This window comes from Arthrobacter sp. PvP103 (assembly GCF_017833075.1).
Classification (GTDB): Bacteria; Actinomycetota; Actinomycetes; order Actinomycetales; family Micrococcaceae; genus Arthrobacter.
The window spans coordinates 2972218-3028811 of sequence record NZ_JAFIBQ010000001.1 but is presented as its reverse complement, the minus strand read 5'-3'; the positions used below and the strand labels follow the sequence as shown (position 1 = coordinate 3028811).

At 65.9% G+C, this 56594-nt stretch carries 52 protein-coding genes, 1 tRNA gene, 1 other RNA gene and 1 pseudogene (2 of these 55 only partly in view); 32 read left to right on the top strand and 23 right to left on the bottom strand.

The genetic code is table 11. The features are described 5' to 3' along the window. From JOE41_RS14010 to JOE41_RS13980, 7 genes are all read left to right on the top strand, one after another. Positions 1–999, top strand: partial view of a Gfo/Idh/MocA family protein gene (locus tag JOE41_RS14010; protein ID WP_209752695.1) — the 3' portion only. Its footprint begins 198 nt before the window's first position; 999 of the gene's 1197 nt are visible here — the last part of the coding sequence; its start codon lies beyond the left edge, outside the window; its stop codon occupies positions 997–999. A gap of 1 nt (position 1000) precedes the next feature. After that, positions 1001–2002, top strand: coding sequence for a sugar phosphate isomerase/epimerase (locus JOE41_RS14005; RefSeq protein ID WP_209752694.1), 1002 nt, complete (start codon positions 1001–1003; stop codon positions 2000–2002). Positions 2003–2096: 94 nt separating this feature from the next. Then, positions 2097–2999 carry a PD40 domain-containing protein gene (locus JOE41_RS14000; RefSeq protein ID WP_209753637.1) on the top strand — a complete coding sequence of 301 codons (903 nt, stop codon included), beginning with the start codon at positions 2097–2099 and terminating at the stop codon, positions 2997–2999. Next, positions 2992–4020: a Gfo/Idh/MocA family protein gene (locus JOE41_RS13995; protein WP_209752693.1), complete on the top strand. Its 1029-nt coding sequence runs from the start codon at positions 2992–2994 to the stop codon at positions 4018–4020. The genes JOE41_RS14000 and JOE41_RS13995 overlap by 8 nt, the downstream gene beginning before the upstream one ends. A 33-nt stretch (positions 4021–4053) precedes the next feature. Further along, positions 4054–4596, top strand: a complete 543-nt coding sequence (locus JOE41_RS13990) for a GNAT family N-acetyltransferase (RefSeq protein ID WP_209752692.1) — start codon at positions 4054–4056, stop codon at positions 4594–4596. A gap of 113 nt (positions 4597–4709) precedes the next feature. After that, on the top strand, positions 4710–5444 hold the full coding sequence (locus tag JOE41_RS13985) for a DsbA family oxidoreductase (RefSeq protein ID WP_209752691.1): 735 nt from the start codon (positions 4710–4712) through the stop codon (positions 5442–5444). Positions 5445–5495: 51 nt separating this feature from the next. Then, on the top strand, positions 5496–6119 hold the full coding sequence (locus JOE41_RS13980; RefSeq protein ID WP_011690434.1) for a TetR/AcrR family transcriptional regulator: 624 nt from the start codon (positions 5496–5498) through the stop codon (positions 6117–6119). Positions 6120–6158: 39 nt separating this feature from the next. Here JOE41_RS13980 and JOE41_RS13975 read toward each other — a convergent pair whose 3' ends face one another. Together JOE41_RS13975 and JOE41_RS13970 are read right to left on the bottom strand one after the other, a co-directional pair. Then, positions 6159–6824 (bottom strand): LytR C-terminal domain-containing protein, encoded by a 666-nt coding sequence (locus tag JOE41_RS13975; protein ID WP_209752690.1) that lies wholly within the window; start codon positions 6822–6824, stop codon positions 6159–6161. After that, on the bottom strand, positions 6817–7116 hold the full coding sequence (locus JOE41_RS13970; protein WP_043429330.1) for a type II toxin-antitoxin system VapB family antitoxin: 300 nt from the start codon (positions 7114–7116) through the stop codon (positions 6817–6819). The genes JOE41_RS13975 and JOE41_RS13970 overlap by 8 nt, the downstream gene beginning before the upstream one ends. 146 nt (positions 7117–7262) lie before the next feature. Between JOE41_RS13970 and JOE41_RS13965 the strand changes: the two genes are divergently transcribed. Further along, a complete protein-coding gene (locus JOE41_RS13965; protein ID WP_209752689.1) occupies positions 7263–8177 on the top strand; it encodes a hypothetical protein in 915 nt (304 codons plus the stop codon). A gap of 197 nt (positions 8178–8374) precedes the next feature. Then, positions 8375–9850, top strand: a complete 1476-nt coding sequence (locus JOE41_RS13960) for a stealth family protein (RefSeq protein WP_374068714.1) — start codon at positions 8375–8377, stop codon at positions 9848–9850. 62 nt (positions 9851–9912) lie between these two features. On the opposite strand, the gene JOE41_RS13955 is transcribed toward JOE41_RS13960, so the two are convergent. The 4 genes from JOE41_RS13955 to JOE41_RS13940 form a co-directional block, all read right to left on the bottom strand. Continuing rightward, a complete protein-coding gene (locus JOE41_RS13955; RefSeq protein ID WP_209752688.1) occupies positions 9913–10854 on the bottom strand; it encodes a phosphodiesterase in 942 nt (313 codons plus the stop codon). A 195-nt stretch (positions 10855–11049) separates the two neighbouring features. Further along, positions 11050–12261 (bottom strand): formaldehyde dehydrogenase, glutathione-independent, encoded by a 1212-nt coding sequence (fdhA, locus tag JOE41_RS13950; RefSeq protein ID WP_011690428.1) that lies wholly within the window; start codon positions 12259–12261, stop codon positions 11050–11052. Positions 12262–12506: 245 nt separating this feature from the next. Next, a complete protein-coding gene (locus JOE41_RS13945) occupies positions 12507–12992 on the bottom strand; it encodes a glutathione peroxidase (protein ID WP_011690427.1) in 486 nt (161 codons plus the stop codon). A 97-nt stretch (positions 12993–13089) separates the two neighbouring features. Then, positions 13090–14214 (bottom strand): M23 family metallopeptidase, encoded by a 1125-nt coding sequence (locus JOE41_RS13940; RefSeq protein WP_052309633.1) that lies wholly within the window; start codon positions 14212–14214, stop codon positions 13090–13092. A 397-nt stretch (positions 14215–14611) separates the two neighbouring features. Between JOE41_RS13940 and JOE41_RS13935 the strand changes: the two genes are divergently transcribed. After that, on the top strand, positions 14612–15541 hold the full coding sequence (locus JOE41_RS13935; RefSeq protein WP_209752687.1) for an oxygenase MpaB family protein: 930 nt from the start codon (positions 14612–14614) through the stop codon (positions 15539–15541). A 47-nt stretch (positions 15542–15588) separates the two neighbouring features. Here the strand turns inward: JOE41_RS13935 and JOE41_RS13930 are convergent. After that, positions 15589–15673 (bottom strand) — tRNA-Ser (locus tag JOE41_RS13930). 404 nt (positions 15674–16077) lie between these two features. Between JOE41_RS13930 and JOE41_RS13925 the strand changes: the two genes are divergently transcribed. The 6 genes from JOE41_RS13925 (at position 16078) to JOE41_RS13900 (ending at position 22707) form a co-directional block, all read left to right on the top strand. Further along, the gene (locus JOE41_RS13925; RefSeq protein WP_209752686.1) at positions 16078–16419 is read left to right on the top strand and encodes a hypothetical protein; all 342 of its coding nucleotides are present in this window, start codon (positions 16078–16080) and stop codon (positions 16417–16419) included. A 75-nt stretch (positions 16420–16494) separates the two neighbouring features. Next, an RNA gene (gene ffs, locus JOE41_RS13920) (signal recognition particle sRNA small type) lies at positions 16495–16591 on the top strand. 51 nt (positions 16592–16642) lie between these two features. Beyond that, entirely contained in the window at positions 16643–19834 is a 3192-nt protein-coding gene (locus JOE41_RS13915; RefSeq protein WP_209752685.1) for a DNA polymerase III subunit gamma and tau, read from the top strand. Positions 19835–19993: 159 nt separating this feature from the next. Then, positions 19994–20593: a recombination mediator RecR gene (recR, locus tag JOE41_RS13910; protein WP_011690422.1), complete on the top strand. Its 600-nt coding sequence runs from the start codon at positions 19994–19996 to the stop codon at positions 20591–20593. A 20-nt stretch (positions 20594–20613) separates the two neighbouring features. Continuing rightward, entirely contained in the window at positions 20614–21201 is a 588-nt protein-coding gene (locus JOE41_RS13905) for a GNAT family N-acetyltransferase (protein ID WP_011690421.1), read from the top strand. Between the two features lie 147 nt (positions 21202–21348). Then, positions 21349–22707: an aspartate kinase gene (locus JOE41_RS13900; RefSeq protein WP_011690420.1), complete on the top strand. Its 1359-nt coding sequence runs from the start codon at positions 21349–21351 to the stop codon at positions 22705–22707. A 133-nt stretch (positions 22708–22840) separates the two neighbouring features. Here the strand turns inward: JOE41_RS13900 and JOE41_RS13895 are convergent, their stop codons facing one another. After that, complete coding sequence (locus JOE41_RS13895) at positions 22841–23023, bottom strand: hypothetical protein (RefSeq protein ID WP_156810605.1); 183 nt, start codon at positions 23021–23023, stop codon at positions 22841–22843. A 144-nt stretch (positions 23024–23167) separates the two neighbouring features. Further along, entirely contained in the window at positions 23168–23395 is a 228-nt protein-coding gene (locus JOE41_RS13890) for a hypothetical protein (protein WP_011690418.1), read from the bottom strand. Between the two features lie 78 nt (positions 23396–23473). On the opposite strand from JOE41_RS13890, the gene JOE41_RS13885 reads away from it, so the two are divergent. After that, the gene (locus JOE41_RS13885; RefSeq protein WP_011690417.1) at positions 23474–23977 is read left to right on the top strand and encodes a MarR family winged helix-turn-helix transcriptional regulator; all 504 of its coding nucleotides are present in this window, start codon (positions 23474–23476) and stop codon (positions 23975–23977) included. 31 nt (positions 23978–24008) lie between these two features. On the opposite strand, the gene JOE41_RS13880 is transcribed toward JOE41_RS13885, so the two are convergent. Beyond that, positions 24009–27029 carry a S8 family peptidase gene (locus tag JOE41_RS13880; RefSeq protein WP_209752684.1) on the bottom strand — a complete coding sequence of 1007 codons (3021 nt, stop codon included), beginning with the start codon at positions 27027–27029 and terminating at the stop codon, positions 24009–24011. Between the two features lie 293 nt (positions 27030–27322). On the opposite strand from JOE41_RS13880, the gene JOE41_RS13875 reads away from it, so the two are divergent. From JOE41_RS13875 to JOE41_RS13865, 3 genes are read left to right on the top strand one after another with little or no spacing between them, the layout of a single operon-like run. Beyond that, on the top strand, positions 27323–27880 hold the full coding sequence (locus JOE41_RS13875) for an SSI family serine proteinase inhibitor (protein ID WP_209752683.1): 558 nt from the start codon (positions 27323–27325) through the stop codon (positions 27878–27880). A gap of 4 nt (positions 27881–27884) precedes the next feature. Beyond that, positions 27885–28826: a hypothetical protein gene (locus JOE41_RS13870; protein WP_043429322.1), complete on the top strand. Its 942-nt coding sequence runs from the start codon at positions 27885–27887 to the stop codon at positions 28824–28826. Then, entirely contained in the window at positions 28826–29197 is a 372-nt protein-coding gene (locus JOE41_RS13865; protein WP_011690413.1) for a hypothetical protein, read from the top strand. The genes JOE41_RS13870 and JOE41_RS13865 overlap by 1 nt, the downstream gene beginning before the upstream one ends. 134 nt (positions 29198–29331) lie before the next feature. Here the strand turns inward: JOE41_RS13865 and JOE41_RS13860 are convergent, their stop codons facing one another. From JOE41_RS13860 to JOE41_RS13850, 3 genes are all read right to left on the bottom strand, one after another. Next, complete coding sequence (locus tag JOE41_RS13860) at positions 29332–32469, bottom strand: S8 family serine peptidase (protein ID WP_209752682.1); 3138 nt, start codon at positions 32467–32469, stop codon at positions 29332–29334. Between the two features lie 293 nt (positions 32470–32762). Next, a complete protein-coding gene (locus tag JOE41_RS13855) occupies positions 32763–35660 on the bottom strand; it encodes an exo-alpha-sialidase (protein ID WP_245201121.1) in 2898 nt (965 codons plus the stop codon). Between the two features lie 248 nt (positions 35661–35908). After that, positions 35909–36094 carry a hypothetical protein gene (locus JOE41_RS13850; protein ID WP_011694004.1) on the bottom strand — a complete coding sequence of 62 codons (186 nt, stop codon included), beginning with the start codon at positions 36092–36094 and terminating at the stop codon, positions 35909–35911. A 264-nt stretch (positions 36095–36358) separates the two neighbouring features. On the opposite strand from JOE41_RS13850, the gene purS reads away from it, so the two are divergent. Genes purS through purL form a run of 3 tightly spaced genes read left to right on the top strand, consistent with a single transcriptional unit; the run spans position 36359 to position 39712 of the window. Then, positions 36359–36610, top strand: coding sequence for a phosphoribosylformylglycinamidine synthase subunit PurS (gene purS / locus JOE41_RS13845; RefSeq protein WP_011690410.1), 252 nt, complete (start codon positions 36359–36361; stop codon positions 36608–36610). Position 36611: 1 nt separating this feature from the next. Continuing rightward, complete coding sequence (purQ, locus tag JOE41_RS13840) at positions 36612–37397, top strand: phosphoribosylformylglycinamidine synthase subunit PurQ (protein WP_011690409.1); 786 nt, start codon at positions 36612–36614, stop codon at positions 37395–37397. Continuing rightward, entirely contained in the window at positions 37394–39712 is a 2319-nt protein-coding gene (gene purL / locus JOE41_RS13835) for a phosphoribosylformylglycinamidine synthase subunit PurL (RefSeq protein WP_209752680.1), read from the top strand. The genes purQ and purL overlap by 4 nt, the downstream gene beginning before the upstream one ends. Before the next feature lie 78 nt (positions 39713–39790). Here the strand turns inward: purL and JOE41_RS13830 are convergent, their stop codons facing one another. The 6 genes from JOE41_RS13830 to JOE41_RS13805 are packed head-to-tail and all read right to left on the bottom strand — an operon-like array spanning position 39791 to position 42509. After that, a complete protein-coding gene (locus JOE41_RS13830; RefSeq protein ID WP_011690407.1) occupies positions 39791–40084 on the bottom strand; it encodes a DUF503 domain-containing protein in 294 nt (97 codons plus the stop codon). Positions 40085–40102: 18 nt separating this feature from the next. Beyond that, positions 40103–40423: a putative quinol monooxygenase gene (locus tag JOE41_RS13825; RefSeq protein ID WP_209752679.1), complete on the bottom strand. Its 321-nt coding sequence runs from the start codon at positions 40421–40423 to the stop codon at positions 40103–40105. 4 nt (positions 40424–40427) lie between these two features. Next, positions 40428–41078, bottom strand: coding sequence for a hypothetical protein (locus tag JOE41_RS13820; protein WP_209752678.1), 651 nt, complete (start codon positions 41076–41078; stop codon positions 40428–40430). A 14-nt stretch (positions 41079–41092) separates the two neighbouring features. Further along, positions 41093–41638 carry a DUF1990 family protein gene (locus tag JOE41_RS13815; protein WP_209752677.1) on the bottom strand — a complete coding sequence of 182 codons (546 nt, stop codon included), beginning with the start codon at positions 41636–41638 and terminating at the stop codon, positions 41093–41095. Then, positions 41635–42045: an MmcQ/YjbR family DNA-binding protein gene (locus JOE41_RS13810; RefSeq protein WP_209752676.1), complete on the bottom strand. Its 411-nt coding sequence runs from the start codon at positions 42043–42045 to the stop codon at positions 41635–41637. The genes JOE41_RS13815 and JOE41_RS13810 overlap by 4 nt, the downstream gene beginning before the upstream one ends. Positions 42046–42083: 38 nt before the next feature. Further along, positions 42084–42509, bottom strand: a complete 426-nt coding sequence (locus JOE41_RS13805; RefSeq protein ID WP_011690402.1) for a CoA-binding protein — start codon at positions 42507–42509, stop codon at positions 42084–42086. A 293-nt stretch (positions 42510–42802) separates the two neighbouring features. Between JOE41_RS13805 and acs the strand changes: the two genes are divergently transcribed. From acs to JOE41_RS13785, 4 genes are read left to right on the top strand one after another with little or no spacing between them, the layout of a single operon-like run. Next, a complete protein-coding gene (gene acs / locus JOE41_RS13800; RefSeq protein ID WP_245200718.1) occupies positions 42803–44983 on the top strand; it encodes an acetate--CoA ligase in 2181 nt (726 codons plus the stop codon). Positions 44984–44993: 10 nt separating this feature from the next. Further along, a complete protein-coding gene (gene sfnG, locus JOE41_RS13795; protein ID WP_209752675.1) occupies positions 44994–46202 on the top strand; it encodes a dimethylsulfone monooxygenase SfnG in 1209 nt (402 codons plus the stop codon). Then, the gene (locus JOE41_RS13790) at positions 46202–47536 is read left to right on the top strand and encodes an O-acetylhomoserine aminocarboxypropyltransferase/cysteine synthase family protein (RefSeq protein ID WP_209752674.1); all 1335 of its coding nucleotides are present in this window, start codon (positions 46202–46204) and stop codon (positions 47534–47536) included. Before sfnG ends, JOE41_RS13790 begins: the two co-directional genes overlap by 1 nt. Beyond that, positions 47536–48030 (top strand): CoA-binding protein, encoded by a 495-nt coding sequence (locus JOE41_RS13785; protein ID WP_209752673.1) that lies wholly within the window; start codon positions 47536–47538, stop codon positions 48028–48030. The genes JOE41_RS13790 and JOE41_RS13785 overlap by 1 nt, the downstream gene beginning before the upstream one ends. A 41-nt stretch (positions 48031–48071) precedes the next feature. Here JOE41_RS13785 and JOE41_RS13780 read toward each other — a convergent pair whose 3' ends face one another. Then, the gene (locus tag JOE41_RS13780) at positions 48072–48914 is read right to left on the bottom strand and encodes a hypothetical protein (RefSeq protein ID WP_209752672.1); all 843 of its coding nucleotides are present in this window, start codon (positions 48912–48914) and stop codon (positions 48072–48074) included. After that, on the bottom strand, positions 48911–49465 hold the full coding sequence (locus tag JOE41_RS13775) for an RNA polymerase sigma factor (protein WP_011690396.1): 555 nt from the start codon (positions 49463–49465) through the stop codon (positions 48911–48913). Before JOE41_RS13775 ends, JOE41_RS13780 begins: the two co-directional genes overlap by 4 nt. A 463-nt stretch (positions 49466–49928) precedes the next feature. Here JOE41_RS13775 and JOE41_RS13770 point away from each other — a divergent pair, with 463 nt between their 5' ends. Genes JOE41_RS13770 through JOE41_RS13760 form a run of 3 tightly spaced genes read left to right on the top strand, consistent with a single transcriptional unit; the run spans position 49929 to position 53394 of the window. Continuing rightward, positions 49929–50456 (top strand): PadR family transcriptional regulator, encoded by a 528-nt coding sequence (locus tag JOE41_RS13770; protein WP_011690395.1) that lies wholly within the window; start codon positions 49929–49931, stop codon positions 50454–50456. Then, on the top strand, positions 50453–51166 hold the full coding sequence (locus JOE41_RS13765) for an ABC transporter ATP-binding protein (protein ID WP_011690394.1): 714 nt from the start codon (positions 50453–50455) through the stop codon (positions 51164–51166). Before JOE41_RS13770 ends, JOE41_RS13765 begins: the two co-directional genes overlap by 4 nt. Then, a complete protein-coding gene (locus JOE41_RS13760) occupies positions 51163–53394 on the top strand; it encodes an ABC transporter permease (RefSeq protein ID WP_209752671.1) in 2232 nt (743 codons plus the stop codon). The genes JOE41_RS13765 and JOE41_RS13760 overlap by 4 nt, the downstream gene beginning before the upstream one ends. Before the next feature lie 60 nt (positions 53395–53454). Here the strand turns inward: JOE41_RS13760 and JOE41_RS13755 are convergent, their stop codons facing one another. After that, positions 53455–53916: an Hpt domain-containing protein gene (locus tag JOE41_RS13755; protein ID WP_011690392.1), complete on the bottom strand. Its 462-nt coding sequence runs from the start codon at positions 53914–53916 to the stop codon at positions 53455–53457. A 253-nt stretch (positions 53917–54169) separates the two neighbouring features. Between JOE41_RS13755 and JOE41_RS13750 the strand changes: the two genes are divergently transcribed. After that, positions 54170–54382: a hypothetical protein gene (locus tag JOE41_RS13750; RefSeq protein WP_011690391.1), complete on the top strand. Its 213-nt coding sequence runs from the start codon at positions 54170–54172 to the stop codon at positions 54380–54382. A gap of 80 nt (positions 54383–54462) precedes the next feature. Here JOE41_RS13750 and JOE41_RS13745 read toward each other — a convergent pair whose 3' ends face one another. Continuing rightward, on the bottom strand, positions 54463–55752 hold the full coding sequence (locus JOE41_RS13745) for an adenylosuccinate synthase (RefSeq protein ID WP_011690390.1): 1290 nt from the start codon (positions 55750–55752) through the stop codon (positions 54463–54465). 326 nt (positions 55753–56078) lie between these two features. Here JOE41_RS13745 and JOE41_RS13740 point away from each other — a divergent pair. Then, positions 56079–56594: pseudogene (locus JOE41_RS13740) on the top strand (cobalamin-independent methionine synthase II family protein) (its annotated part continues 569 nt past the right edge of the window); the annotation flags it as partial.

Here is a 56594-nt window from a genome sequence, read left to right as displayed (position 1 = left end):
TACGGCTGGGCCGAGTCGGCGACGGACTGGCGCTCGGTCCTTGACCGGGACGACATCCACGTCGTGGATATCTGCGCGCCGGGCTGGATGCATGCCGAGATTGCCATCGCGGCGCTCGAGGCAGGCAAACATGTCCTGGTCGAGAAGCCCCTGGCCAACACCCTGGCCGAGGCCGAAGCCATGGCGGACGCTGCCCGAGCCGCCCGGGAACGCGGCGTGCAGTCCATGATCGGTTTCAACTACCGCCGTGTCCCGGCACTGGCCCTCGCGAAGGAACTCATCTCCGAAGGCCGGCTCGGGACGGTCCGGCATGTCCGCGCCGCGTACCTGCAGGACTGGCTCACGGACGCCGAATCACCGATGACCTGGCGTTTGCGTAAGGAAACCGCCGGGTCCGGGGCGCTGGGCGACATCGCCTCCCACGCGATCGACCAGGTCATGTTCCTGCTCGGCGGCACCGTCACCGAGGTCTCCGGCCGGCTGCACACCTTCGTGTCCAGCCGCCCCGGGGCGGACGGCCCCGAAGAGGTAACGGTCGACGACGCCGCCTGGGCCACGCTCACCCTGGACTCCGGGACCATCGCCTCGGTGGAGGTATCCCGCATGGCGACGGGCCAGAAGAACTCCCTGAAGCTGGAGATCTACGGGGACAAGGGCTCCCTGCTGTTCGACCTCGAAGCCATCAACGAACTCGGCTTCCTGGACGCCACCGTTCCGGTCCGCGAACAGGGGTTCCGCAGGATCCTGGTCAACGAACCCGAACACCCCTACATGGCTGCCTGGTGGCCGCAGGGGCATGTGATCGGCTGGGAACACACCTTCACGCACGAAATCCGCGACTTCCTGGCCGCAATCGACGGCGGCACCCCGCCCTCGCCGTCGTTCGAAGAGGGCCTGGCCGTGCAGCGGGTGCTGGCCGCCATCGAAGAATCCGCCAACGCCAAGTCCTCCATCATCCAGCTCGCCGCTTCCCCCGTCCCCGCCACTGAAGGAGCCTGACATGCCCCGCCCGTACACCCTGTTCACCGGCCAGTGGGCCGACCTCCCCTTCGAGGAAGTCGCCCGCCTGGCCTCCGGCTGGGGCTACGACGGCCTCGAAATCGCCGTGTCCGGAGACCACCTCGACGCCTGGCGCTGGGACGAACCCGGCTACGTCCAGTCCAAGCTCGCCGTCCTGGAAAAGTACAACCTGAAGGTCTGGGCCATCTCCAACCACCTCAAGGGCCAGGCCGTCTGCGATGACCCCATCGACTTCCGCCACGAAGCGATCGTCGGATCCAAGGTCTGGGGCGACGGCGACCCCGAAGGCGTACGCACCCGCGCCGCCGAAGAAATGAAACACACCGCCCGGCTCGCCAAAGCCCTCGGCGTGGACACCGTCGTCGGCTTCACCGGCTCCTCCATCTGGCAGTACGTGGCGATGTTCCCGCCGGTTCCGGAGAAGGTCATCCAGGCCGGGTACCAGGACTTCGCGGACCGCTGGAACCCCATCCTGGACGTCTTCGACGAATGCGGCGTCCGCTTCGCCCACGAAGTCCACCCCTCCGAGATCGCCTACGACTACTGGACCACCGTGCGCACCCTCGAAGCGATCGGCCACCGCGAAGCGTTCGGCCTGAACTGGGACCCGTCCCACTTCATGTGGCAGGGCATCGACCCCGTCTCCTTCATCTGGGACTTCAAGGACCGGATCTACCACGTGGACTGCAAGGACACCAAGCTCCGCCCCACCGGCCGGAACACCGTCATGGGCTCCCACCTGCCCTGGGGCGACCCCCGCCGCGGCTGGGACTTCGTCTCCGCAGGCCGCGGCGATGTGCCCTGGGAATCGTCCTTCCGCGCCCTCACCGCGATCGGCTATGACGGTCCCATCTCCATCGAATGGGAAGACGCCGGCATGGACCGCCTCCACGGCGCCCCCGAAGCCCTCGCCGCCCTGAAGAAGTTCGACTTCCCCGCCTCCCAGACCTCCTTCGACGCCGCCTTCAGCAGCAAGGACTAACCCGGGTGGGCGACGTCGGGGATTTCCTCAAGGTGTGGCGCAGGAACGACTGGTGCCCGGCGTGCGCGGGCACATCGCCCTCGAGGCTCTAGCCATGCTGCGAACCCTTGAGCCCGGTCAGCGCTGCGAGGTCTGGATTGCGTCCGTCACTGGCGAATCCGAAATGGTTTTCAGCACCGACGAAGTTCTCCTGGAAGCGCCCAACTGGACCCTCGACGGCCGTTCACTGGTCCTCAACGGGGACGGAAAACTATGGACGCTGGATGTTTCCGGGGGACGGCTCACGGAAGTCCCGCTGACGGGCGTCCCGGACCTCAACAACGACCACGTCCTGACACCTGGCGGCACCGGCATCTTCCTCTCGGCCAACGACGGGCACATCTACCGTGCCCCGCTTGACGGCGGCGAGGGGCAGCGGATCACCGACGACGACGGCTCCTTCCACTTCCTGCACGGCGTGAGTCCGGACGGCGGTGAGCTCGCCTACGTGGGGATCGCGGCCGGGGACTTCACCCGGCCCGGCAGGCTCATGACAATACCGTCCGACGGCGGCACAACCGCCGCGGTTGATGTCGGCCCCGGCCACTGCGACGGGCCGGAATATTCGCCGGACGGACAGTGGCTCTACTTCAACACGGAGTCCTTCAGCTCCCTCTCCGGCCATGCCCAGCTTGCCCGCGTGCAGGTTGACGGCAGCGGTTTCGAACGCCTCCTTGAAAGCGTCACCGTCGACTGGTTCCCGCATCTCTCCCCCGACGGAGAGCTGGCCTGTTACATCCGCTTCCCCACCGGCACGGAGGGCCACCCAGCGGATCTGCCGGTCGACGTCGTGCTTGTCTCCACCGGCGACTGGACCGCACCGCTGCACACGTGGCCGCTGTTCGGCGGGCAGGGAACCCTCAACGTCAACAGCTGGTCGCCCGATTCCGCACGCTTCGCGTACGTCGCCTATCCGCTCGGCAACACTGACACACCAAAGGACCAAGTACGTGACTAATCAACCCACCGGCACTTCCGACGGACACCTCCGCTGGGGAATCCTCGGCACCGGATTCATCGCTGGCCTGCAAACTCAGGACCTGCTGGACAACGGCTTCACCGTCCAGGCCGTCGGCTCCCGGGCCCTGGATTCGAGCAGGGCGTTTGCTGAGCAGTCCGGCGTGGCGGGCGCACACGGCAGCTATGAGGACTTGGTGGCAGACCCGCTGGTTGACGTGGTCTACATCGCCACGCCGCACCCTTTCCACCACGCGAACGCACTACTCGCGTTGAATGCCGGCAAGCACGTGCTGGTGGAGAAGCCGTTCACCATGAACGCCCGCGAAGCACAGGACATTGCTGAGCTCGCGGAATCCAAGGGGCTCGTGGCGCTGGAAGCCATGTGGACGCGGTTCCTGCCGCACATGATCCGCCTCCGCGCCATCATCCAGGAAGGCACCATCGGCGAGGTCCGGAAAGTGGTCGCCAGCCACAACCAGAGCCTGCCCCAGGACCCTGCCCACCGGCTGAACGATCCTGCACTGGGCGGCGGAGCGCTGCTGGACCTTGGCATCTACCCGGTCTCCTTTGCGTTCGACATCCTGGGCACGCCAGAGACTATTCGCGCCAGTGCCTCCATGACCGCGACGGGGGTGGACCGGCAGACGGCAGCCATCTTTGACTATGCCGGCGGCCAGCAGGCCATTGTGGACTGCGAACTGGACGCCGCCAGCGCCAACCGGGCCATGGTCATCGGGACCGAAGGATGGATCGACGTCGAATCGACCTGGTACAACCCCGTGCCGTTCACCGTGCATGCCGCGGATGGCAGCGTCATTGAACGCTTTGAGCAGCCCGTCAGCAGCCGCGGTATGCAGTACCAGGCTGCAGAACTGGAACGCCTCGTCCGCGCGGGCGATACCGCCGGCACCATCCTCCCTCCAAGCGAAACCGTTGCCGTCATGACAGCGATGGACGAGATACGCCGCCAGATCGGCCTCAGCTACGCGGCCGACGCCACACCAGACGCGCAGCGATGAATGTCAAGGAATTAGCGGCATAGGATTTTGGGCATGACGCACACCATCCGCCAAGCAACAGCGGACGACGCCGGCCGGCTGGCAGAGCTCGCCGCCGTCACCTTTCCGCTGGCCTGCCCGCCGGAATCCTCCGCGGACGATATCGCCGCGCACCTGGCCAACACCCTGAGCGTGACAAAGTTCCACGGCTACCTGGCGGACCCGGACATCACGGTCCTGGTGATCGATTCCGACGGCGACCTCCGCGGCTACAGCATGCTCGTGGACCGTCCGGCCGGCGACCGGGACGTTGCGGCCGCACTGACCATCCTGCCGTCGGCCGAGCTCAGCAAATGCTACGTCCACCCGGACCACCACGGGCTGGGTGCCGCGGCCGAGCTGATGCACGCCAGCCTGGACGCGGCTGCAGCTGCCGGTGCCCGCGGGATGTGGCTGGGCGTCAACAGCCAGAACGCCAAGGCCATCCGCTTCTACGAGAAGTCAGGGTTCCGGAAAGTCGGCACCAAGTCGTTCAACCTGGGAACCACGGTGGAACACGACTTCGTCATGGAGCGGGCAGTCCCTCGCCCCGGCTAAGCCCCTTAAATCCACGTTTTGAGGTCATTAGCCGGCAGTTCGCGCCCCCGCCAGTGATCAAAGCTACATGCCCGCCGGGGAATGGATGCCGCTGGTGCGGGGTTGTTGCCAGCATGAAGATTGAGATCTGGTCCGACGTCGCCTGCCCCTGGTGCTACATCGGCAAGCGCCGTTTCGAAGCGGCCCTGGCCGAATTCCCGCACCGCGATTCCGTGGAGGTGCAGTGGCGCAGCTACCAGCTCGATCCCGGCCTGCCCGAGCACTATGACGGCACCGAACTGGACTACCTGAGCACCCGCAAGGGCATGGCCCCGGCGCAGGTCTCACAAATGTTCGAACACGTGGCGGAGAAGGCCAGGGGCGAGGGCCTCAATTACCGGTTTGACACCGTGGTGGTCGCCAACAGCTTCACCGCACACCGGCTCATCCACCTGGCCGCCGCGCACGGCAAGCAGGACGCCGCCAAGGAGCGCCTGCTGAGCGACCACTTTGAACACGGGAAGGACATCGGCAGCCGCGAGTACCTCACCTCCCTGGGACGGGACCTGGGGATTGACGCCGGGGCGCTGGATGAGCTGTTCACCACGGACAAGTACGCCGAGGACGTCCGGTTCGACTTCGAGGAGGGACGTGCCCTGGGCATCAGCGGTGTGCCGTTCTTCGTGATCGACCGGAAGTTCGGGCTCTCCGGCGCCCAGCCGTCGGCGATGTTCAGCCAGGCACTCAACCAGGCGTGGCAGGAGAAACAGCCCCTCGTCATGGCCGGCACCGGCGCCCCGGGCAGCGAAGGAAGCAAACGGAACGACGGCGGTGCCGAAGTGTGCGGCCCGGACGGCTGCGCCGTCTGACGCGCCGCTGTCGCCAATAGGTTTGCTGACAGATCACTGTAAAGTGTCTGTATGCCTAGGATTTCGGCCGCCACGAATGCTGCCCAACGAGCCGAGACCCAACGCCGCATCCTGACCGGCTTCGGCGAACTACTCTTCACCCACGGCCTGCCCGGGCTGACCATGACGGATGTCGCCCGCCATGCCGGCATCGGACGCACCGCCGTGTACAACTACTACGCGGACATTGAAGAGCTGCTCATCGCCTACGCACTGGATGAAACCGAGCGCTTCCTCGATGGCCTCCGGGAGTCCCTGCAGTCATTGGAGAACCCGGTGGAACGCCTGGCGCTCTACATCCGCGCGCAGGTGGAGGACCTCAGCCGCCGCCACCTGCCGCCGGGCCCGGCCATGGCCGCAGTCCTTTCGCCGTCGTCCTTTTCCAAGCTCGCAGACCATGTGGGCGAACTGAGCCTCCTCCTGCAGGACATCCTGCGCGATGCGATGGGAGAGGGCTACCTTCCCCCGGCTGACATCGCACAATTGGCCCAGCTCATCCACGGAACACTGTCCTCCAGTGCCGCCCGCGGCGACGGCACGCCCGAAGCGGTACTCCGCACCGTCCGGTTCATCCAGCTGGGCGCGGGGGCCCGATTCGACGACGCCGGCCGACCCGTCAGGCTCAGCCAGCCGTAGGCGGACCCAGCCGCATCTGGCCGCCGGGAACCGCCAGGCTCAGCCTGCTTTGGGGATCACCGGCCACTTGGCGCCGTCCACTATCCGGCGGCTCTCGCGAGGGCAGCTGAGCTGACCCGGTGTCTGGTCCACGAGGCCCGGCGCGACTAATTCCTTGAATTCACTGGTCAGGATGACATCCACGCTGCCGTCGGAACGGCCGTCCTGGAAGTAGTCCGACTTGGGAAGGTTCCGCTGGACACTGAAAGCGGCCGACTGGCCGGCAGCCCCGGACACCACCGCGGCCACACCCCTGTAACCGGACTGGGTGTTGTCCACTGCGGCCACCGCGAATTTCCTGGCCAGGAACTCGTCGGCCACGGAACGCGCCAGGCCCGGCCGGTTGGTGGCGTTGTAGACGTTGAGGCTGACCTTCTCGTTCGGAGTGTAGTCAAATGTGGCTGTGGGACACGCTGAAGCGGCAGACCGGCTCCGCTCCGCCGTCGGGATCTGAATCTGTCCGTTCATGATGGCCAACGCAACGATGATCGCGGAGATGATCAGCCCCACCAGCAGAACCAGCACCACGCCGTGCAGGATTCGCCGGCGCAGCCGGACGGGGTCTTCGGCGGTGTCATCCGGCTCAACGAACGTGGCCCTGAGCTCCGATCCCGAGACGACGCGGTGCCCGTGCAGGACCGTGATGTCCTTGGGTTTCCTAGCCATCTATCACCAGCACACGGGCGTGGATGGCGGTGCGCTGGTGCAGTGCGGTCCGGACGGCGCGGTGCAGCCCGTCCTCGAGGTACAGGGTTCCGCGGTACTGCACCACGTGGGGAAAGAGGTCGCCGAAGAACGTGGAGTCCTCCGCCAGCAGGGCCTCGAGGTCGAGGGTGCGCTTGGTGGTCACAAGCTCGTCGAGCCGGACCGGCCGCGGAGGAAGGGCAGCCCATTCCTTCGGGGTGTTGAAACCATGGTCGGGGTAAGGGCGTCCCTCGCCCACAGCTTTGAATATCACCCTGCAAGCCTATGGATGTTGCCCGCCCAAGGGAACGAATGACCTCACACAGTTCCAAGGTTGTGGCCAAACAGTGACCATTGGCTGCCGGAAGGACGCAAGGCAACATTCTGCGCCGGGCCTGCCCGGACTGAGAGAATGGAGCCATGACTGCATCCGAGAACCAGGCCGCCGCGTCGCCGTCGGCTCCTCCCCTTGCCCTCCTGCTCGACGTTGACGGCCCGGTGGCGAGCCCCGTCACCCGGAACGTCAAGCCGGAGATCATCGCCGACATGGTGGCCCTCGCCACCGCGGGGATTCCCGTCATCTTCAACACGGGCCGCTCGGACGCGTTCATCCGGGAACAGGTGATGGAGCCAATGATCGCCGCCGGCATGCCCGCTGGGACCATCATCCACGCCATCTGCGAGAAGGGGGCCGTCTGGTTCAGCTACACGGCTGCCGGGCCCGGACCGGTGCACGTGGACCACGATCTCGCCGTCCCCAGCGCCTACGGCGACGACGTCCGCCGGCTGGTGTCCGAGGACTATGCCAAACACATGTTCTACGACGAAACCAAGCGTGCGATGGTGTCCGTGGAGCAGCACATCGACGTGCCCAGCGAGGACTACCTCGACGAACAAAGACTGTTCGACGCCGACGCCATGGTGCTCATGGCCCGTCACGGCCTGGGCGTGGTCCGGCTGGACCACCATGCTCCCGATTCGGACGACCAGATCGACTACCGGGTGGATCCCACCATCATTTCCACGGACATCGAGTCAGTGCGCCTCGGCAAGGACCTGGGTGCCAGCCGGGCCGTGGAGCTGCTCGCTGCGCAGGGTGTCCGGCCCCTGGCCTGGCGTACGGTGGGCGATTCACGCACCGACTACGCGATGGCCGATTGGCTGCACCACAACGACCACGAGGTGAAGCACGTGGACGTCCGCCCCGCGGACGGGGTTCCCGCCAAGCCGTACGCGGTCCTGACGGCCGCGGACCTGGGGCTCGCTGAAGACGTGATCCACGACGACGCCGGCGGCGCGTTCCTGCGCAGCTGGCGGGAGGCTCTGGCCGGCTAACTCCGGATTAGTCGAGTTTTTTTACGCGGGTTATCATGCAGGTAGGACCCCTATAGACAACAGCTCGGAGAAACACCATTACAGACGCACTCGTTCAGGATGAGATCTACTACGGCGGTCAGGCTTCCGACGACGGCAGGAGCCACGCCGAAGTAACGTCGCCGGCGGCTGTCGCACGGCTGAAAAACCGCCCCGATGTGGTCCGCCACCGAGGGCGCTATGCGCTGATCAATGACACCCGCACGCCCTACCAGGCCATGGTGGAGGACCTGCTGTTCATCCGCAATGTCCTCGCCAACGCGGGCCTGGACTACCTCCTGGTGCGCGGCAACAACCACCGGCCGGTCATTGCCCTGGACTGGGAGAACCGGAAGAAGCTCCGTGCCGCGCTGGTGGAAGCATGCCGTGACGAGCCCGTGTATTCCATGACCGTGGACGCCAAGAAGAAGTCCTCTGTCCTGGTGGCCGACGGCGAACTCTCGCCGAACCGCCAGGCCCGGATCTTCCGGCTCTACCGGCCGCGGGTTGAGCCCAACGGCGGTTTCGAATTCGGTTCCTCCGCCGGCGTGCAGATCGAGCTGTGGAGCTTCGAAGGCAACCAGCTGATCCTGCCGATTGAGAACTCCCTTACCCGCCGTACCATGCTCACCACCGACGCGGTGCGCGGCACCGTGGAGCGTTACGGCCACACCTGGCCCACCATCGAGAACATGTTCGCGGACCACGCCAGCGACATCAGCTTTGACATCGACATGGTGTTTTCCTGGGTGGACGGCAGTTCCCCGGAGTACATCGCCGCGCGGCGTGCCCGGATGACCGGCGTCGTCGTAGGCGAAGGCGATGACCACGAGGCCCGCTACCGCCAGATCGACGAACTGAAGTACGCCCTGCGCTCGGTGTACATGTTCGCTCCCTGGGTGCGGCGGATCTTCATTGCCACAGACTCGCCGGCGCCCGCCTGGCTGGCCGATCACCCCTCGGTGACCATCGTGCGCAGTGAGGAATTCTTCGCTGATCCCTCCGTGCTGCCCACGCACAACTCCCAGGCCGTCGAGTGCCAGTTGCACCACATCGAAGGGCTCTCTGAGCACTTCCTGTATTCCAACGACGACATGTTCTTCGGCCGTGCGGTGGGACCGGACATGTTCTTCACACCCGGCGGGGTCACCAAGTTCATTGAGGCGGAAACCCGCATCGGGCTGGGCGACAACGACGCGGAACGCAGCGGTTTCGAGAACGCTGCGAGGGTGAACCGGAAACTCCTGTGGGACCGTTTCGGCCGGATCACCACCCGACACCTGGAGCACACCGCCGCCCCGTTGCGGCGGAGCGTTGCAGCCACCATGGAGCAGGAATTCCCGCAGGAGTTTGCCAAGACCGCGGCCAGCCGTTTCCGGGCGGCGGACAACATCTCCGTGACAAATTCCTTTTACCACTACTACGCGCTGCTGACCGGGCGCGCGGTCACCCAGACGGCAGCAAAGGTAAGGTACATCGACACCACGATGCGGTCCGGCCTCAATTACCTGCCCAAGCTGCTGTCCAAGCGCAACATGGACTTCTTCTGCCTGAATGACGGCAGCTTCCCGGAAGTGGAAGCCGAGGAACGCGCCCAGCTGGTCACTGACTTCCTGGAGAAGTACTACCCGATCAAGGCACCCTGGGAAAAGTAGGGCTCCCCGGCCAAGGGCGGGGCTCCCCCGCCAGCGGTGTCAGTGTCCGGAGCCCGGGCTGATCATCGGGAGGCGCTTATCAGCGGAATGCTCTGGGTGGGCGGGTGTCCCTGCGTCTTTGCCTGCCGCGGAATACGGATGCCTGCGGCCGCCAATCGCCGCTGTGTTTCGGCCGCGCTCACGACCTCGCCCACCGCGGCTGCGCTGCCGATAGGCACCACGGAATGCACGATTGTGTGTTCATAAACGTGCACGAGGTTGAATGCCTGGCCGCCGTCGATGGGGCGGGTACCGCCGACCGGTACGTTCAGGTCCTGGGTGTAACAGGTGGCGGAGGCCACCGATACCGGGATGCCGGCGAAGCTGGCGGTGGTGGAGTAATGCAGGTGCCCGGCAAGGATGGTGCGGACGTCCGAGTTACGGAGCACCGCAGCCAGCGCCGGCTGGCCGCGCAACTCCACGAGGACCGCCAGGTCCAGGATGGAAGGTACCGGCGGATGGTGCAGCGCCAGGATGGTGCCGTCCGGTGCAGGTGTGGCGAGTTCGGCGGCGAGCCATTCAAGCTGTGACTCGCTCAGTTCACCATGATGGAAACCCGGCACCGAAGTATCCAGGGTGATCACCCTTAGGCCGTTGATGAAATAGCTGTGGTCCACCGGCGAGTCGTTTCCGGGCTGGTCGAGCAGGCCGGAACGGAAGTTGTGACGGTCGTCATGGTTTCCCATGGCCCAGATGACCTGCGCGTTCATCGATTTGCAGGCGGGTTCGACGATGGCCCGGAGCTTTGCGTAGGCCTCCGTTTCGCCGCGGTCGGCCAGGTCGCCGGTGAAAATCACGGCTTCCGGACGGGCCCCTGAGGCCTTGACTTCCTCAAACAATTGTTTCAGGCGGGCTTCGCTGTCCACCGCGCCATAGAGATGATCCGGACCTCCCAACAGGTGGGGGTCGCTCAGGTGGAGTAGAAAATGACGTGGCCGCGGATGTTCGGCCTCGATGAGCTCCATTACTGCCTTCCTGGTTGGGTGGAGACTGTAGCCCCCAACTTCCCTCTCAGTAATGTCTATCCAACCAGACATTCGGCAAATAGTGTGCAAACTCCAGTATTCATATTTGGAAAAACGGCAAGAACAAGTAATTCGGCGGCCACATACCCGACTGGGGATGTGACCGCCGAACCTGGCTACTCAAGTACTTTGCAGCTAACTCAAGTAGCCGTTGGGGTTGAGGACGTACTTCGTGGCGGCACCGGCGTCGAACTCGGCGTAACCCTTCGGTGCGTCCTCCAGGGAGATCGCCTTGGCGTTGACGTTCTTGGCGATGTGGACCTTGTCGTGAAGGATCGCCATCATCAGCTGGCGGTTGTACTTCATGACGGGACACTGGCCCGTGGTGAAGCTCAGCGATTTGGCCCAGCCCGTGCCAAGGCTGAGCGAGAGAGCGCCCTTCTTGGCAGCCTCGTCGATACCGCCCGGATCACCGGTGACGTAGAGCCCGGGAATGCCGAGCGCCCCGCCCGCCGCCGTGAGCTCCATCAGCGAATTCAGCACCGTCGCCGGAGCCTCCTTGGCGTCATGGCCGTGCCCCTTGGCCTCGAAGCCGACGGCGTCGACGCCGCAGTCGACCTCAGGGACGCCCAGGATCTGCTCGATCTGCTCCGCGGGCCCGCCTTCGGTCAGGTCAACGGTTTCGCAGCCGAAGCTGCGGGCCCTGGCCAGACGGTCGGCGTTCAGGTCCCCGACAATCACGACGGCGGCACCCAGCAGATGCGCGCTGGTGGCCGCGGCCAGTCCGACCGGACCGGCGCCCGCGATGTAGACCGTGGAGCCCACGCCCACGCCGGCGCTGACGGCGCCATGGAAGCCCGTCGGGAAGATGTCTGACAGCATCGCCAGGTCCATCATCTTCTCGAGGGCCTGGTCCCTGTCCGGGAACTTCAGCAGGTTCCAGTCCGCATACGGGACCAGGACGTAGTTCGCTTGGCCTCCCACCCAGCCGCCCATGTCCACGTATCCGTAAGCTGCGCCGGGGCGAGCGGGGTTGACGTTCAGGCAGATGCCCGTCTTGCGCTCCTTGCAGTTACGGCAGCGTCCACAGGCAATGTTGAAGGGAACGGAACAGATGTCCCCCACCTTAATGAATTCGACGTCGGGGCCGACTTCCACGACCTCGCCGGTGATCTCGTGGCCCAGTACCAGGTCGGTGGGCGCTGTGGTGCGGCCGCGAACCATGTGCTGGTCGGAACCGCAGATGTTGGTGGCGACGGTCTTGAGGATCACTCCATGGCGGACCGGGCGGCCCACGTTGGCGGGGTTGACGCCCGGTCCGTCCTTGAGTTCGAAGCTGGGATAGTCGATGTCTATCAGTTCGACTTTTCCCGGCCCCTTGTAGGCAACAGCTTTGTTCCCTGTCATCTCTTTCCTCCTGGCTTCACGGGCACCGGCACGGGCGCCCAGTGTGATTCACGAAGTTCTGATGCGCCCTCCGAGGCCGGTACGGACCAGCCGCGCCGTCCCGCAGTGCTACAGCCGGAAAGCCGCAGCTGTGCAGGACATATTTGGAGGGTTCGGCCAGTCTAGGCTGTAAGCATACTTACGGGTAGGGGCCGTTGGGCCCTAGCGACCGACGTCGAGGTTCCTTGCCGCGCCCCAGGCGGCCGTCAGGCGAGGGCTTCTTCAATGGCGGCGATGACCTCCGGCGAGTCCGGTTCCACAGTGGGGGCGAAGCGGGCCACCACAACGCCGTCGCGGTTTACCAGGAACTTTTCAAAGTTCCACTTCACCAGGCCCGGGAGGAGACCGTTCTTGAAGCGGGTGAGCTCCGCGTACAGCGGGTGCTGGTTCTTGCCGCGAACATCAGCCTTCGCTGTCAGCGGGAATGTCACGCCGAAATTGCGCTCGCAGAATTCGGCGATTTCGTCGTCGCTTCCCGGCTCCTGCCCGGCGAACTGGTTGCAGGGCACCCCCAGGATTTCGAATCCCTGGTCCTTGAACTTCCCGTAGAGCAACTCAAGGCCTGCGTACTGCGGGGTGAAGCCGCACTGGGAGGCCACGTTGACCACCAGCACCACGCGTCCCTTGAAGCGGCCAAAATCGGTTGTCGTGCCGTCGTTGAGGGTGAGCGGAATGGAGTGGAGCGAATTCACGGTGGGCTTCCTTAAGAAACTGGTCATGGCTGCTATTCGTTGACAACGGCCAAGTGTATGGGTTGGTGCCCGGGTGAATTGAGATGGCGGGATCCTGTCAGGGCGTGGGCGTGGGTGTGGCCGTTCCGGTCGGAGCCGGCTCCGTCGTCATTGTCGGCTCGGGATCGGCCGTCGGTTCCGCCGGGGCCGTAGGTTCCGTCGAAGGATCCCCGGTGGCCGTGAACGTGGGTTCCGGCGTCTCAGAGAACGTGGGCTCAGCCGCAGGCTCTGTCGTGGGCGTGGCGGTGACGGCTTCCGTCGGCGACACTGTCGCGGTGGACTGTTCAGTCAAGGTCGGCGTCGGCGTTGGCGTCTCAGTCTGCGATGGTGAGGGCGCCGGGGTGGCAGTTGACGTGCCGGCGGGCGGCGGTGCGGTCGCCGTCGAACTCGCCGATGCTGTGGCAGGAGCGGACGTACTCGCCGTCGAAGCCGCAGTGGCGGCCGTCGCAGGGGCCGACGGTGTGCCGGTCTCGGTGGCGGACGGCGCTCCCTGCACGGGCCCCTCCGTCTCCCCTCCCGCAACCATGTGCGAGTTGTCAGAGGAAACGGGGATTGCCCAGGTGGGATCGCCCTTGGGGGCGTCCACGCCGGGGACGTAGCTGACCATGTCTATGGTCCCGAGCTCGTCTACCTGCTTGGTGGGCAGGAGCTTCCATTGCAGCGGGTTGACATGGACCCCGTCGAGGATGGTTTCAAAATGCAGGTGGCATCCCGTGGACGAACCCGTGGTGCCAACTTTCGCGATGACCTCGCCCACCTGGACGGAGTCCCCCTTCTTGACGGCGATCCCTTCCAGGTGGTTGTACGTGGTGATCAGCCCGTTGCCGTGATCGATCTCCACCCGGTTGCCGCCGCCCCAGGGGTGCCAGCCGACGGCCCTGACCACCCCGGCGTCGGCTGCGTAGACCCGGGTACCGCACGCGGCTGCGAAGTCCTGGCCCCAGTGGAACTCTCCGGCAGTACCGGTCAAGGGGCTGACCCTGAGCCCGAAGCCGGATGTTTCGGTCAGCACTTCGAGGGGCGCCATGAGTGATCCGGCAGGCGGCCGCCGCAGTTCCTCCGAGGCAACGTTCAGTTCCCGCTTGCCGCTTTTGGAGATTGTGCGGATATCGCTGCGGCTGTAGGAAATGAGGGCATTGGCATTGGCGGCAATGGTCCCGGGTGCAGCGCCCAGCGGTTTCATGAAGGTATCCGGCCACGGCGCGATTCCCGGACCGCCTACCCCGGATTGTTGCGAGGTTGGCGTAACCACGGCCGCTGGCGGCGTGGCGGGTCCCTGGAGGCTAAGCGCCACCACCCCCAGCGTTGAAATGGCGCATACGCCAAGAATCCGCGCAGCGACTAGGCAAGGCCTGCCTGGATGATCGTCGTGTCCATATCCCCAGTGATTTCCCACGTGCTGACTCCTGCGATAGGCCCGCCAGACCCCAATCTCGACGGACTTACGATTCCTATGGGACCACAGCCCACCGCCCGTGTGAACCCCCAACATCGAGCTCTTTGAGGCGCTCCCGCGGAATTCCGCCCTTTCGCGCCGGAATTCCCAGCTGGCTCACAGCCAGGGTGCGCAACAATGGACCATGCGCAATGTCCTCAGGGAGTGGCGGGCCGAGCTCAGGCAAACATTCACCGGATCACGGGGGGCCGTGCCGGGCTGGGTTCCCCTGCTCGAGGAGGGTGACGACGCCGGTTATCACCTCCCGGGGTCCGCAGTCTGGGCGGTACACGGTTCAATGACCACCATTGTGGCGGGAATCCGGGCACTCCTGATGCAGGCCCTCCATCCCGGTGCACTAGCCGGCGTGCACGACCATTCACGGTTCCGGGATGATCCGCTGGGACGGCTTGCCGGAACCATCCGCTGGATCTTCACCGTGTCCTATGGCTCCACGTCCGCGGCGCGCGCAGCATCCGGCTGGGTCCTGCGGCTGCATGAATCCGTGCGGGGAGAGTACGTGGATGCCCACGGCGTCAAAAGAAGTTATGCGGCCAACGACCCCGAGCTGCTCCGGTGGGTCCATATCGCGTTTACGGACGCATTCCTGTCCGCCCACAAGATCTGGGGCCGCCCCATCCCGGGCGGGCCGGACGCCTATGTCCGGGAATGGGCGCAAGCAGGACTGCTGATGGGCGTGGACTCTCCGCCGCTGAGCGAGGCGGAAATGCGGCAACAGCTGGACAGGTGGTACGACGACGGCGACCTCCGCACCGACGAACGGGTGGCCGAAATTGTGGCCTTCATCCGCAACCCGCCGCTTCATCCTTCACTGCGCCCCGGCTACCGGATGCTGTTTGCCGCCGCCGTTTCCAGCCTCGAACCGAAATACCGGGACATGCTAGGGCTCCGGCCTCCGCGGCTGGGGCCCCTGCCGCTGCCGGTGCGGTTTGGCACCAAAGTGACTCTCGCCGTCGTCCAATTGGCGCTGGGCGGGGGCGGCCGCGGCCGCAGGGTTGGCCCGAGTGAGCAGGCCGCACGGCGACGCCTGCGCCGCCTGGGATTTGTGGCCTAGGTCCCAAAGACGCAAAAAGGCCCCGGTCCGAGGACCGGGGCCAAACGCGGAGAATGGGGGATTTGAACCCCCGAGGGCGTTAACCCAACACGCGTTCCAGGCGTGCGCCATAGGCCGCTAGGCGAATTCTCCAGTAGCTTCTGAATCAAAAGCAGATACTAGAATACCTGAACTTTTCGGCATCACCCAATTGGGCCAAACCGAGCGTTACGGCAGCACACCCGGGCGGCGTCCCCGGCCTGCGCATTTCCCTCCGATCCTGCCGGCCGAAAGTGCCCTTAACGTCAAAATGGACGCCCCCAATGCGCCCACTCTTCCGGCACACCGTTGAGCTGCCGGGTCCGGCCTTCGCGCCAGGCCCTGCAGCTCACAACCTTGAGTTCAACTTGAGATTGCCCCAATCGGTGTACATATCCATGGTCCGCTTTGTACCGGTGATAAGCAAGGGTTCTTCCCCGATATGGGCGGACCGTTACCGACTTGTGCCGCTAATCGCTTACCGGACCCGCTTGCTGAAGTGCTGCCAAAATGGGGCTATGACGCAACTTCACGCCCTGGTCACCTACGTTCCCGCGGACCATGCCGAGGCTGTACTGGCCGCCGCAGGCGACGCGGGCGCCGGACGGATCGGCAACTATTCCCACTGCGCCTTCACAGCCCCCGGCACCGGCCGGTTCACGCCCCTCGCCGGAGCGCGGCCGTTCATCGGCTCGGAAGGCCGCAGCGAACAGGTGGCGGAAGTGAGGATCGAGTGCGTCGTTGAGGAAGAGGTCCTCGAAGCCGTGGTGGCCGCACTTCGCGCAGCCCACCCTTACGAGGAGCCGGCGCTGATGAGCTGGGCGGTCAACGGACACCGCCCGGCCGCCGGACGGCGGTGAAGCGTAGTCGAGCGTGCCCGAAAGGGGCCGCCGGCAGCCGATTCGGGGCACACGAAATCATCGGGTAAACTCATTGACGGCCCCTCATGTGGCGTCATCCTGTTGAACTCCCCCAGGACCGGAAGGTAGCAAGGGTAAATGGGCTCTGGCGGGTGCATGGGGGGTCTTTACTATTCCCCCACAGGGCGGCAAACTGTCAGCCCGGATTGGTAGGGTTTTCTCTGTGAGTGTTACAACCGCCCTTTATCGCAGATACCGTCCAGATTCCTTTGCTGACGTTATCGGGCAGGAACACGTCACGGAGCCGCTGATGACGGCGCTGCGAAAAAACCGCGTCAACCACGCCTACCTGTTTTCCGGGCCGCGCGGTTGCGGAAAGACCACTTCGGCCCGCATCCTGGCCCGCTGCCTCAACTGTGCCGAGGGCCCCACTGACACCCCCTGCGGCAAGTGCCCCAGCTGCATAGAGCTTGCGCGCGGCGGCTCCGGCTCCCTCGACGTGATCGAGATCGACGCCGCGAGCCACGGAGGCGTGGATGACGCCCGGGACCTCCGCGAACGCGCCACCTACGCTCCTGTCCGCGACCGGTACAAGATCTTCATCATCGACGAAGCCCACATGGTCACCTCGGCAGGCTTCAACGCCCTGCTCAAGATCGTGGAAGAGCCGCCGGAACACATCAAGTTCATCTTCGCCACCACGGAGCCGGACAAGGTGATCGGCACCATCCGTTCCCGGACCCACCACTACCCGTTCCGGCTGGTTCCGCCCGAGCCCCTCATGGCCTACCTTGAGCTGCTCTGCAACCAGGAAGACGTTCCCGTGGCACCCGGAGTGCTGTCCCTGGTCATCCGGGCCGGCGGCGGCTCCGTCCGGGACTCACTCTCAGTCCTGGACCAGCTTATGGCGGGCGCCGGTCCCACCGGACTGGACTACGAGCTGGCCGTTGCACTGCTGGGCTACACCCACGCGTCCCTGCTGGACGACGTCGTTGAAGCCGTAGCGGCCTCGGATGCCGCCACCGTTTTCCGGGCGGTGGACCGGGTGATCCAGACCGGCCACGATCCGCGCCGCTTCGTGGAGGATCTCCTGGAGCGCTTCCGCGACCTCATCATCGTCCAGGCGATGCCGGAGAGCGCCCAGTCCATCCTGCGCGGGATGCCCGCCGACCAGATCGCCCGCCTGCAGAACCAGGCCCACAACCTTGGCGCAGCCGAGCTGAGCCGGGCGGCGGACGTTACCAACACTGCCCTCACCGAGATGACGGGTGCAACGTCGCCGCGGCTCCACCTCGAGCTGCTGTGCGCCCGCATCCTCCTCCCCACTTCCGAGCAGACCGAACGCGGCATCGCCGCCCGCATCGACCGCGTGGAGCGCCGGCTGAATTACGGCGGGAACGACGTCGGAACTCCCGCCGCTGCTGCAACGGCATCTTCCGCACCGGCACCTTCGGCACCTGTGCCGGCGGCGGTTCCGGCCCCCGCGGCGTCCCCAGTTCCGGCAGCGGCTCCGGCGGCGTCCCTGGCTCCCGCGGCGGTCCCGAGGGCAACATCCGAGACTCCGGCACCGGCTCCTGCAGCATCCGCGCCAGAGCAGCCTGCGGCTCCCGAAGCACCCGCCCGCGAATCCCTCACTCCGCCTCGTGTCTCCACCACCGATTGGCCGGTCGACGAGTCACAGGCGGCGAATCGGAGTGCGTCCGGTCCGGCACCGTCGCGTCCGGCCGGTCCGCAGCCTGCCGTCCCGGAGGCTGCCTTCCCGCAGGCTCCGGCGGCTCCTGCTGCCGCATCCGGACCTTCAGCGCCGGCTCCAGTCGAACCCGTCGCGGCAGCGGGGACACCCCTGCGGCCCGAAGCAGGCCAGCCAGTGGCGGAGCGCAACGTTCCGGCCCCGAATGCCAGCAGCGACGTGGAAGTGCTCCGCCGTGCCTGGCCTGAAGTCCTGCAAACGCTGAGCAAGATCAAGCGCAGCACGTGGGCGCTTGTGGAACCCAATGCCCAGGTGGGCCAGTTCGATGGCCAGGTGCTCACCCTGGCGTTCACCACCTCCGGGCTGGCGGGTGCTTTCGGCCGGGCCGACCACTCGGAAAATCTTCGCCAGGCCATCCACAAGACCGTGGGTATTGACTGCCAGATCAATGCAGTGTCCGGCGGCGCCAGCAGCTCAGCGAGCTCTGAGCCAAACCCAAAAGCACCGGCTAGCCCGGCGTCGCCGGAGACGCCCGCTGGCCCGAAAGCGCAATCGAAGGCCGCCAGCCCGGAAACGCCGGCGACGCCCGCTGACGTTGCCTGGGGTCTTGCCCCTGCGTCCGCTGCAGCCGTCTCAGATCCCGAGATGAGCCCTGCGCGCACCCACCCGGCCGCTTCCACTGCGGGCGCCGCGGGCGGGCATCCAAGTGCGGACGCCACGCCTGTCCACGCCGCCGGCTCTGCCAACGCGGCCACCGCTGCCGCCGAGCCCAGGCCCGCGCAGGCCGCCCCCGCGCAGGCCGCGCCCGCGCAAGCCGCGCCCGCGCAAGCACCGCCTGCACAGCGGCAGCAGGACGACGCGTCCGGTTCCTACAGCTACCCGGACGACGACTGGGGTCCGCCGCTGGACGAAGATGCTCCCCCGCTGGATGAAGAGCCTCCGATGGACTGGACCCCGTCCGTTCCTGAGCAGTCACGGCCAATCCAGCCGGCCGGAATCCCCGCTTCCGTCAGCTCTTCGCGCACCGCGGACGATACCCCCAACGACGATCCATGGTCCCGCGCCACGGAGGCTGCGCCCGGTGTCTGGACCGTGGGTGCAGAGTCGAACGTCGGCAAGTCCGTAGAAGATCCGGACCGGGCAAGCCTGCCTGTGGTTCCCGAGCCCCGGACGCCGCACTACGAGCCGGCAGCGGCACAGCTCCCCCGGTCCGCGGAGATGCGGGACGAAGCCTCCACCCTCCACAACGGTGAAACCCCGCATCCGGCCGAAGTCCGGCAGCCGGTGGGTGCGCTGTCCGGTGCCGGCAGTTCCGCTGGCGCAGGCTGGGCAACGTCCGCGCAGTATGGTCCCGCCACGGCAACGGACCCGTCGCCGGCAATGTCCGGCCCGGACGTGAGGAGCATCGCGTCACCTGCACCGGCGGCTTACGCATCACCGCAGACCCCGCCTGTCGCTGCCTCGGAGGCCGCTCCCGGCGGGACAGTGAAGCAGAGCCTGTACCAGCGGCTGTCCAACAGCCCCGAGGCCGAAGCCGGCCGGGCCAAGGCCCCCGCGCGGCAGGCGGAGGCCGTCAAGACCTACGTCCAGGACACACCCAGCCCGGACGACGAAACGATTGAGGAATCGGGCGTCTTTGGACGCGCCGCCGTCGAGCGTATTCTGGGCGGAAAGCTGGTGGAGGAACGGTCCTTGGACGGGAGCCCGATCGCACCCCGCTTCTAGCCTGCCCCGCCGGAAAAGCCGCTCTTACCAGGACAGCCACTAACGGGACTCCCACTCAGCGGGCTGACCCTCCGGGCTGTCGACAGGGAACGGCACGCCTGCGTCCGCCGGCCAGCCGACCTACGACCCCAACAAACGATTCAAACGAACGAGGACATTGTGTACGAAGGTGCAGTTCAAGAGCTGATCGACGAGCTTGGCCGCCTTCCCGGCGTGGGACCCAAGTCCGCCCAGCGGCTGGCATTCCACATCCTCGAGGCGGACCCGCAGGACATGAAGCGGCTTGTCGAGGCCATCACCACCGTGAAGGAACGCGTGAAGTTCTGCACGGTGTGCGGCAACGTCACGGAGCAGGAACTGTGCAATATCTGCCGCGATCCGCGCCGTGATCCCTCGATCATTTGCGTTGTGGAGGAATCCAAGGACGTCCTGGCCGTGGAGCGCACCCGTTCATTCCGTGGCCGCTACCACGTCCTGGGCGGCGCGATTAACCCCATAGCCGGCGTGGGCCCGGAGCAGCTGCGGATCAGGGAACTCCTTACCCGGTTGAACGACGGTGCCATCCAGGAAATCATCATCGCCACGGACCCCAACCTCGAAGGTGAGGCCACGGCCACTTATCTGGCCAGGATGCTGAAATCCATCGGCATCACGGTCACCAGGCTTGCCTCGGGCCTGCCGGTGGGCGGCGACCTGGAATACGCGGACGAGGTCACCCTGGGGCGCGCATTCGAGGGCCGCCGCAACGCCCTGAGCTGACCGGGCACTGACGGCAATCCATGGAACCGCTCGCCTCCATCGTCACGCAGCGCTTGGAACTGCGCCTCCTGACGCAGGTCGACGCCGCCGCACTGCGGGGATTTCGGGGACACGCCGATGCCGTCCGCTATCTCTCGCACCAGCCACTGGCCGCAGGACAAACGGACCGGCTCCTCAATGATCTTCTGAGCCGCGCAGAACGCTCAACAGCCGAGTGGTTCCACCTGGGCTGGGCAGTGGTTCTCCGCTCAACGGGAGCCGTGATCGGTGACGGCCGCACGTGGAACACAACCGAACCGCCGCTGCCGGGCGGCCTGCCGGGCCGCTGCGCCAGTCTCGGCTACGTTCTCCACCCCGACTATCACGGCAACGGATACGGCCGCGAGGCCGCCGGGGCTCTTGTCCGTTGGCTCTTCACTGAATGCGGAACCCACACCATCTATGCTGGCGTGTACGAACCCAACACCGCCTCACGGCGCCTCCTCGAAGGTCTGGGCTTCGCCCCGGATCACTACTTCACCGCCAGCCAGGACACACATGGCAAAGCGCTCGCATCTTGGCGCTACCGCCTGGACAGGACGGCATGGACCCTCGCCGGCAACGACTAGCCGGAGATGACTCACGGGAGGCCACCATGCGGTCACAATTCAGCGCCGCGCGGTTCCCGGCGATAAACTGGGCACATCAGTTACGCCGTCGCGCCGTTTTGGTTGCTTGGCCCCGGAACCCCGATTTGATGCAGTGAGGGTGCGCGCATGAGTATGCCCACTACCGAAGTGAAGACAGAGAACCAGCCCTACGTGCTGCCCGTCGCTACTGCCCGCACTAAGCAGCTCATCGTGCAGAAGTTCGGCGGCTCCTCGGTTTCCGACGCGGACGGCATCAAGCGGGTTGCCAAGCGCGTCGTCGACGCCCAAAGGGCAGGCAACGAAGTGGTTGTGGTGGTCTCCGCAATGGGCGACACCACCGACGAACTACTGGACCTCGCCGCCCAGGTCACCGACTCTGCTCCCGCGCGTGAGATGGACATGCTCCTGTCCTCGGGTGAGCGCATCTCCATGGCCCTGGTGGCCATGGCGATCAACAAGCTGGGCGCTTCAGCCCAGTCCTTCACAGGCTCGCAGGCCGGCATGATCACCGACGGCATCCACGGCAAGGCGCGGATCATCGACGTCGATCCCCACCGGATCCGCACCGCCCTGGACAAGGGACACATCGCCATCGTTGCCGGCTTCCAGGGAATGAGCCGCACCACCAACGAGATCACCACCCTCGGACGTGGCGGATCCGATACCACTGCTGTGGCCCTGGCCGCCGCCCTGGACGCCGACGTCTGCGAGATCTACACGGATGTGGATGGTATTTACACTGCGGATCCCCGAGTGGTGCCTTCCGCCCAGAAGATCGACCGCATCTCCAGCGAAGAAATGCTGGAACTGGCCGCATCCGGCGCCAAGATCCTGCACCTGCGCTGCGTGGAATACGCGCGGCGCTTCGGCGTGCCGTTGCACGTGCGTTCTTCATTCAGCCAGAACGAAGGCACCTGGGTCATGCCCGGAGCCGACGACAAGATCACGACTCAAGAGGGAGTTGCCTTGGAGCAGCCAATCATCTCCGGCGTTGCGCACGACCGTTCCGAAGCCAAGGTCACGGTTGTGGGTGTGCCCGACATCCCGGGCAAGGCCGCAGCGATCTTCCAGGTCATCGCCGACGCACACTCCAACATCGACATGATCGTGCAGAACGTTTCCACCCACGGCACGGGCCGGACGGACATCTCCTTCACGCTCCCCATCGTGGAAGGTGCGGATGCCCTTGCTGCCCTCCGTGCGGCACAGCCGGAAATCGGCTTCGAAAACATCGAGTACAACGAGCAGATCGGCAAGCTCTCGCTGATCGGGGCGGGCATGCGCTCCCACCCTGGCGTCTCGGCCACCTTCTTCAAGGCGCTGTCCGACGCCGGCATCAACATCAACATGATCTCGACATCCGAAATTCGCATTTCGGTCGTAACGCACGCCGACCTGCTCGATGATGCAGTCCGGGCCATCCACAAGGCCTTCGACCTGGACAGCGAAGACGAAGCAACTGTTTACGGCGGCACCGGCCGCTAAGACCAGCCCGCCCGGGACGTCGTCGCAGGAGCGGCGAGCGGCACAGCTTCAGAGAAAAGTCACAGCACAAGAAAGGCACAGCGGCCTAAGCCGCTGTGCCTTTCTGTTTTGCCGTTCCTTGCAATGCAACGGGCTATTTGATGTCTTCCTTGCGGACCGCGTAGTGGTGTCCCTCGGAATCCGTCTCCACCTCGAAGTGGGCCAGGTCCTCTTCGGAAGCAGCCTCAAAGTCGTCGTGCCTGTGAACAACGGGCGCGGTCGGATCACCCCGCGTGGCGGGCCCGAAAAAGAACCGCAACTTGTCGGTCTTGCTCATGAAGCGCTGTATCGCCTTTGCCACAATTCCCACCCCCTTTCCCTTTTTCGGGTCAAGCAGTGATGCATTGGCCGGTTGGTACCTGTGCCCATATTTTACGCCCGGGAAGCGAAAAAGGCCCCGGGCGTCAGGGCTGTCGGCGGCCTAGCGAAGGGACTTGTCCTCCGGGTTCCTGGGCACCACGTAAGTGCTGCCATCCGGCCTGCGCATGGTTTCCCATTGCTGGGTCTCCGCTTCGCGCCGGGCAAGGAGGGCCTTGTTCTCGTCGGTCATCTCATGGCCCAAGGAACTGCGGTTGGCCGGCCCGAAGATGGCCCGGAGCTTGCCTGTTGCACGCATGAACCTTTGGGCGGCGTTTTCCTTGTTGGCCATTGTGGATTCCCTTCAGAACGGTCTCGTCCAATCCAGTGTACGCTAATCATTAGCCCACTAACGATTGAGGAGAAGAAGATGAATCAGCGCTCGGCCGCGCCCATCGAAGCGTCTGATGAAGACCTCCTGTTGGAACACCAGCTCTGCTTCGCTTTGACAGTTGCGTCCCGCAGCGTCGTGGGCGCCTACAAACCGGTGCTGGACACCCTCGGGCTGACCCACCCGCAGTACCTTGTGATGCTCTGCCTCTGGGAGTCCAGCCCGCGCTCGGTCCGGGACATCAGCGATGCACTGGCCCAGGAGCCAGCCACCATCTCGCCGCTGTTGCGCCGCCTCGAAGCGGCCGGCTACATCACCCGCGGCCGCGCTGCCGGAAACGAGCGGGCCCTTGCCGTCGGGCTCACCCCGAGCGGCGCGGCCCTCCGGCAACGGGCGACGGCGGTTCCGGGAACCATGATGGAGCGCCTTGGCCTGACGCGCGGCCAGGTGGGCGCACTCCACCAGGCAATGACCGACCTGATCGCTGCCACCAGGGCCGCGGCCGAACGCGATGCGACTGGACGGGACACCGCCGGGGCCTAGCCCGGCCCCGCGGTTATCCCGCGTCCGCAACTCAAGGCGCTGTCACGGCCACGTTCAGTTGGGTTGACGGTCCCGTACCGTACTTGATCAAGCCCACCCAGTTGCCGGCCTCAAGTCCGGTCCAGGTGGCAGTGAGCTCACCGGTGGCGCCGTTTTCAATGGCGAGCGGGTTCGGACTGACCGTGAGGTTTCCGGCGTCGCCGGCGAGAACCATCGCTTCAACCGAAGCTGCCGTCGCCGCGCCGCCGGGGCTGGCGAACAGGTTGGTGGTCACCTTCCAGTCGCCCGCCACCGGGTCGGGAATGGAGACTGCCTCGTTGGCTGCAGGCGTGGCCCCTGGATAAAGCAGGCCGGCCGGCGAGACCACGTAAAGATCGAAGTCCGCTGCCGGATTGGCGGAGTTGACCGCAAACCTCGCAAGGGAAGAACCTTCCGGCACATTCACGATCTGAACGTCGTTCGATGCGTCCTTGACACCGGTGTAGGGCCCGGGAACCAGGCTGATCGCCGACGAGCTGGCCTTGGCAAGACCCTTCACGGTCACATCGATGGGCTCGGGACTGCCGGACGTTACCGGGATGACGATGCTGCCGCTTCCGCCGGCGGACGAGGCATTGACGACAGCCGGCGCAACAGCGGTCACCGAACGGATGGCAACCGGCGAACGGACCACGGCCTCGTCCGAGCTCCAGGTAAGTGACCCGCCAACAAAGGCGTCGAGGGCTGCACCGGAGTTCGTGAACTGCACCGTGAACGTGGCTTTCTCGCCTTCTGCCAGGGTCAGCACGTCCGGCGTCACCTCAGCCGTGATCCCGGAAACATCGACCTCTGCACGGTAGCTGCCGGCCGTCAACGCCGTCACCGTCCGGGTGACGGTTTGGGTGCCGGTGAGGCCACCGAGCGCGATGGACGGCAGGTTGACGTCCTTGGCAGCCAGCGGGGCAACTCCCAGCTGATAGCCCAGGCCCTGCAGGAAGCCGAGCCAGTCGCTGGGGCCGGCGTCGTACACCAGTCCGGGCGTTGCGATCCGGGCCGGATCGATCTGTCCAGCGCCCTGGGCGAAGACGTCATGGACCGGGGATCCTTCCGCGTCCACGAGATCGTAGGCCGTGGTCATCATCGCTGACTTCACCGTCGCCGCGGACCACAACGGGTTCTTGCCCAGCAACAATGCCCCGAATCCCGCAATATGCGGCGCTGCCATGGACGTTCCGGACAGGAACCCGAAGTTCTGGCCGTTGGACCCGGCAGGCGAGACAGCCGCCAGCACGCCTACCCCCGGAGCTGCAATGTCCGGTTTCAGGAGATCACCGTTGGCCGCAAGGGTGGGCCCGCGGGAGGAGAAACCCGCGATCTGCGGGACCGGCGGCGGGTCCAGTCCCGTGGTGTCAGTGGCCACCAGGCTCGCAGTCAACGCCGCATCAGTCCCGACCGCCTCCTTGATGGCGGGGTCGTCGAGGTGGACCGTGGGAACGCTGTGCAGGTCCACGTCCAGCGAGTTGGGCGTCAGGTTGACCAGGACCATGCCTATGCCGCCTGCCTGGGCCACGGTCATGCTCTTGGCCGTCCGGTCCACCACGCCCCGGTCGCAGACCACGATCTTGCCGGCGGTTTTGGCCGGGTCCAAAGTGCCTGGCGCGCACAGGGCGGCGTTGGCATCGACGGCGTCGGCCGTCTTGACAGCCGCGGCGAGCGCGATGGGCGCATTCGCGACTTCAGTGGACATGATGCTGGCACCGGCGAACTTGTCGCCGCTGGACAACTCCACCGTGCCGCGGAGGCTGCTGCTGTGGGTGGAGGCCGCCACGCTGGTCATCCAGGGAGCAGCATGGTTCACGGTACTGGCGGCCGGGCCTGAGTTGCCGGCCGACGCAGCCACGAAGATTCCTGCCGCCGCGGCATTCAGGAAGGCGATGGACACCGGGTCGACCGTCGAATTGTTGGTTCCGGAGATGGAATAGCTCAGGACGTCGACGCCGTCCCTGATGGCATCCTCGATGGCTTCCACGCCGCTGGAAGCGAAGCAGCCGGTGGTTGCAGGGCTGACACCCTCCCAGCAGACCTTGTAGATGGCGAGCTTCGCCGCGGGGGCAACACCCGATCCCTTGCCGAAGTCCCTGCCGCCGACAGCCTGGCTGACGTCGCTGTTGCCCGCGGCGGTGCTGGCGGTATGGGAACCGTGGTTGTTGATGTCCACGGGCGAGTACGTTTCCTTCGGCGAGCGCAGGCCCGGAGGGACGGCGGACTTGAAGGCCGCGTCGTAGTACCGGGCCCCAATGACCTTGCTGTTGCATTCAGTTCCGGCGAATTGGTCACCCGCCTGACAGACGCCTGCGAACGTGCTTCCGTCCGCTTTCAGCATGGTGATCTGGTTTCCGGCCGACAGGTACGGTTCGCCCACATGGGGAGCTCCCGACAGCGGCTTCACCTGTTCCCCGGCAAAGAACGGGTTACCGGGCGTGTAGCCCGTATCGAGTACGCCCACCACCGTGCCTTTGCCCGCGTTGGCGTCGCCACCAAACTGTTCGGCCCAGACTCCCCCGGGACCCGGCAGGCCCAGGAACTCGGTGCTCGAGTAGTCGATCTTGTACTGGCTGTCCTTAACGACAGCAAGGACGTTTCCGTCCTTCGTTAATGCGTTTGCCTGCTCCGCGGTCAGCTCCGCACTGAAGCCGTTCACTGCCAGCGTGTAACTGTCGTCGATGGCCACGCCTTCCGCCGCGGCCAGCCTGCTCTGCTCTGCCTCCAGGTGTGCCGAGTAGCGCCGGGACTCAGCGCTGTCGGCGTCGAGCTTCCTGCCGTTGGACGCGGCGGTGCCCGGAATGCCCTCGACGCCACCGGTGTAGGCCGCAAGGGGCCTGTCCTTCAGCATGACAATGTAGCGGCCGGCGTCCAAAGACGGCGTTTCTTCCGCGGCGGGATCGGCGGCCGCCCAGGCCGGAGCCGCCAGCCCCTGGCCGATCATCAGGGAAATTCCCAAAGCGACGACGGCGGCGAGGCGGGTGGCTGAATTTCTGCGGTGATCGCGGGAGCCGACAGGCGGGTAAGTCATGACAAACTGCCTCCTAGGTTGCCGGACCGGTGGCGTAGCCGGTCCCACCTCCCGGATGTATCCGTCCACATCGGCGCAACGTGGGCGTGAGGCCATACATCCAGTGATGGGAGAAACATACCGGAGTGGGGCTGCGGAATCGAGATCTTCCGGACAGTTTTAATCTCCCTTGATCTCCGCGCCGGCCGGTTCGCCGGTGCCGCAGTGGGCCGCAGCCCGGGACCCCGGGCCGAACGGCAGGGTTCACCGTGCGGCTCCGGCGATAGAATGGACCAAAATGAGGAGGACCGGCAATGCGTAAGGCATGGATTCACGCACTCGTTCTGGTATCCGTTGCCGGTCTCGCCGCCTGTTCGCCGGGCGGCGGCGGGGGCGGTCCGACTCCTTCGCCCTCGGCCACTTCGAGTACCGCCGGTCCCACGGCCACGCAGTCGCCTGACACCGAAACGACTGTCCCGGCCCCCTCGCCTCCACCGACCGCGGCGCCATCTACGTCAGGCCCGGGCAAGGGGAACGCCGAGCTCGCCATCATGGTCAAGCCGTCGGAATCGGAAGCGGCCCTCAACTACACCTTGGTATGCAAGGACGGCGTTCCGACAGCTGAAAGCAGCCACCCCTCAGCCGCGGCGGCCTGCACCACGCTCAAGGAGAACCCTGCCGTGCTCAGCCCTGCGCCCCGAGCCACGGACCAGGCCTGCACCCAGCAGTACGGCGGCCCGCAGGAGGCCACGGTCACCGGGATCGTGGATGACACACCGGTGGATTCGTCCTTTAGCCGCAAAGACGGCTGCGAGATCGGCCTGTGGAATTCGGCCAAGGACATCCTGGGGTCCGCGGGCGGAGCTTCCTAGGCTGATGCAGATTCTGAAGCACGGCCGGCAAACGGTGCTGCCGGCGGACAGCTGGAAACAGCACGAAGCAGACCACCAGGCCCGGGTCAGGCGTTACGCCGACCCCTACCTTGCCCGCCGCTCCGCCGGCAGGAAACACCCCGTTGAGGATTTCCTCTTCACGTATTACACGCAAAAGCCGGGCCAGCTGCTGCGCTGGCACCCGGGTGCCGGAGTGGTCCTTACGGGGGCTGAGGCAGCCGCCCGCGCCGATTGGAAGTACTACCGGAAGCTCGACGACGGCGACCTCGCCGCCGCCGGCCTTTCGGCCGGAACCACCGCCGCAACCGTTGACCTCGCAGCTTTTCTGGCCGAGCGCAAGGAGGCGCTGCAGTTCGCCGAAATCATCCTGCGCGGCACGGCAACGCGGCCTGCCCAGTTTGGCTGCTTCGGGCTGCACGAGTGGGCGATGGTGTACCACCAGGACAAGTTTGAACTGCGCCACGAATACCTGCAGCTGCGCCTCGGGTCACAGGGCACTGACCGTGTGGTGGAGGACAACCGGATCCGGTGCTCGCACTTTGACGCTTTCCGCTTCTACACGCCGGATGCCACGCCCCTGAACGAACTCGCTCCGAGCCGGGAAAACCAGCGCGCCATGGAGCAGCCGGGATGCCTGCACGCCAACATGGACCTCTACAAATGGGCCTACAAGCTGGCGCCCGCCCTGCCCAGTGAACTCGTCATGGACTGCTTCGAACTGTCCTGGCGGGTCCGGGCCATGGACATGCAGGCCTCCCCGTACGACCTCGAAGAGTGGGGTTACCCGCCCATCCCGATCGAAACAGCCGCCGGCAAGGCGGAGTACGTTGAACACCAGCGGGCGTTCTCCGCGGAGGCGCAGGTGCTGCGGGGGCGGTTGCTCGGGGCCCTGGCACCGCTGATCGACGAGGTCCGGGGCAGCTGATGACCGCCGACGTGGATCTGACTGTCCGGTTGACCGAGGTGCCGGGCGCTCCGGAGCACGAGTTCCGCCTCGTGGTGCGCCACGGGGTAACGCCGCAGGCCGCCGCCATGAACGGGTCAACGCTGCCGGACCCCGCCGCGGCGCTAGCCGCCGTCGAACGTTTCGGCGACGAAGTGTTCTTCGTGCCCCGGCGGCGGGACATGATGTGCACCCAGCAGTACGGCGGCCCGCAGGTGGCCATCGTTACGGGGACGTTCCACGGCCGCCCTGTCCACAGCCGCTTCAGCCTGACCGACGGCTGCGAGATTGCGCGGTGGCGCTCCCTCGCCCCCTTGTTCGGGGGCACGCCCGGATCCACCGGCCAGACCTGACCGGCCAGAGCTCCGCGGCGGTCCACTGGCAGCCAGCCACAGAGGACCGGCACAAACGCAGGAACGTCCCGGGAGCCTTGCGGCTACCGGGACGTTCCTGATGACGCTCTCTTACTTGCTGAGGGTGTTCCGGGCTAGGTCCCCGGTACGGCATCGACGGGGGTGACCGCCGGGGCACCGGCCGGGGCAGCCGCCGTGCCGGTGCCCACCTTGACGCTGATCCACGTCCTGATCCCGTTTCCGCCCAGGCTCAGCCGGCCCAGGTAGGATCCCGATGCCAGGCCGGTCCAGCTGGCTGTCGCCGTGGTGGCCGTACCGTTGGGGGCAACGATCGGATTCGGGTTGACGGCGAGCTTCGCCTCCGGCTTTCCGGGGAACGAGACCGCCTGGACGAGCGCGGACGCGGGCCCGTTGTCCGGGGTGGAGTAGAGGTTCGCCACGATGTAGTAGGTGCCCGCACGGGGCGATTCCAGGTCCAGGAACTCGCTGGCCGACGCCGTTGCCACCTGGGTGGCCACGAGGCCTCCGCTTCCGTTGGGCGCGTAAACCACCATGTCCCAGTCAACGTCGTCCGATTCGGCCTTGACGCCCAGCCGCGCGAAAGTCGCACCGGCGGGCACCTCCACCTTGACGAGTGCGTTGTGTTCGTCATTTTTTACAGCGTAAGCGCCGGGCGTCTTGGTGATGGCCGTCTCGGACAGCGGTGCAAGCCCTTCAACACCCACCGCGATAGGCGAATCCGAGCCGGAGACCAGATCCAGGGTGCCGCTGCCCGTGCCGGTCGCGGAGCTGAAGGAGAACGACGGCGCAATCTGGGCGTCCACCGGACGGACCGCAATGGGCGAGCTGACAGTGCGCGGCCCGTTCCACGTCAGTGTGCCCGTGGTGAACTTGCCCACCGGTGCGCTGACGTTCTTGATGGTGATGGTGACCTCACGGGTCTGCCCCGCCTTGGCGAAGTTCAGCACCTGCGGCTCCACATGGACACCGACACCGGGGATGTCCACAGCGGGCCGGTAGCTCCCCGGGACCAGCGCAGTGAGCTGGCGCTTGACCTGGATCTCGCCCACGAGGCTGCCCAGGGCAATGGACGGCAGGTTGAGGTTGCGTGCGGCAATGCTGCCGGCCTGTGGTGCACCGGTCTCCACGCCCTGGCCGTTCAGGAAGGCCAGCCACTGCTTGATGTCCGAGTTGTACACGAGGCCCGGATCCAGCACGCGGGTGGCGTCAATGTGCCCTGCGCCGCCTTCAAACGGGTTCCGGTTGGGAGTGCCGTCCGCGTTGACCAGCGGGTAGGCGGTGGTCATCATGGCGGACTTGACCATGGCAGGCGACCAGGTGGGCTGCTTGCTGAGCACCAGGGCTCCGAATCCCGCAATATGCGGGGCAGCCATGGAGGTTCCGGACATGAAGCCGAACTGTGCGCCGTTGTTGCCGATGGTGGAAACGCCCGCGAGGACATTCACGCCGGGAGCGGAGATGTCCGGCTTCAGGAGGTCCCCGCCGGAGGCCAGGCTCGGGCCCCGAGAGGAGAAGCCGGCCACCTGGGGTGCCGGCGGCAATGGCTCGCCGGTGAGATCGCCCTTGACGAGGCTCACCGTAAGCGCTGGCTTGGCAGAAAGCTTGGACTTCAGTTCCAGGCTCTTGGGGGCATTGACGTGGACGCTGGGCACGACATGGTTGTCCGCGTCCTCGGAGCTGGAGGTCAGATTGACCAGGATCATGCCAACGCCGCCCTTCGCCTGGACTTCAAGGCTCTTCGCCGTCCGGTCCACGACACCGCGGTCACAGACCACGACCTTTCCCGCGACCTTGGCGGCGTCCAGCGTTCCCGGGCCGCAAAGGTTCGCGGCAGTAGGCGCATCCGGTGCAGCTGCGTCGGCGGCCACCACCACGGCGGCGTCCTTGACTTCCGATTTCATGATGGACGCGCCCCGGAACATGCTGCCGTCGGATACCTTCACCGTGCCGAGCAGGTCGCTGGGGAATGTCGAGGCCGCGACGGTGGTCAGCCACGGCGAGGCGTGGTTCACCGTGGAGACGGCGGGGCCGGAGTTGCCTGCCGATGCCGAGACGAACACGCCTGCGGCAGCCGCATTCAGGAACGCCAGGGCCACGGGATCGGTCGTGCTGTTGGTGTTGCCGGAAATGGAGTAGTTAAGGACGTCCACGCCGTCCTTAATGGCTGCGTCAACGGCTTCGACCGAGGCGGACGAATAGCAGCCGCCGGTGTTGGGATTGTCGTCTTCCCAGCAGACCTTGTAGACGGAGACTTTCGCTGCCGGGGCGACGCCGGAGCTTTTGCCGAAGCTGGCGCCGTCGATCACCTGTTCCACGTTGGCGTTGCCGGCGGCGGTGGTGGCCGTGTGTGTGCCATGGCTGCCCACGTCCACCGGGGAGATCAGTTCCTCCGGGGCGCGGTGTTCGGGTGTCACGTACTGACGGAAGGAGTCGGCGAAGTAGCGGGCGCTGACCACCTTGGAGTTGCAGAGGGTTCCGTCGAAGGATGCCCCTGATTCGATGCCCTTCTGGCATTCGCCCTGGAAAGTCGTGCCGTCCGACTTGAGCATGGCGATCTTGCCGTCCGCGGTGAGATACGGGACGCCCACCTGTGCCTTGCCCTTGAGCGGCTGCACTGCATCCCCCTGCAGGAAGGGATTGTCCGGGGCGTAGCCGGAGTCGATCACACCGACCACCACGCCCTTGCCGGCTCCGGATTCGCCGCCGAACTGCTTTGCCCAGGCGCCGTCGCTGCCTGTGAGCTTCAGGAAGTCGGTGGTGGTGTAATCCGGGGCGTTCTCCACGTCCGGTGCCACCACAAGCACGTTGCTGTCCTTGGCAAGCTCGGCTGCCTGCACCGCCGTGAGCTCAGCCACGAAGCCGTTGAGCGCGCCCGTGAACTGCTTGGACGGGGTGACGCCCTGCTTGGACGCGACCTCCCGCTGGGTCTTGCGGAGGTGCGCGTCGTAGGCCTTGTAGTTCTGGCTGCCGGAATCAAGTTTGCGGCCCTGTTGCGGCTTGGTTGCCGCTATGCCGGCCGTTCCGCCGTCGTACGCTGCCGCGGCTTTCTCGGCGAGGACCACGATGTAACGGCCGTCCTTGTAGTCTGTCGGGTTGACGTTTTTGGCCTGTTCGACTCCGCTGGGTTCGGCAGGCGCCGCGGTAGCGGGACCCACTGCGACGGAGGAGAGAAGCAGCGGGAGGCCAACAGCCAGTGCTGCCGCCTTCCGGAGTCCCCCGACCCGGACAAGGCTTGTTCCTTTTGATTTCACGAGCGACTGAAACCTTTCATGAGGTACGGGTCCGGCGTGCGGCCGGTCTCGGTCAGCTGGGAAAGAGGCAGCCGAATCGACAGTTCCTGTCATCCGGCGAGACCAGCCGAGTCAAACAGTACAGAGTGAGAGCCAAATATGACATAGGACACAACAGTCGTTGTACTTTTGTCATTCGAGGCTCCGACCGGGGACAGCGAGAAGCCCGGAAGGGAAAACCGCGACGCCGGGCGGGCGGTTTCCCGCCCGCCCGGCGCCACGGTTCACGACGCGGTCACTCTGCTTGCTCCACGTCAGCCGATGGACCCTTTCGGTGTGACCTGAAGTCGGTCAAAGGAAACCTGCTTCCCTTCGGAATCCAGGACCACCACGTCGTCCCGCCCGTTCTGCACAGTGGAGGGCAGGAGGAACTCCACCGTGTCCGCCGTGGTGGGAAAGATCCAGCCGAGGCGGAAGCCGTGCTTGTTCAGGTAGACGTAATACCACTGGCCGTGGGGAAGGCCGCGGAGCGTCACCTTCTCGCCGTTACGGTATTTTTCATTGGTGTCCAGGTCGACGGGCGGAACCTGCCCGTCGAAATCCTGGACCGTCAACACCGGAACGGCCGCCGGTTTGGCTGGCTGAAGCCGCAGGGCCACCGCTCCGGCCTGCACGTCAACGCGCACGTTCCGCGACCCGTTGGATGCAGAGGCGGCAAACGGAGAGGCCGGCAACTGGCCGGCCGCGATATCTGCGGGAGTCAGGATGTGCACCCTGGTTGCCGTTGCTGTCTCCCCGATGCCCAGCCTGTCCACTGAAATGCCGGCATCCGTAGCCGTGACGCCGGTCAGCGCGACATTGCCGGCATTTCCCACGCCGTAGGTGTAGGTGACGGAATCCCCGGCACTCGCGTAGCGGTCGCCGTCGGCATCGGCCCATTCAGCCGAGATCGTGCCGTCCAGCTTCGGGTTCCGGATCGCGAGGTCCACTTCGCCGCCGTCCACACGGTATTCCCGGCTGCTCTGCCCGGACGCAGCAACTGTCCAAGTGGAGTCGGCACGGAAGAATCCTTCCTCCGCCTCTTTTTGGGTCACGGTGTGCCGCGGTGTGGAGCATGGGTAGGATCCTCCCGCGGCAAGGTTGAGCCACCGGCAGTTTCCCGCGCCCGGGGGTACGAGGGGTGAGAAATTGCCGGCAATCGGCACAACGTCCGCGGCCAGGGGGCCGGTGTTGCTGACGGTAAACGTGTAGGGCACCTGCTCGCCGGCTGCATACGGCTGCACGGCGAGGTCACGTCCGGCATCATTCCGGGCACCGCTGATCGATCCGGCCAGCAGGCCATCCCGCAACGGTACGGCTGCTCCTTTGAAGGACACTGCCTTCGTCAGTGCCGTATTGCCGGAGGCCGTGACGGTGAACTCAGCCACAGGGACGAGGTAGCCGCGCGCTATGTCTTCAGGAGTAAGCGTGTGCTTAGGCGTCGTGCAGTTGTAGCTGGCACCGGCGGCAAGGTTGTTGTACCGGCAGTTAGGGGCCGACGGCGGCAGGAACCCGGTCTCGAAGGTCCCGGAAAGGGGGACGGCATTGGACGTGACGTTCGACGTGCTCTTGACCGCGAAGGTGTAAGACAGCACCTCGCCTTCCTTGTACGGGTTCGCCGCCATGTCCCGTGCCGGCGCTGAGCCTGCGATGGTCAGGCCAACCTGGGGAGCTACCGGGCTGTTGGCAACGAACGTGTACTGGGACACTCTTCCGTCGGCAGTGGTGAAAGCCGCATTGAGGGAAGTTGGACCCGAAGCTCCGGCCGGCGGTGTGAGCTGGACGTTCACCGTGGCCGAGCTACCCGGTGCAAGGTCAGGAACGTCCACAGTGGCGGCGGACCATCCCGCTGGCGTATAGATACTGGCCCGGGCGCCCGACAGGACGTGGGCTTCCTGGTTGGTAACTGTCACCGGAACCTGCTGCGCAACACCGGGCGCATTGGTTTGTGCGGGCACGTTCACGGGAGCGCAGACATAGTTCAGCCAGGCGTCGTCGAAACTGGCGAACTGTATGTTGTCCGTGTAGTTCGCCTCGTACAGGACGCCGAACTTGCCCTCGGCCAGGCGGGTAATGGTTGAATACGCGGAGAAGCCGGGACGGATGGTGCGGACACCGGGCCACGTTGCTCCGTCGTCACAGGACACCCGCGCCGAGACGTTTTCCCTGGCGGTCTTGGAGTTGGAATTGGTGAAGATCAGCTTCCTTGCCTCGGCTGAGCCCTCCGGTGCGGCCGGGTACATCCGGGAGATTGACCCGTTGTTGGCAGGGTCCGGCAGTTCGGTGTCCTGCGTAACCGGCCCGTAGCTGGCGCCGCCGTCGGTGGACACGGCCACTTTGCGATAGCCGCCGTTCCCGCTGTCCCTCGAATTCAGCAGCACCCTGCCGTCGGAGAGTTCCACGGTCTTGTTCTCGTCCATGCGGTCGCCGATCGGGGCCCCTTTGTGCCACGTTGCGCCATGGTCATCTGAATAGACGCTGTAGGCCTGGAAGAGTTCCGAACCGTTGGCTTGACGCACGTAACCCGAGTACTGCTGAATCAACCGGCCTTTGTGAGCGCCGTACTTGAGCTGGATCCCCTCACCGGATGCCGCGAAGTTGGTGCGTACGTCACCCGGCTGCGGGTTGGTCTTACTGCTTCCGGGTTTCGTGACGCTTGTGATGAACCGGGGCTGGCTCCAGGTGCGGCCTTCGTCGGCGGACTCCACCACGGCCGAGGAAATGACATTCCTGTCGGCGTCGTCATTGCCGTAGGTGCTGGCAGAGAAGCCGGCATCCTTTGAGTAAACGAACAGGGCGAACACTTTGCCCGCCTCAGCGTCGTAGATGTACGACGGATCACTGAACCCGTATTTGGGGCCGCTGGCATCAGCCACATGGCCGGCAGCGATGACGGTCAAAGGACCCCACGTTGCGCCGCCGTCGATACTGCGGCGCTGCACGATCGAGTTCGGGTTCGGCGCGTCGGCCGAGCTCCCGGGCCTGCCGTCCCACGCTGCAAGCACAACGTCGTTCCCGAGGTAGGTGAGCGCGGGAATACGGTAGAAGAAATCGGCGGCCGTCCGGTCCGCGGCAATGTTCGCTTCGGCGAAGGTGCCCGGGGCGGCTGCCGGATTGGAGGGCGGAGCCGGCTCGGCCCTGGCCGGCAACCCGGGCCCCGCGATCAGCGCCATCCCAAGGAGCCCTGCGGCGGCCACCCGGCCCACGGAGCCGGCGCTGCCTGCCGGCTCCCTCTTTTTGAGTTTCAAATCCACTGTCCTTTCAGGTAGCCGCCCTAGGGCAGCAGTGCGAAAACGTGTCGCCATAGTGACTTGTCCCACATGCCACATACAACGTCCTACAACCTTAGGGTGCAGTGAATCACATTGACCAGAGGTGTCAGGCGACTATTTTGCGGCCCTCGCGCCGCCAGGCGTATTGGCTACTGTCGCGGCGTGCGGACCACTTCGCTGATCCAGGCGCGCGTTTTCTCGTCAATGGGGCCGGCCACTTTTGTTTCCCTGGCGGCGCGATCGGCTTTGATCTTCTGCATCACCATTCGGCCCAGCCCGGCAAACACTGCGGCGGCCACGACCGGGAGAAGGACGGATTTGGGTTTCTGAGCCATGCCGCCATCCTACTGAGCGCGCCAACGTCCCACCAGAGCAGGCGTCGCGCTTCACCCCCCGGCGAGTGCCCCATTTCACAGTCCGCCCGCGAATGCGGCCTGGCGCATTCCGCCCGGTAGAATGGGCTAGCAAGCTCGCGGAGCGCTCGTTCCCGCTGTCTTATGTTTGGAGTCCGCAGTGGCTGTAAATACAGCAGCAGACCAGCGTGAGACGGCACCACTCCGCTGCGCCCTTACCCAACGCTCACGCACAGGAGTTGCCGGATGCCCCGGATCGTTGTCGACGTCATGCCCAAGCCCGAGATTCTGGACCCGCAGGGGAAGGCCATCGTGGGTGCACTCCCCCGGCTGGGCTTCACTGCCTTTAGCTCTGTCCGCCAGGGCAAGCGCTTTGAACTCACTGTCGACGGCGAGGTGACCGAGGAGATCCTGGCCCAGGCCCGAAACGCCGCCGAAACCCTGCTGTCCAACCCCGTCATCGAGGATGTCGTCAACGTCGAGGTCGTCGAGGCCTGACATGACTGAACTCCCCCTGATTGGCGAGGCGGTAGCCGTTGCGGCCAACCCGCGGCTCGCCGGCGCCCGCATCGGCGTCGTCACCTTCCCCGGAACCCTGGATGACCGCGACGCCGCCCGTGCGGTCCGGCTGGCAGGCGCCACTCCGGTGGAACTCTGGCACGCAGACACCACCCTTGGCGACGTTGACGCCGTCGTGATTCCCGGCGGTTTCTCCTACGGCGACTACCTCCGCGCCGGCGCAATCGCACGCTTCGCGCCGCTGATGGCGAAAATTATCGACGCCGCAAACTCGGACGCCAGGCTGCCTGTCCTGGGCATCTGCAACGGCTTCCAGATCCTCACCGAGTCGCACCTGCTGCCCGGTTCGATGATCAAGAACGACCACCTGAAGTTCATGTGCCGCGACCAGGTCCTGCGCGTCGAAAACAACACCACCGCCTGGACCAGCGACTACGCCGCCGGCCAGGAAATCACCATTCCGCTGAAGAACCAGGACGGCCAGTACATCGCCGATGAGAAGGTCCTGGACGCCCTCGAGGCCGAAGGCCGCGTGGTGTTCCGCTACGTGGGCTTCAACCCGAACGGCTCCCGCCGCGACATCGCCGGCATCTCCAACGCCGCCGGCAACGTGGTGGGCCTCATGCCCCACCCCGAGCACGCCGTGGAGCCCGGCTTCGGCCCGGAGACGGGGTTGTCCGGCTCCGCCGGAGTCGGCGGTTCCGACACCGACGGCCTCGGGTTCTTCACCTCCGTATTGAACAAGATTGTGGGAGGCGCAAAGTGAGTACCTCAGCTGAAACCGTCAGCAAGAAGTTCAACATCGACACCGTGGAGAACGCGGCCAAGACCCCGGACGTCGAGCTCCCCTGGGCCGAGCTGGGCCTGAAGCAGAATGAGTTCGACGAGGTTGTCAAAGTCCTTGGCCGCCGCCCGACCGGCGCCGAGCTCGCCATGTACTCCGTGATGTGGAGCGAGCACTGCTCCTACAAGTCCTCCAAGAACCACCTGCGCCAGTTCGGCGACAAGATGACGGACGAGATGAAGAAGGACATGCTGGTGGGCATCGGCGAAAACGCCGGTGTCACGAACCTGGGCGACGGCTGGGCCGTGACGTTCAAGATCGAGTCCCACAACTCGCCGTCGTTCGTTGAGCCCTACCAGGGCGCGGCAACGGGCATCGGCGGCATCGTCCGCGACATCATCTCCATGGGTGCCCGCCCGGTGGCCGTGATGGATCCGCTGCGCTTCGGCGCCATCGACCACCCGGACACCGCACGCGTTATGCACGGTGCGGTGGCCGGCATCGGCGGCTACGGCAACTCCCTCGGCCTGCCGAACATCGGCGGCGAGATGGTCTTCGACTCCGTGTACCAGGGCAACCCGCTGGTCAACGCACTGGCCGTCGGCGTCATGCGCCATGAGGACATCCGCCTCGCCAACGCCTCCGGCAAGGGCAACAAGGTGGTGCTGTTCGGCGCCCGCACCGGCGGCGACGGCATCGGCGGCGCCTCCGTGCTGGCGTCCGAGTCCTTCGACGACACCAAGCCGTCCAAGCGTCCCGCCGTCCAGGTGGGCGACCCCTTCGCCGAGAAGGTCCTGATCGAGTGCTGCCTGGAGCTGTTCAAGGGTTCCCTCGTTGAGGGCATCCAGGACCTCGGCGCCGCGGGCATCTCCTGCGCCACCTCCGAGCTCGCCTCCAACGGCGACGGCGGCATGGAAGTCGAGCTGACCTCCGTGCTGCTCCGCGACCCCACCCTGACCCCGGGCGAAATACTGATGTCCGAGTCGCAGGAACGCATGATGGCGGTGGTGACCCCCGAGAACGTGGCCGCCTTCGAAGCCGTCATGGACAAGTGGGCCGTGGAGTACTCCTGGCTGGGCGAGGTGACCGACACCGGCCGCCTGATCATCACGTGGGAAGGCGAGGTCATAGTCGACGTCGACCCGCGCACCGTGGCCCACGACGGTCCGGTCTACGACCGGCCGTACGCCCGCCCCGAATGGCAGGACGCCGTCCAGGCCGATGCCTTCACCGGATCCGTGCAGGATGCCGGCCGCCCCTCCGCCCCCAAGGAACTGGCCGCCGCCGTCACCGAGCTCATTTCCTCGCCGAACATGTGCGACAAATCCTGGATCACCAACCAGTACGACCGGTACGTCGGCGGCAACACCGCCATGGCGTTCCCGGACGACGCCGGTGTGGTTCGCGTTGACGAGGAAACCGGCCTGGGCGTAGCCCTCGCCACGGACGCCAACGGCCGCTACACCTACCTCGATCCGTACCACGGCGCACAGCTCGCCCTGGCCGAGGCCTACCGCAACGTCGCCACCTCCGGCGCGGTGCCGATGGCCGTCAGCGACTGCCTGAACTTCGGCTCCCCCGAGGACCCCGACGTCATGTGGCAGCTCGCCGAGGCCATCCGCGGCCTGTCCGACGCCTGCATGGTGCTGGGCATCCCGGTCACCGGCGGCAACGTCTCGCTGTACAACCAGACGGGCACCACGCCGATCCACCCCTCCCCCGTGGTAGCAGTGCTGGGCAAGCTCGACGACGTCGCCCGCCGCACGCCGTCGGGCTGGAAGGAAGACGGCCAGGCCATCTACCTGCTGGGCACCACGGCGGCCGAACTGGACGGTTCCGAGTGGGCCAACATGCGCGGCCACCTTGGCGGGCAGCCGCCGAAGGTTGACCTCGCCGCCGAACGCGCGCTGGGTGAAATCCTGATCAACGCCTCCCGCGACGGCATGGTGGACTCCGCGCACGACCTCTCCGAGGGCGGCCTCGCGGCAGCGCTCGTGGAGTCCGCCCTGCGCTACGGCGTGGGCGCACGGATTGCCCTCCAGGATGTCATGGACCGCGACGGCGTGGACCTGTTCACGGCGCTGTTCTCCGAGACGCAGGGCCGCGCCATTGTTGGCGTGCCGCGCTCCGAGGAAGTCCGCTTCACGGACATGTGCACGGCCCGCGGCTTCGCCCACACCCGCATCGGCGTGGTGGACGCAGCCAGCGGCCAGCTGGAGATCAACGGCGTGGACGCCCTGTCCCTCGAAGCCCTCCGCGAAGCCCACGAGGCCACCCTGCCGAAATACTTCGGCTAGTCCCGGTTCCAAGCGCGAACGGACACCTGAGCTCCCTTCCGGGAGGCCTCAAGTGTCCGTTCGCGCTTAACGGCGGGGTCAGTCGTCGCTGCGAAGCTCCCGTTGCCGGGCGCTAAGGAGTTCCAGCTCGGGGCGGTTGGCGACGAAGCGTTCGACGGCGGTGAGCACCTCCACGAGGTGCGCCCGGTCGGCGGCAACCAGCCCGGCGCCAAGCTGCGTGCGCCGGTACTGTTCGTGGTCCCCTACCTCGGCCACGGAAACCTCAAAGCGGCGCTTCAGCTCCGCCAGCAGCGGCCGCACCACGGAACGCTTCTCCTTGAGGCTGTGAACGTCGCCCAGGAGAATGTCGAACTCAATCCATCCGATCCACATGGGGCGGTCCTTCCCGGGCTAGGCGATGGTGAGTTCGCCCATGCGGTCCCAGCCATCGCCGTCGAGCTGGCGGCTGATGATGCGCGGCGTCTCAGCGAGTGCCTGCGGCATGTCCGCCATGGCCTTCTGGAAGTGCGCGCTGTTGACGTGGTCACCGGCGGCATCGTCCTTGAACGCTTCCACGAGGACAAACTCGGTGGGATCCTCCACGCTGCGGGACCAGTCGAACCACAGGTTGCCGGGCTCCTGACGCGTCGCCTGGGTGAAGTCTTCCACCAGGCCCAGCCACTTCTCCGACCAGTCCGGCTTGACCTTGAACTTGACGACAATGAAGATCACGGGGTTATGCCTTTCGTTGTTTTTCTACGGCTCGGCCGGCGGCGAGGGAATGCTGGCACTCCTCGATCGCCTCACGGGCCCATTCCTGCTGCTGGGGTGTGCCGACGCGCTCCGCCCACTGTTCGGCAAGCTGAAACTCAACCAGGGCCTCGGTAAAGCGCCCGCCCTGGTGCAGCGTCCAACCCAGGTTGTTGTGCAGCGAGACCATCCAGCGCCTGGTCCGCGGATCGTGCACCGTGGAAGCATACTCCAGGGCGCTGCGGGTCCAGGACTCGGCATGCTCAGGATCCGCGATCGCCAGCATGTGCAGCGCGTCGACGGCCAGGAATTCCTCACTGAGGTGGTCCGCCAGTTCGGCGGCTTGTTCAAACAGCGGCATGGCCATCGCGGCGTGCCCGCTGGAGTTCAGCAGGCGTCCCCGCTCCAGGAGCACACGGACGGCGACAGTGGGCTCGTCAGCGTCGATCGCGTCCAGGAGTGCGTCGGCTTCCTCGTAGCGGCCCTGCAGCCCGATGGCCCGGCCCACCTGGGTGGCAAACTCGGCCTGTTCGTCGGCGTCGTAGTTATCGTCTGCGGCCGCCGTCCGGAAACGGGCTTCCGATCCGGCGGGGTCGTCGAAGTTCCACAATTCGTCAAGGGTTTTCTGTTCCAGCATCCACCTGCTCCTGATCAGCTTTCACCTGCGGCCAGTTCGTGCGCACTCCCAATGTATCGGGAAGTGACGTGCCTTTGTGCACGTGCTGCCACGGCGCTTCCGGCCGCGTAAAACCAGTTGGCGGGCCGGCTGAAGGCAGTGATCTTGAGGAACACGCGCCCCTGGCTGTCCATCTCCACTTCAAAGGCTTCCTCGCCCCGCACCGGATGGCCGGGCAGGGTCCCGTAACCGAAACCCGCGCTTTGCGGCCCGTCGCCGGGCACCGGCCTGCGTACCCATACCACCTCGCAGGGCGCGCTGATCCGGAAAGGTCCGACGCCGAATCCGCTCACCACGCGGGCGCCGGGCACCACGAAGTCGGAGTCGGCGCGGACCCGCAGCCCGGACCGTTTCTGCAGCTGCCAGGCCAGGATCCCGTGGGCGACCCGCCGGTAAAGCGCAGGCCCCTCGCCGAGGTAGGCCTGGGTCACCACGCAGGGGGTCCCATCCGGCGTCCGGCCGTGTTCGGTGGAACCAATCCCCGGGTAATTGAGGCTGCCCCGGGCGACGCGGCTCTTCATGCGCCTTCACCCCGGGCGAGCCCGGCCCATTCCAGCTGTTCGCGCTGCTTCCGGCTCATTGTGGCCACCACCAGGTCGTAGGAGTCCTCCACCATGTCCCGGATCATGTCATCCGGCAGCGATCCGTCCAGCCGGACCCCGTTCCAGTGCGTCTTGTTCATGTGCCAGGCGCCGGTGATTTCCGGATGAATGGCCCGGAGCTGTTCGGCCAGGGCGGGCTCGCACTTGAGGCTCACGGACCAGTCAGCCGGATCCATCGCGGACGCGGCGAACATCTTGGCATCCTGCCGCGAACCGCCCGCCACGGCTGCCCGCACCTTAAAGACGGAGGTTTCCGGACCGAATGGAAAGTCTTCGAAGGCGCCGGGAAAGCTCAGGCAGATCTCCCGGAGGGTGTCAACGTCCATGGCACGAGCCTATCCGGCTGCACGGCTTCCCGCAGCGGCTAGATGCCCACGCGCCAGCCTTCGCGGGCGGGGCACGAGTTGACCACCACGTCCAATCCGGCGGCCTTGGCACGCTCCACCGCGGCGTCGTCGAATACGCCGAGCTGCAGCCACACCGCCTTAGCGCCCACCGCGATGGCCTGGTCTATGACGGCCCCCACCCTGTGGGAGTTCACAAAACAGTCCACGACGTCGATCGGGTGCTTTTCCGCGGGTATGTCCGCCAGGGAGCGGTATCCCTTCTCGCCGTGAACGTCATCGCCGGGGAGGTTGACCGGAATGATTTCCATGCCCATCCGGTCCCGGATGTACAGGGAGACGTCGTACGCCGAGCGCCATTCATTGGTGGTCAGGCCGACGATTGCCCATGTGCCTTTGGTTCGCATGAGTCGGTCAATGACTGCCGGATCGTTAACGTGGGACATGCATCAACCTTACTCCTGCGGACTTTCAGGTCGATTTCCGAATAAGTGAATGAAGATCCGCGCATACCCTGGTGATGACCGAATATGACAGCGCTCAACGCCCGGATTTTGTGAAATCGTGCATTTCGGTTCTAGTTGGTAGTGACCATCCCGAGCGGCCGAGAGACCTGGATCGATGAAGCCGCAGCAACCCCCGGTGACGTGAGACGACCATTCCCACGGAGCTGTTCCCCCTCTTTCGAGGAACCATTTGGAACAAGGGGTGCTACTGCCAGGACCGATGGAGTGCTGTAATGACCCCTGAAAGTTCTTCTGCCCTGCCCACCCTTGCCCGGATTCCGTCCGAGGCAACCCCACAAACCACTTCGGACGCGACGGCGAACGAAGCAGGGCTGCGTGACGCGCCCGGCTCCTCTCGCGGCTCTTCGGGATGGTCCCTGACCGAGCCCACGGACGACGCAGTGCACGGCGTCCCCACTGACGGACCGGCGCGTCACCGCAGTATCACCAACGTTGCTTTCTGGGAGGAACAGGCCCTCCGCCTCGACTGGGCGGAACCGTCCGGCGGAGCACCCACTGGAAACAATGGCGGCAAGCCCTGGCATACCGCGCACCGGCGCGTTCCGGCAGACGTGGAAACCGGCACCGGACCGGAAATCACCTGGTTCGAGGGCGGCAGGCTCAACGTCGCCTACAACTGCGTGGACCGCCATGTTGCCGCCGGCCGCGGCGACAAGGTGGCACTCCACTTCGAAGGCGAACCCGGCGACCGCCGCGCCATCACCTATGCCGAGCTTCAGCGGGAAGTGTCCAAGGCCGCCAATGCGCTCCTCGCGCTCGGCATCACCAAGGGCGACCGTGTGGTCATCTACCTCCCGGTCATCCCCGAAACCGTCATCATCACCCTCGCTGTGGCGCGCATCGGCGCCATCCATTCCCTCGTGTTCGGCGGGTTCTCCGCCGAGGCTCTGAAGTTCCGCGTGGAGGACACCCGTGCCAAGCTCCTGGTCACCACGGACGGCCAGTTCCGCCGCGGCGTGGCAGTGCCGGTCAAGGACAATGCGGATGCCGCTGTTGCCGGGGACAACGCCATCGAACACGTGCTGGTGGTCAACCGCACCACTCCTGCGGACCAGCTGGCGACGGTCCCCATGGCTGAAGGCCGCGACGTCTGGTGGCACGACGCCGTCGGGCAGGCCTCCGAGGTGCACGAACCGGAAGCGTTCGACGCCGAGACTCCCCTCTTCATCATGTACACCTCCGGGACCACCGGTAAGCCCAAGGGCCTGGTGCACACTTCCGGCGGCTACCTGACGCAGGCATCGTGGAGCTTCGAGCACCTCTTCAGCAACCCGGACCCGGCACTCCGGGACCAGGACGTCCACTGGTGCACCGCGGACCTGGCCTGGGTCACCGCCCACACCTACGAGATCTACGGGCCGCTCTCCAACGGCGCCACCCAGGTGATCTTCGAAGGCACGCCGAACACGCCGCATCCGGGCCGGCACTTCGAGATCATCGAACGGTACGGCGTGACGCAGTACTACACCGCGCCCACCCTGGTCCGCTCGTTCATGGGCTGGTTCCCGGACGGCGTCCCGGGCAGCTACGATCTCTCCTCCATCCGGATGCTCGGCACCGTGGGCGAAGCCGTCAACCCGGAAGCCTGGCGCTGGCTTCGGCAGAACATCGGCGCAGGCACCGCACCGGTGGTGGACACCTGGTGGCAGTCCGAGACCGGCGCCACCATCCTCTCCCCCGCCCCGACGGATACCGAGTTCAAGCCGGGCTGCGCGGCGCGCCCGCTGCCGGGCGTCAGCACCCGGATCGTCGACGACGCCGGCAACACCGTCCCGCCGGGCGTCCAGGGATTCATCGTGGTTGACTCCCCCGGACCCGCGATTGCCCGCACCGTCTGGGGCAACCCGCAGCGGTACTTCGATTCGTACTGGCGCAAGTATGCGGAGCAGGGCTGGTTCCTTGCCGGCGACGGCGCCAAATACGACGACGACGGCGACATCTGGATCCTGGGGCGGGTGGATGACACCCTCAACGTCTCCGGCCACCTGCTGTCCACCATCGAAATCGAATCAGCCCTCGTCTCCCACCCGGACGTGGTGGAAGCCGGCGTCTGTCCGGTGACTGATCCGAAGACCGGCCACGCGATCGTCGCGTTCGTTGTGCTGAAGGGCGGGGTTTCGGCGGAGGTTGCCACCGAACTCCGAGACCACGTCGCGAGGGAGATCGGGCCGATCGCCAAGCCGCGCGACGTCGTCGTCGTGCCTGACGTACCCAAGACCCGCAGTGGCAAGATCATGCGCCGCCTGCTCACCCAGCTTTTCGAGGGAACCACCCTCGGCGACACCACTTCACTCCAGAACGAGCCGGCGATAGCCGGCATCCAGGAAGCCCTGGCCGGCTACGCCGCCTCCCTCATTGGGCAGAAGCAGTCTCCCCTCAACGGACAGAAGTAAAGGAACAATCATGAACGACATCAGCAGCGTTGCCCGTCTTTCCGAACCACTCAAGTTCGCCTACTGGGTGCCGAACGTTTCCGGCGGCCTGGTGGTCTCCACCATCGAGCAGCGGACCAGCTGGGACTTCGACTACAACAAGAAGCTGGCCCGGATCGCAGAGGACTCCGGCTTCGAGTACGCCCTGACGCAGACCCGGTACGCCGCGTCCTATGGCGCTGACAAGCAGCACGAGGCGACCTCCTTCAGCCTGGCCCTGCTGGCGGCCACGGAGCGGCTGAAGGTCATTTCGGCCGTCCACCCCGGCATGTGGCACCCAGGCGTGCTGGCCAAGTACATCATCACCGCGGACCACATCTCCAACGGCCGTGCCGCCGTCAACATCGTCTCCGGCTGGCTCAAGAACGAGTTCACCAACTTCGGCCTGGAGTGGCTGGAACACGACGAACGCTACGTGCGAACCGAGGAATTCATCAAGGTCCTGCGGGGCCTGTGGACCGAGCAGGAGTACAGCCAGTCCGGCAAGTACTACAACATCACCGACTTCACCCTGAACCCGGCCCCGGTGGACGTACCGGGCCGCGCACACCCGGAGATCTTCTTCGGTGGCAACTCCACCGCGGCCCAGGCCACCGCCGGCCGAGTGGCCGACTGGTACTTTTCCAACGGCAAGGACCTGGAAGGCTTCAAGGAGAACATCGCGGGTGTGGTGGCCGCTTCCGGGGAGACGCTGCGAGGCACCGACGGCTCGCTCCCGGCCCCGCGGTTTGGCCTCAACGGCTTCGTCATTGCCCGCGACTCCGAAAAGGAAGCCCGCGACACCCTCCGCGAAATCGTGGAGAAAGCGCACAAGCCCGCCGTCGAGGGGTTCCGGGCCGCGGTCCAGGAAGCCGGTCCTTCCACCAAGGACGGCAAGGGCATGTGGGCCGACTCAAGCTTCGAGGACCTGGTCCAGTACAACGACGGCTTCAAGACCCAGCTGATCGGCACCCCGGAACAGATCGCCGAGCGGATCGTGGAGTACAAGAAGATCGGCGTCAACCTGTTCCTTACCGGCTACCTGCACTTCCAGGAGGAAGTCGCCGCGTTCGGCCAGGACATCCTGCCGATCGTCCGCGAACTCGAGGCTGACCTCGCCCGCAGGAACGGCACCGAACTGGACCTGTCCGGCACCCCCGTGGCTTCGGCGAGCTCAACCACCGGGCTGGTGAACGCGTAATGGCGGACCGCAAGTTCGGCTTCCGCACCCGCGCCCTGCACGCCGGCGGCACACCCGACGCCGAGCACGGCGCGCGGGCCGTCCCGATCTACCAGACGACGTCCTTCGTCTTCAAGGACACCCAGGACGCCGCCAACCTCTTCGCCCTGCAGAAGTACGGCAACATCTACTCCCGGATCGGCAACCCCACGGTGGCAGCGTTCGAAGAGCGCATTGCCTCCCTGGAGGGCGGCATCGGAGCCGTTGCGACGTCGTCGGGCATGGCCGCGGAGTTCATCACCTTTGCCGCGCTCACCCAGGCAGGCGACCACATCGTGGCGGCCTCCCAGCTGTACGGCGGGACGGTCACCCAGCTCGACGTCACGTTGCGCCGCTTCGGGGTGGACACCACGTTCGTCCCCGGCACCGACCCGGCGGACTACGCCGCCGCGGTCCGGGAGAACACCAAGGCGATCTTCGTCGAGGTGGTGGCCAACCCGTCGTCGGAAGTCCAGGACCTTGAGGGGCTGGCAAAGGTGGCGCGCGACGCCGGCATTCCGTTGGTCGTCGACGCCACCTTGAGCACGCCGTACCTGGTGCGGCCGATCGAGCACGGGGCGGACATCGTCATCCACTCCGCCACCAAGTTCCTCGGCGGACACGGCACCACCCTCGGCGGCGTGATCGTCGAGAGCGGCCGGTTCAACTGGGGCAACGGCAAGTTCCCCACCATGACCGAGCCCGTGGCCTCCTACGGCAACGTCTCCTGGTGGGGCAACTTCGGTGAGTATGGCTTCCTGACCAAGCTCCGCTGCGAGCAGCTGCGGGATATCGGCCCCGCACTCTCTCCGCAGTCCGCGTTCCAGCTGCTGCAGGGCGTGGAAACCCTTCCGCAGCGCCTCGACGAGCACCTGAAGAACGCCCAGGCCGTGGCCGAATGGCTCGAAGCGGACGAGCGCGTGGCGTACGTCAACTTCTCCGGATTGCCGTCGCACCCGCACTTCGAGCGGGCGCAGAAGTACCTGCCCCTGGGTCCAGGCTCGGTATTCTCCTTCGGTGTCAAGGGCGGCCGCGCAGCCGGGCAGAAATTCATCGAGGCACTCCAGCTGGCCTCGCACCTGGCCAACGTCGGCGACTCCCGTACTCTCGTGATCCACCCCGGCTCCACCACCCACCAGCAGCTGAGCCCGGCCCAGCTTGAGTCTGCGGGAGTACCGGAAGACCTGGTGCGGATTTCGATCGGGCTCGAGGACCTCGAGGACATCCTCTGGGACCTCGACCAGGCGCTGGACGCTGCGTCTACACCGGTGGTCGGGCTTGTCGAGGCCGACACCTGCGCGATCGGAGCGAACTGATGACTGTCGAAGACCGCACTTGGGAAGGCCCCTCAGCGCCTGATCGCCTGAACCTGCTCCGGCAGGCGAAGTCCATCGCGATTGTGGGCGCCTCGGACAAGCCCTCGCGGGCCAGTTACTTCGTGGCGACCTACCTGCAGTCCTCCACCCGCTACAAGGTGTACTTCGTCAACCCGGTAGTCAAGGAAATCCTGGGGCAGCCCACCTATGCGTCGCTGGCGGACCTCCCGGAGAGCCCCGACATCGTAGACGTGTTCCGCAAGCACGATGACCTGCCCGGCGTCCTGGATGAGGCCATCGCGGCCGGCGCCAAGACGCTGTGGCTGCAGCTGGGCTCGTGGCATGAGGACGTCGCCAAGGAAGCGGAAGCCGCCGGTCTCGACGTCGTGATGGACCGGTGCGTCAAGATCGAGCACGCCCGCTTCCACGGCGGACTCCACCTTGCCGGCTTCGACACCGGTGTCATCTCCTCCAAGCGGCAGGTTCTGGCTTAGCCAAGCCTGCTGAGCCCGAACGCAGGGTGCGGCGGCCAGGGCTACGGCCGGAACTTCTTCAGCCAGCGGTTGACAGGTTCGACGGCGGAACCCAGCGCCGAGTCCACTGAGACCGCCCTGGATTCGTCCTTCTGAGGTTTGCCGCTGTGATGCCCCATGCTGTCTGCTTCCGGCTCGCTGGCGGCCTTTTCGGCGGGCGCGCCGGTCTTTTGCGGGGCGACCGGCCTGGAATGTTCCTCCGAGGCGGCATCGCCCCCGTTGCCGCCGGGCGTCCCGCCGCCCGGCTTCCCGGCCTGGCCGTTGGCGGCATCGGCCCCGGGAGCCCTGCCGGGAGCTTTGGCGGCCGGAGATGCCGGCGAACCGGGGGCTGTCGCCGGCACCTCGTTGTCCGAGGGCTCTCGGCCTTCGGACGGTGTCACCGGGTCTACGGGCTCGACTGCACCTGGCGGAGCCGCCTGGTCAAGCTGCAGGAAGAGCGGCGACTTCCACGCCATGGGCCCGCCCTTGTTCGACGCACCCGGTCCGACGGGAAGCTTCCAGTCCGGGGCCCAGTCCGTCGTCAGCTCTTGGATGGACCAGCGCCCTGAGCCCTCGGCTGCTCCCTGGCTGGTTGCGGCAACACCGCTGACGCCGAGGCCCATGCCGGTCAGGACTGCAAGGCCCACCACCGTGGGGCGGTGCCGGCGCAGCCACCGCTTCCGGGTCAGTTCATCCCGGGGTCCGGCCAGCATGGCGGCGAGCTCCGGGCCCGGAGCGGGAACCTGCATCTGCGCCAGCGAGGCTATGGACAAGAGAGCGGCCCTCAGATCGGGCAGGTCCGTGTGGCCACTGTCGAGCAGAAGCCTGTCAACGGTCCCGGCAGAAACCTCATCCCGGTTTGTCATGGCGCCACGTAGTCCTTTACGGCCGAATGTTCACGGAGTCTGTCCAAAGCACGTCGCTGAAGCTGTTTTACGGCTCCGGCGCTTTTCCCCATGATTTCGGCCACTTGCTCAACGGTGAGATCTGCGATGATCCGGAGGGTCAGGACCTCCTTCTGGTCCTCTCCCAGCACGTCAAGCAGTTCCAGCACCTCCCCCGGCGCCACCAGCAGCATTGCCCCGGCTTCAGCCGAGGCGGCTTCCCGCCGGTCAAGATCGGGTTCGAAAGGCTGCTTCGGGGGCGTCCGGCTTTGCCTTCGGTGATCGTCAACCATCCGCGCATGGGCCACCGAGAACAGGAACGTCCTAAGCCCGCTGGCACCGCCGCTGATTGTGGCTATCCGGGGCAGGACCGCCAGGAAGACGTCCTGCATGGTGGCCTCCGGGTCCTCGACGCCCCGGGCGGTCAGGTATCCCAGTACCTGCGACGCATAACTCCGATAGACCAGGTTGAACAACTCGCCATCGCGCCCCTTGAGGGCCATCAATGAGGCGTCGGTCAGTGCTTCGGTCACGGACGGATGGCTTTCGTTCAAGGGAGATGGCTACATCATTGTATGGCCATGATGTGGCGGCCGGGCTGTGTCCCGCTCCGTAACTTTACCCCGGGTAACCCAAGGAAAACCGCCGGAAACCGCGCACTCCTGGGCCGGCTTGCTGCTGAACCGGCTTCGGACAAAAAAGGGCCGGGCTGGAACATGATGGGGGGCAGTTCCAGCCCGGCTCTCTATTTGCAGTCAAGCGCCGGGTACGAACCTGATGGGGGACAACTTCGAACCCGGCGCTTTCATAGTGGTAATCGTCACGGGGGCCGCCAGGGTTACGCGGAATCAAAAAAACTTTCAAAAGAGTTTTCAGCCCCCGTTCGGGCCCCGTTCGGGCGCCGGATCAGGCGCGGACTAGCCCGCCTGCGACACGGCCGGAACTGCCTCATCGGATGCTGGCATTCAGGTATACACTCAGTGTATAGATGGACGTGTGAACAAATCCCTCACGTTGCTGGGCCTCCTCAGCCGCCAGCCCAGCTACGGCTACGATCTCAAGCATTCCTACGACCGCTACTTCGGAACCGGGAAGGCCCTGGCCTTTGGGCAGGTGTATTCCACCCTCGCCCGCATGGTTCGCGACGAACTGATCAACGCCCTGGGCGGGGAGACTGGCGCCGGACCGGACCGGAAGAAGTACGAAATCACTGCCGCCGGCCAGGTCAAGGTGCACGAGTGGCTGTTCACGCCCGACGTTCCCTCGGAGTCCCTCCAAAGCAACCTGTTTGCCAAGACCGTGATCGCCTTACTGCTCGAAGACGACGCCGACCGGCTGCTCGATGTGCAGCGCAGCGAACACATGGCCCGCATGCGTGAGCTGACCCGCCTGAAAAAGGACGCGGACCTGCTTCAGGTCCTGATGTGCGACCACGGCCTGTTCCACATCGAAGCCGATCTGCGCTGGATCGACCTCACGGGCGCCCGCCTGGCCCAACTCAAGAAGGAGCTCCAGAGCACATGAGCACGACTGGCACCGCGTCACCTATTCTCAGTGCCCGCGGCCTGCACCACTCCTTCGGGCAGACCAAGGCCCTACGCGGAATCGACCTCGACGTCCAGCGCGGCGAAGTGCTCGCCGTCATGGGCCCCTCAGGGTCCGGCAAATCCACGCTGCTGCACTGCCTGGCCGGTGTCCTTGTCCCCGACGGCGGTTCGGTGACCTACCGTCCCTCCGGTCGGTCACCGATGGAGACCAGCGCCCTCGGGGAGCCGAAACGGACCCGGCTGCGGCTGACCGATTTCGGGTTCGTGTTTCAGTTCGGCCAGCTGCTGCCGGAGCTCACTGCGGCGGACAACGTCAGCCTCCCGCTCCTGCTGGCCGGGACCCGGCGGCCGGAGGCGCTGCGCCGGTCCACGGAACTGCTGGAGCGCCTCGGCCTGGACGGGATGGCCGCCAGGCTGCCCGGCGAGCTGTCCGGAGGCCAGGCCCAGCGCGTCGCCGTTGCCCGCGCCATGGTGACATCCCCTGCCGTGTTGTTCGCCGATGAGCCCACGGGTTCGCTGGATTCCCTCGCTTCCGAAAACGTGCTGACTCTTATGCTCGAGCTTGTCCGTGAAGCGGGCACCACCGTGGTGATGATCACCCACGATGCCCGTACCGCCGCTTATGCGGACCGGGAGGTCATCGTGCGGGACGGCGGTATCGGTGCGGGATACCGGGTGACGGCGTGAATCCCGGATTGCTCAAACTGGCAGTCGTCGGCAGCCGGTCCGCCTACGGCAGGGTCGCCGGAATCGCCGGAGGGGTCGCCGTCGGAGTCTGCCTGCTGCTGTTGCTCTGGGGCGGCGCCAACGGGCTGAGCGCACGTGATGACCGCGGCGCCTGGCTGCGCGAAACCGGCCTGCCTTCCGTGGCCGCTCCCCTGACGGACGATCCGACCGCTTCGGCGCCCGCGACGCCGGTGCCGCTGACCGCGGACACGGTGCTTATGGAGGCGAACGCGGCGGAGGTCTTCCGCGACCGGCTGATCAACCGCCGCGACGTCGCGGCCCTCGAGGCGACCACCGTCAAGATCCCCGGCATCGGCAGCCCTCCGGAACCGGGGAGCTACTTTGCATCCCCGGCACTGCAGCGTCTGATCGAGTCAACTCCCCGGGACGAGCTTGGCGACCGTTTCGGGACGTTCGCCGGCACGATCGACGATGCTGCCTTGCCGGGACCTGATTCCCTGGTCATCGTCACGGGAGCAGCGGAAGCCGACCTCCGCCAGAACGGCAGGGCTTTCCTGGTGTCAGACTTCACGACCAACCCCTACGGTGGCAGCGCGGCCGCTTACAACACCGTGCTATCCATCGGGGCCATCGCGGTGTTCTTCCCTGTTCTGCTCCTGATCAGCATTGTCACCGGCCTGGGTGCTGCCCAGCGCCGGGAACGGTTCGCGACCCTGCGACTCATTGGCGCTTCCCCGCAGGCAATCTCACGGATCGCCGCCGTCGAAACCGCTGTCCCCAGCCTCATCGGGGCAGTCCTCGGCGTCGTGCTGGCCGCCGTCCTGCGGCCGGCTGCCGCACAGATACCGGTCAACGGCAGCAGGATGTTCGCCGCGGACCTGACCACCGGCTGGGCGGCGACCGCCGCCGTCGTCGCCGTGGTGGTCACCGCCTCGGCGCTCGTCGCCGCGCACCGCACTGCCCATGCAGGCATCGGCCCCTTGGGCGTGACGAGGGCTGTGCACGAAAAGACCCCCACCATATGGCGGAGCGTTCCCTTGCTGGCCGGCCTGGCCGCCATGATCACGGCTGTACTGATGATCCGGGTCATGGCGGTCCGGCTGCCGTGGTTGGAGTCCCCGCTCCTTATCGGCGGCTTCGTGCTGGTCCTCGTCGGCATCGTGGTCATCGGCCCGTGGCTTACCCGGCTGGTGAGCCGGCTGGGGCTGCGCCGGGCACGGAGCGCTGCGGGAGTCATTGCCGCCAGCCGGATCCAAAAGACTCCGGTGGCGACTTTCCGTTCCGTATCCGGGCTGGTGATCGCCGTGTTCGTCGTGTCCGTGTTCGCCGGAGGATCCAGCATCGTCGAATCAACGCAGGCGCCTCCTGCCCGGCCCGGCCTCCTCCAGCCCACCAGCCTCCACGCGACCGTGGCCGCCGGACACACCCCTGACCAGGTCGCGGACGCCGTCCGCGCAGCCGGGGAACTGCCGGGAATCCGGAACGCCACCATCGGCTACGGTCCGGCAGCCCTCTCCGAACGGGATGCCGGCCCGGAAATCTACCTTCGCGCCGCGGACGCTCCCGGCCTTGGGTTCGAGGACATCCCGGCAACAGAAACAGTCGCCGTCGATACGTCGTTCCTCCAGTACTGGACGACGCAGCCAGTGGCACTGACCCCGGCGCCGGCCGCCAACCTGGATGGACTAATCCCGGTGGTGATTGTGCTCGGCACCGACGGGACCCCCGAAGCCATGGACCGCGCCCGCACGGCATTGAACGGTTCAGCCGTCACGGCCATCCCGGCCACTGCCCGGCTGGACCTCCAGCTGCAGTCCTCCACGCGCCTGATCCAGGGCCTGGCGGCGCTCGCCTACCTCGGCATGTTTGTCGCAATCGCCATAGCCGGGCTGTCCCTGGCCGTCGCCACCGCCTCCGCCATCCTGGACCGGAAGAGAGTCCTCGGCCTGATGCGGCTGATGGGGATGCCCGTCTCGGTCCTGCGCCGGATCATCACGCGTGAGGCGGCCGTCCCGCTCCTGACCGTGGTGCTTCTCTCGGTCGGCCTGGGGTTCCTCGTGGCCTGGCTCATGGTGGCCTTCATTGACGACACGTACCGGGTGACCTGGCCTGCGCCCGAGTATTTCCTGGCCTTGGGCCTCAGCCTGGTCCTGGCCCTCGGAGCGGTCATCGCGACATTCAGCCTCATCCGCGGCAACACAGCGGTGACGGCCACACGCTTCGAATAGGGTCCGCTGCGTGGGCAGCACCAGCATTCCGGGCATCTCCGGATTGCTGCCAGCGGCCCGTCAGCGGCCTGTCAGCAGCCGGGACAGGGCTGATGCCAGCTCGGCGGCGTCAGGTCCAAGGCGCCGGCCGGTCTCGCGGGCCCGGTCCATCCGACCAATGCGGAGATCGCTGTCGACGAGCAGGGCAACGAGTTCCAGCCGGGCTGCTCCGGCCATCGCGGCGGACGATGCAAGGCTCTGGGCGGCCGCGCTCGCGGCCTGAGGGTCTCCGCTGGCCAAGGCACCTGCCACATTGTTGACCCTGGAGGGCAGCAGGACCAGGAAAAGGTTAAGGAATTCAAGAAGCCGGCTTTGGGCGTGGATGTTCCCGGCGAGCTCCTGCACCCGCGTGGGGTCGAGGACCGGGGCCCGGTTGATCCGGGCACGGTACCGACGCGGCCCCTGTTCGAGTGCTGCGGTCCGCTCCGGCAGCCCTGGCTCCGGACCGGTTTTGTTCTTACCTGACTTCAAGCTGAGACCCATGACGCCCATCCCCTCCCGTTAGCGGCCGACGACTTGCCTGTGGGAGCCCTACTCCCAGCGCAGTGCCGGTGGATCCAACATAGGGAGGGCTGACCGACCGGTCACGAGTGGCCGGTACCCGAATCACACCCGCTATCACCTGTCTCATGCGCACCACTACGTACCGACGCCACGGCCGCCGTGCAGATCCCGATCCTGTAACGCTCCGCCCGCGGGGGTTACGTGCGGCAGGCAGGAATGTGAGGATACGGGCATGAGCGAGGAAGTGATGGCCGTCCCTGCCGCCGGTCCGGCAGCGACCCCCAAACATGTAACCGGGCTGATCAATTCCCAGGGTTCCGCCGCAACGCGGGCCATGCGCGAGCAGGCCCGCCGCCGCCGCGATGCCGAGGCGAAACTGCAGCAGCACCTGCTGCAGACCCGCAGCAGGCAGTCCCCCGACCAGACGGTATCCATTCAGCATTAACCGCGACGGCGGCGGCCCACCTTTCAAGGTGAGCCGCCGCCGTCGTCGAACGTCAGTACGTGCCCGTCAGTCCTGAACCGTTAGTCGTTGATCAAATCGTTGACCACGATGGTCTGGTCACGGTCCGGGCCGACGCCGATCGCCGAGAACCGCGTGCCGGACAGCTTCTCGAGGGCCAGCACGTAGTTCTTGGCGTTCTCCGGGAGGTCCTCCAGGGTGCGCGCGCCGGTGATGTCCTCGGTCCAGCCCTCGAAGTACTCGAAGATCGGCTTGGCGTGGTGGAACTCGGTCTGGGTCATGGGCATTTCGTCGTGCCGCACGCCGTCCACGTCGTAGGCCACGCAGACCGGGATCTGCTCGATGCCGGTCAGCACGTCCAGCTTGGTGACGAAGTAGTCCGTGAAGCCGTTGACGCGTGAGGCGTGGCGCGCCAGCACGGCGTCGTACCAGCCGCAGCGGCGGGGGCGGCCTGTGTTGACGCCAAACTCGCCGCCGGTCTTCTGCAGGTACATGCCCATCTCATCGAAGAGTTCCGTGGGGAACGGTCCGGCGCCCACTCGCGTGGTGTAGGCCTTGATGATGCCTATGGAGCGCGAGATGCGGGTGGGGCCGATGCCAGAACCCACCGACGCGCCGCCGGCAGTCGGGTTGGAGGAAGTCACGAACGGGTACGTGCCGTGGTCCACGTCCAGGAAGGTGGCCTGGCCGCCCTCCATAAGGACCACCTTGCCCTCGTCCAGTGCCGTGTTCAGGACATAGGTGCTGTCGATGACCAGCGGGCGGAGACGCTCGGCGAAGGACAGGAAGTAGTCCACGATCTCGTCCACCTCGATGTCGCGGCGGTTGTACACCTTGACGAGGAGTTCGTTTTTCTGGCGCAGCGATCCTTCGACCTTCTGGCGCAGGATCGAAGCGTCGAAAACGTCCTGCACGCGGATGCCCAGGCGGGCCACCTTGTCCATATAGGCCGGGCCGATGCCGCGGCCGGTGGTGCCGATGGCACGGCTGCCGAGGAAGCGCTCGGTGACCTTGTCCAGCACCTGGTGGTAGGGCGCCACAAGGTGGGCGTTGGCGGAGACGCGGAGCTTGGAGGTGTCCGCACCGCGGGCCTCCAAGCCGTCAATTTCCTGGAACAGTGCTTCGAGGTTCACCACGCAGCCGTTGCCGATGATCGGAACCGCGTTCGGGCTCAGGATGCCGGCAGGAAGGAGCTTGAGCTCATACTTCTCACCGCCCACGACGACGGTGTGCCCGGCGTTGTTGCCGCCGTTCGGCTTGACCACGTAGTCGACGCGGCCGCCAAGCAGGTCAGTGGCTTTACCTTTGCCTTCGTCGCCCCACTGGGCTCCGACGATCACGATTGCTGGCATGGGATCCTCCCCCATTCGTTCGGGCCGGACCGCAGCCGGTTCACCGAAGTGGCCAGCCAGGTACAACGCCGTTCATGAGAATGCCCCGAATTCCACTGCCGTACCTGTCCGGCCAACTGGCCGTCACGCACAACGCAAGAGTTCCGGGGCTCTTACCACCCAAGTTTAGCCGATATGAGTGGCAAGCACCGCTTTAGCCCCTCACCGGGGCGGCTTCACACCAGGTTCACCCCAGGTCAGGGAGTTGCGGAATCTTCCTTGAATGGAATTAAGAGTGACCCATCCCGAGCGGCCGAGAGACCTGGATCGTTGACGCCGCAGCAACCCTGGAAACCTCGGTGGTGGACGTAGTCCAGCGGCAGAAGGACGTGGGCATCGACATCCCCAATGACGGGGAGTACGGCCACGCCATGGCCAGCTCCGTGGACTACGGCGCCTGGTGGAACTATTCCTTCTCCCGGCTCGGCGGGCTGGAGCCCACGAACGTTGACCGCTGGGCCGACGCCGAAGTGCACCGTTCCTCGCCCGGCAATATCGTGCTCACGTCCTTCCCGGACCGTCGGGACAGGCAGAAGTTCAACGACGCCTATAACGACCCCTCGTCCGGGATCCTGGCGCACCGCAAAAGCGTCGCCCAGCCCAAGATCGCCGGTCCCCTGACCTACACAGGGCACGACCTGGTGGCGTCGGACATCACCAACCTGAAGACTGGCCTGGCCGCTGCCGGGCTGGCCGAGGGTTTCGTGGCGTCCCTCTCCCCCGGCTCCTGCGCCCGGGTGGCCAACGAGTACTACGCTTCCGACGAAGAGCTCGTCTATGCCTGCGCCGACGCCATGCGTGAG

What these genes read in the sequence shown, in the direction of transcription:
- JOE41_RS14005 (WP_209752694.1), top strand. Translation starts at nt 1,001, where the DNA reads ATGCCCCGCCCGTACACCCTGTTCACCGGCCAGTGGGCCGACCTCCCC.
- JOE41_RS14000 (WP_209753637.1), top strand. Translation starts at nt 2,097, where the DNA reads ATGCTGCGAACCCTTGAGCCCGGTCAGCGCTGCGAGGTCTGGATTGCG.
- JOE41_RS13990 (WP_209752692.1), top strand. Translation starts at nt 4,054, where the DNA reads ATGACGCACACCATCCGCCAAGCAACAGCGGACGACGCCGGCCGGCTG.
- JOE41_RS13985 (WP_209752691.1), top strand. Translation starts at nt 4,710, where the DNA reads ATGAAGATTGAGATCTGGTCCGACGTCGCCTGCCCCTGGTGCTACATC.
- JOE41_RS13980 (WP_011690434.1), top strand. Translation starts at nt 5,496, where the DNA reads ATGCCTAGGATTTCGGCCGCCACGAATGCTGCCCAACGAGCCGAGACC.
- JOE41_RS13975 (WP_209752690.1), bottom strand. Translation starts at nt 6,824, where the DNA reads ATGGCTAGGAAACCCAAGGACATCACGGTCCTGCACGGGCACCGCGTC.
- JOE41_RS13965 (WP_209752689.1), top strand. Translation starts at nt 7,263, where the DNA reads ATGACTGCATCCGAGAACCAGGCCGCCGCGTCGCCGTCGGCTCCTCCC.
- JOE41_RS13955 (WP_209752688.1), bottom strand. Translation starts at nt 10,854, where the DNA reads ATGGAGCTCATCGAGGCCGAACATCCGCGGCCACGTCATTTTCTACTC.
- fdhA (WP_011690428.1), bottom strand. Translation starts at nt 12,261, where the DNA reads ATGACAGGGAACAAAGCTGTTGCCTACAAGGGGCCGGGAAAAGTCGAA.
- JOE41_RS13940 (WP_052309633.1), bottom strand. Translation starts at nt 14,214, where the DNA reads ATGAAACCGCTGGGCGCTGCACCCGGGACCATTGCCGCCAATGCCAAT.
- JOE41_RS13935 (WP_209752687.1), top strand. Translation starts at nt 14,612, where the DNA reads ATGCGCAATGTCCTCAGGGAGTGGCGGGCCGAGCTCAGGCAAACATTC.
- JOE41_RS13925 (WP_209752686.1), top strand. Translation starts at nt 16,078, where the DNA reads ATGACGCAACTTCACGCCCTGGTCACCTACGTTCCCGCGGACCATGCC.
- JOE41_RS13905 (WP_011690421.1), top strand. Translation starts at nt 20,614, where the DNA reads ATGGAACCGCTCGCCTCCATCGTCACGCAGCGCTTGGAACTGCGCCTC.
- JOE41_RS13900 (WP_011690420.1), top strand. Translation starts at nt 21,349, where the DNA reads ATGAGTATGCCCACTACCGAAGTGAAGACAGAGAACCAGCCCTACGTG.
- JOE41_RS13895 (WP_156810605.1), bottom strand. Translation starts at nt 23,023, where the DNA reads ATGAGCAAGACCGACAAGTTGCGGTTCTTTTTCGGGCCCGCCACGCGG.
- JOE41_RS13890 (WP_011690418.1), bottom strand. Translation starts at nt 23,395, where the DNA reads ATGGCCAACAAGGAAAACGCCGCCCAAAGGTTCATGCGTGCAACAGGC.
- JOE41_RS13885 (WP_011690417.1), top strand. Translation starts at nt 23,474, where the DNA reads ATGAATCAGCGCTCGGCCGCGCCCATCGAAGCGTCTGATGAAGACCTC.
- JOE41_RS13880 (WP_209752684.1), bottom strand. Translation starts at nt 27,029, where the DNA reads ATGACTTACCCGCCTGTCGGCTCCCGCGATCACCGCAGAAATTCAGCC.
- JOE41_RS13875 (WP_209752683.1), top strand. Translation starts at nt 27,323, where the DNA reads ATGCGTAAGGCATGGATTCACGCACTCGTTCTGGTATCCGTTGCCGGT.
- JOE41_RS13870 (WP_043429322.1), top strand. Translation starts at nt 27,885, where the DNA reads ATGCAGATTCTGAAGCACGGCCGGCAAACGGTGCTGCCGGCGGACAGC.
- JOE41_RS13865 (WP_011690413.1), top strand. Translation starts at nt 28,826, where the DNA reads ATGACCGCCGACGTGGATCTGACTGTCCGGTTGACCGAGGTGCCGGGC.
- JOE41_RS13855 (WP_245201121.1), bottom strand. Translation starts at nt 35,660, where the DNA reads ATGGCGCTGATCGCGGGGCCCGGGTTGCCGGCCAGGGCCGAGCCGGCT.
- JOE41_RS13850 (WP_011694004.1), bottom strand. Translation starts at nt 36,094, where the DNA reads ATGGCTCAGAAACCCAAATCCGTCCTTCTCCCGGTCGTGGCCGCCGCA.
- purS (WP_011690410.1), top strand. Translation starts at nt 36,359, where the DNA reads ATGCCCCGGATCGTTGTCGACGTCATGCCCAAGCCCGAGATTCTGGAC.
- purQ (WP_011690409.1), top strand. Translation starts at nt 36,612, where the DNA reads ATGACTGAACTCCCCCTGATTGGCGAGGCGGTAGCCGTTGCGGCCAAC.
- JOE41_RS13830 (WP_011690407.1), bottom strand. Translation starts at nt 40,084, where the DNA reads ATGTGGATCGGATGGATTGAGTTCGACATTCTCCTGGGCGACGTTCAC.
- JOE41_RS13820 (WP_209752678.1), bottom strand. Translation starts at nt 41,078, where the DNA reads ATGCTGGAACAGAAAACCCTTGACGAATTGTGGAACTTCGACGACCCC.
- JOE41_RS13815 (WP_209752677.1), bottom strand. Translation starts at nt 41,638, where the DNA reads ATGAAGAGCCGCGTCGCCCGGGGCAGCCTCAATTACCCGGGGATTGGT.
- JOE41_RS13810 (WP_209752676.1), bottom strand. Translation starts at nt 42,045, where the DNA reads ATGGACGTTGACACCCTCCGGGAGATCTGCCTGAGCTTTCCCGGCGCC.
- JOE41_RS13805 (WP_011690402.1), bottom strand. Translation starts at nt 42,509, where the DNA reads ATGTCCCACGTTAACGATCCGGCAGTCATTGACCGACTCATGCGAACC.
- acs (WP_245200718.1), top strand. Translation starts at nt 42,803, where the DNA reads ATGACCCCTGAAAGTTCTTCTGCCCTGCCCACCCTTGCCCGGATTCCG.
- sfnG (WP_209752675.1), top strand. Translation starts at nt 44,994, where the DNA reads ATGAACGACATCAGCAGCGTTGCCCGTCTTTCCGAACCACTCAAGTTC.
- JOE41_RS13790 (WP_209752674.1), top strand. Translation starts at nt 46,202, where the DNA reads ATGGCGGACCGCAAGTTCGGCTTCCGCACCCGCGCCCTGCACGCCGGC.
- JOE41_RS13785 (WP_209752673.1), top strand. Translation starts at nt 47,536, where the DNA reads ATGACTGTCGAAGACCGCACTTGGGAAGGCCCCTCAGCGCCTGATCGC.
- JOE41_RS13780 (WP_209752672.1), bottom strand. Translation starts at nt 48,914, where the DNA reads ATGACAAACCGGGATGAGGTTTCTGCCGGGACCGTTGACAGGCTTCTG.
- JOE41_RS13765 (WP_011690394.1), top strand. Translation starts at nt 50,453, where the DNA reads ATGAGCACGACTGGCACCGCGTCACCTATTCTCAGTGCCCGCGGCCTG.
- JOE41_RS13755 (WP_011690392.1), bottom strand. Translation starts at nt 53,916, where the DNA reads ATGGGTCTCAGCTTGAAGTCAGGTAAGAACAAAACCGGTCCGGAGCCA.
- JOE41_RS13750 (WP_011690391.1), top strand. Translation starts at nt 54,170, where the DNA reads ATGAGCGAGGAAGTGATGGCCGTCCCTGCCGCCGGTCCGGCAGCGACC.
- JOE41_RS13745 (WP_011690390.1), bottom strand. Translation starts at nt 55,752, where the DNA reads ATGCCAGCAATCGTGATCGTCGGAGCCCAGTGGGGCGACGAAGGCAAA.